The sequence below is a fragment of the Arthrobacter sp. NPDC093128 genome (assembly GCF_040683875.1).
In the GTDB taxonomy this organism is placed as follows: domain Bacteria; phylum Actinomycetota; class Actinomycetes; order Actinomycetales; family Micrococcaceae; genus Arthrobacter.
Window position 1 is genome coordinate 1 of the sequence record NZ_JBFBEY010000027.1, and the last position, 57,019, is coordinate 57,019.

Annotated in this window: 56 protein-coding genes (1 of these 56 cut by a window edge); 21 read left to right on the forward strand and 35 right to left on the reverse strand. The window is 60.9% G+C overall.

What is annotated here, in order from left to right; translation table 11 throughout:
• The 3 genes from AB0N24_RS23345 to AB0N24_RS23355 form a co-directional block, all read right to left on the reverse strand.
• On the reverse strand, window positions 1–591 hold a 591-nt coding region (locus AB0N24_RS23345), incomplete at its 3' end, for a sigma-70 family RNA polymerase sigma factor (RefSeq protein WP_364129715.1).
• Window positions 592–747: 156 nt separating this feature from the next.
• Window positions 748–1,155, reverse strand: coding sequence for a hypothetical protein (locus AB0N24_RS23350; protein WP_364129717.1), 408 nt, complete (start codon window positions 1,153–1,155; stop codon window positions 748–750).
• 141 nt (window positions 1,156–1,296) lie between these two features.
• Entirely contained in the window at window positions 1,297–1,797 is a 501-nt protein-coding gene (locus AB0N24_RS23355) for a hypothetical protein (RefSeq protein WP_364129719.1), read from the reverse strand.
• Window positions 1,798–2,036: 239 nt separating this feature from the next.
• On the opposite strand from AB0N24_RS23355, the gene AB0N24_RS23360 reads away from it, so the two are divergent.
• The 4 genes from AB0N24_RS23360 to AB0N24_RS23375 all read left to right on the forward strand — a co-directional run bounded on the left by AB0N24_RS23360 (window position 2,037) and on the right by AB0N24_RS23375 (window position 8,816).
• Window positions 2,037–2,276: a hypothetical protein gene (locus AB0N24_RS23360; RefSeq protein ID WP_364129722.1), complete on the forward strand. Its 240-nt coding sequence runs from the start codon at window positions 2,037–2,039 to the stop codon at window positions 2,274–2,276.
• A gap of 472 nt (window positions 2,277–2,748) precedes the next feature.
• The gene (locus AB0N24_RS23365) at window positions 2,749–3,333 is read left to right on the forward strand and encodes a recombinase family protein (protein ID WP_364129725.1); all 585 of its coding nucleotides are present in this window, start codon (window positions 2,749–2,751) and stop codon (window positions 3,331–3,333) included.
• 135 nt (window positions 3,334–3,468) lie between these two features.
• Window positions 3,469–3,777, forward strand: coding sequence for a hypothetical protein (locus AB0N24_RS23370; RefSeq protein WP_364129727.1), 309 nt, complete (start codon window positions 3,469–3,471; stop codon window positions 3,775–3,777).
• A 95-nt stretch (window positions 3,778–3,872) separates the two neighbouring features.
• Window positions 3,873–8,816: a DEAD/DEAH box helicase family protein gene (locus AB0N24_RS23375; RefSeq protein WP_364129729.1), complete on the forward strand. Its 4,944-nt coding sequence runs from the start codon at window positions 3,873–3,875 to the stop codon at window positions 8,814–8,816.
• A 258-nt stretch (window positions 8,817–9,074) separates the two neighbouring features.
• Here AB0N24_RS23375 and AB0N24_RS23380 read toward each other — a convergent pair whose 3' ends face one another.
• Complete coding sequence (locus tag AB0N24_RS23380; RefSeq protein ID WP_364129731.1) at window positions 9,075–9,380, reverse strand: hypothetical protein; 306 nt, start codon at window positions 9,378–9,380, stop codon at window positions 9,075–9,077.
• Window positions 9,381–9,629: 249 nt separating this feature from the next.
• Here AB0N24_RS23380 and mobC point away from each other — a divergent pair, with 249 nt between their 5' ends.
• Genes mobC through AB0N24_RS23395 form a run of 3 tightly spaced genes read left to right on the forward strand, consistent with a single transcriptional unit; the run spans window position 9,630 to window position 12,439 of the window.
• Window positions 9,630–9,998: a plasmid mobilization relaxosome protein MobC gene (mobC, locus tag AB0N24_RS23385; RefSeq protein ID WP_364129734.1), complete on the forward strand. Its 369-nt coding sequence runs from the start codon at window positions 9,630–9,632 to the stop codon at window positions 9,996–9,998.
• Complete coding sequence (locus AB0N24_RS23390; RefSeq protein ID WP_364129736.1) at window positions 9,995–11,668, forward strand: relaxase/mobilization nuclease domain-containing protein; 1,674 nt, start codon at window positions 9,995–9,997, stop codon at window positions 11,666–11,668. Before mobC ends, AB0N24_RS23390 begins: the two co-directional genes overlap by 4 nt.
• A 3-nt stretch (window positions 11,669–11,671) precedes the next feature.
• Window positions 11,672–12,439, forward strand: coding sequence for a hypothetical protein (locus tag AB0N24_RS23395; RefSeq protein ID WP_364129738.1), 768 nt, complete (start codon window positions 11,672–11,674; stop codon window positions 12,437–12,439).
• 50 nt (window positions 12,440–12,489) lie between these two features.
• Here the strand turns inward: AB0N24_RS23395 and AB0N24_RS23400 are convergent, their stop codons facing one another.
• The 13 genes from AB0N24_RS23400 to AB0N24_RS23460 form a co-directional block, all read right to left on the reverse strand.
• Window positions 12,490–13,077: a hypothetical protein gene (locus AB0N24_RS23400; protein WP_364129740.1), complete on the reverse strand. Its 588-nt coding sequence runs from the start codon at window positions 13,075–13,077 to the stop codon at window positions 12,490–12,492.
• Window positions 13,078–13,208: 131 nt separating this feature from the next.
• The gene (locus AB0N24_RS23405) at window positions 13,209–13,868 is read right to left on the reverse strand and encodes a DUF4913 domain-containing protein (RefSeq protein ID WP_364129742.1); all 660 of its coding nucleotides are present in this window, start codon (window positions 13,866–13,868) and stop codon (window positions 13,209–13,211) included.
• Window positions 13,865–15,643: a TraM recognition domain-containing protein gene (locus tag AB0N24_RS23410; protein WP_364129745.1), complete on the reverse strand. Its 1,779-nt coding sequence runs from the start codon at window positions 15,641–15,643 to the stop codon at window positions 13,865–13,867. The genes AB0N24_RS23405 and AB0N24_RS23410 overlap by 4 nt, the downstream gene beginning before the upstream one ends.
• 4 nt (window positions 15,644–15,647) lie before the next feature.
• Window positions 15,648–17,237, reverse strand: coding sequence for an ATP/GTP-binding protein (locus tag AB0N24_RS23415; protein ID WP_364129747.1), 1,590 nt, complete (start codon window positions 17,235–17,237; stop codon window positions 15,648–15,650).
• Entirely contained in the window at window positions 17,237–18,742 is a 1,506-nt protein-coding gene (locus AB0N24_RS23420; protein WP_364129750.1) for an SCO6880 family protein, read from the reverse strand. Before AB0N24_RS23420 ends, AB0N24_RS23415 begins: the two co-directional genes overlap by 1 nt.
• 5 nt (window positions 18,743–18,747) lie before the next feature.
• The gene (locus AB0N24_RS23425; RefSeq protein ID WP_364129753.1) at window positions 18,748–20,016 is read right to left on the reverse strand and encodes a hypothetical protein; all 1,269 of its coding nucleotides are present in this window, start codon (window positions 20,014–20,016) and stop codon (window positions 18,748–18,750) included.
• Window position 20,017: 1 nt separating this feature from the next.
• A complete protein-coding gene (locus tag AB0N24_RS23430) occupies window positions 20,018–20,740 on the reverse strand; it encodes a hypothetical protein (protein WP_364129756.1) in 723 nt (240 codons plus the stop codon).
• A gap of 1 nt (window position 20,741) precedes the next feature.
• Entirely contained in the window at window positions 20,742–21,029 is a 288-nt protein-coding gene (locus AB0N24_RS23435; RefSeq protein WP_364129758.1) for a hypothetical protein, read from the reverse strand.
• Window positions 21,026–21,655, reverse strand: a complete 630-nt coding sequence (locus AB0N24_RS23440; protein WP_364129760.1) for a DUF6668 family protein — start codon at window positions 21,653–21,655, stop codon at window positions 21,026–21,028. Before AB0N24_RS23440 ends, AB0N24_RS23435 begins: the two co-directional genes overlap by 4 nt.
• A complete protein-coding gene (locus tag AB0N24_RS23445) occupies window positions 21,642–22,394 on the reverse strand; it encodes a hypothetical protein (RefSeq protein WP_364129762.1) in 753 nt (250 codons plus the stop codon). Before AB0N24_RS23445 ends, AB0N24_RS23440 begins: the two co-directional genes overlap by 14 nt.
• Before the next feature lie 6 nt (window positions 22,395–22,400).
• Window positions 22,401–23,777: a hypothetical protein gene (locus tag AB0N24_RS23450; RefSeq protein ID WP_364129765.1), complete on the reverse strand. Its 1,377-nt coding sequence runs from the start codon at window positions 23,775–23,777 to the stop codon at window positions 22,401–22,403.
• Entirely contained in the window at window positions 23,774–24,046 is a 273-nt protein-coding gene (locus AB0N24_RS23455) for a hypothetical protein (protein ID WP_364129768.1), read from the reverse strand. Before AB0N24_RS23455 ends, AB0N24_RS23450 begins: the two co-directional genes overlap by 4 nt.
• A gap of 262 nt (window positions 24,047–24,308) precedes the next feature.
• Window positions 24,309–25,409 (reverse strand): CHAP domain-containing protein, encoded by a 1,101-nt coding sequence (locus tag AB0N24_RS23460; protein WP_364129770.1) that lies wholly within the window; start codon window positions 25,407–25,409, stop codon window positions 24,309–24,311.
• Between the two features lie 143 nt (window positions 25,410–25,552).
• Between AB0N24_RS23460 and AB0N24_RS23465 the strand changes: the two genes are divergently transcribed.
• The 7 genes from AB0N24_RS23465 (at window position 25,553) to AB0N24_RS23495 (ending at window position 31,165) form a co-directional block, all read left to right on the forward strand.
• On the forward strand, window positions 25,553–25,699 hold the full coding sequence (locus tag AB0N24_RS23465) for a hypothetical protein (RefSeq protein ID WP_364129773.1): 147 nt from the start codon (window positions 25,553–25,555) through the stop codon (window positions 25,697–25,699).
• Window positions 25,700–26,305: 606 nt separating this feature from the next.
• A complete protein-coding gene (locus AB0N24_RS23470) occupies window positions 26,306–26,554 on the forward strand; it encodes a helix-turn-helix domain-containing protein (RefSeq protein ID WP_364129865.1) in 249 nt (82 codons plus the stop codon).
• 75 nt (window positions 26,555–26,629) lie between these two features.
• Entirely contained in the window at window positions 26,630–26,878 is a 249-nt protein-coding gene (locus AB0N24_RS23475) for a hypothetical protein (protein ID WP_364129775.1), read from the forward strand.
• A gap of 945 nt (window positions 26,879–27,823) precedes the next feature.
• Complete coding sequence (locus AB0N24_RS23480; RefSeq protein ID WP_364129778.1) at window positions 27,824–28,876, forward strand: hypothetical protein; 1,053 nt, start codon at window positions 27,824–27,826, stop codon at window positions 28,874–28,876.
• Window positions 28,876–29,199, forward strand: coding sequence for a hypothetical protein (locus AB0N24_RS23485; protein ID WP_364129780.1), 324 nt, complete (start codon window positions 28,876–28,878; stop codon window positions 29,197–29,199). The genes AB0N24_RS23480 and AB0N24_RS23485 overlap by 1 nt, the downstream gene beginning before the upstream one ends.
• Window positions 29,200–29,885: 686 nt before the next feature.
• Window positions 29,886–30,800: a ParA family protein gene (locus AB0N24_RS23490; RefSeq protein WP_364129782.1), complete on the forward strand. Its 915-nt coding sequence runs from the start codon at window positions 29,886–29,888 to the stop codon at window positions 30,798–30,800.
• Window positions 30,797–31,165 carry a hypothetical protein gene (locus AB0N24_RS23495; protein ID WP_364129785.1) on the forward strand — a complete coding sequence of 123 codons (369 nt, stop codon included), beginning with the start codon at window positions 30,797–30,799 and terminating at the stop codon, window positions 31,163–31,165. The genes AB0N24_RS23490 and AB0N24_RS23495 overlap by 4 nt, the downstream gene beginning before the upstream one ends.
• Window positions 31,166–31,265: 100 nt before the next feature.
• Here AB0N24_RS23495 and AB0N24_RS23500 read toward each other — a convergent pair whose 3' ends face one another.
• Complete coding sequence (locus AB0N24_RS23500; RefSeq protein WP_364129787.1) at window positions 31,266–31,451, reverse strand: hypothetical protein; 186 nt, start codon at window positions 31,449–31,451, stop codon at window positions 31,266–31,268.
• A gap of 143 nt (window positions 31,452–31,594) precedes the next feature.
• Between AB0N24_RS23500 and AB0N24_RS23505 the strand changes: the two genes are divergently transcribed.
• Window positions 31,595–32,131, forward strand: coding sequence for a hypothetical protein (locus tag AB0N24_RS23505; RefSeq protein WP_364129790.1), 537 nt, complete (start codon window positions 31,595–31,597; stop codon window positions 32,129–32,131).
• Window positions 32,132–32,144: 13 nt separating this feature from the next.
• Here the strand turns inward: AB0N24_RS23505 and AB0N24_RS23510 are convergent, their stop codons facing one another.
• The 3 genes from AB0N24_RS23510 to AB0N24_RS23520 form a co-directional block, all read right to left on the reverse strand.
• On the reverse strand, window positions 32,145–32,741 hold the full coding sequence (locus AB0N24_RS23510; protein WP_364129792.1) for a recombinase family protein: 597 nt from the start codon (window positions 32,739–32,741) through the stop codon (window positions 32,145–32,147).
• 204 nt (window positions 32,742–32,945) lie between these two features.
• Window positions 32,946–33,743: a hypothetical protein gene (locus AB0N24_RS23515; protein ID WP_364129795.1), complete on the reverse strand. Its 798-nt coding sequence runs from the start codon at window positions 33,741–33,743 to the stop codon at window positions 32,946–32,948.
• Window positions 33,744–34,063: 320 nt separating this feature from the next.
• Entirely contained in the window at window positions 34,064–34,915 is an 852-nt protein-coding gene (locus tag AB0N24_RS23520) for a hypothetical protein (protein WP_364129798.1), read from the reverse strand.
• Window positions 34,916–35,650: 735 nt separating this feature from the next.
• On the opposite strand from AB0N24_RS23520, the gene AB0N24_RS23525 reads away from it, so the two are divergent.
• Window positions 35,651–36,319, forward strand: a complete 669-nt coding sequence (locus tag AB0N24_RS23525) for a hypothetical protein (protein ID WP_364129801.1) — start codon at window positions 35,651–35,653, stop codon at window positions 36,317–36,319.
• 413 nt (window positions 36,320–36,732) lie between these two features.
• On the opposite strand, the gene AB0N24_RS23530 is transcribed toward AB0N24_RS23525, so the two are convergent.
• Complete coding sequence (locus tag AB0N24_RS23530) at window positions 36,733–37,839, reverse strand: hypothetical protein (RefSeq protein ID WP_364129804.1); 1,107 nt, start codon at window positions 37,837–37,839, stop codon at window positions 36,733–36,735.
• 729 nt (window positions 37,840–38,568) lie between these two features.
• Between AB0N24_RS23530 and AB0N24_RS23535 the strand changes: the two genes are divergently transcribed.
• Window positions 38,569–41,553 carry a hypothetical protein gene (locus tag AB0N24_RS23535; RefSeq protein ID WP_364129807.1) on the forward strand — a complete coding sequence of 995 codons (2,985 nt, stop codon included), beginning with the start codon at window positions 38,569–38,571 and terminating at the stop codon, window positions 41,551–41,553.
• A 95-nt stretch (window positions 41,554–41,648) separates the two neighbouring features.
• Here AB0N24_RS23535 and AB0N24_RS23540 read toward each other — a convergent pair whose 3' ends face one another.
• Window positions 41,649–42,446 carry a hypothetical protein gene (locus AB0N24_RS23540; protein ID WP_364129809.1) on the reverse strand — a complete coding sequence of 266 codons (798 nt, stop codon included), beginning with the start codon at window positions 42,444–42,446 and terminating at the stop codon, window positions 41,649–41,651.
• Window positions 42,447–42,587: 141 nt separating this feature from the next.
• Window positions 42,588–43,667, reverse strand: a complete 1,080-nt coding sequence (locus AB0N24_RS23545; RefSeq protein WP_364129812.1) for a hypothetical protein — start codon at window positions 43,665–43,667, stop codon at window positions 42,588–42,590.
• Between the two features lie 344 nt (window positions 43,668–44,011).
• Between AB0N24_RS23545 and AB0N24_RS23550 the strand changes: the two genes are divergently transcribed.
• The 4 genes from AB0N24_RS23550 to AB0N24_RS23565 all read left to right on the forward strand — a co-directional run bounded on the left by AB0N24_RS23550 (window position 44,012) and on the right by AB0N24_RS23565 (window position 49,470).
• Entirely contained in the window at window positions 44,012–45,199 is a 1,188-nt protein-coding gene (locus tag AB0N24_RS23550; RefSeq protein ID WP_364129815.1) for a hypothetical protein, read from the forward strand.
• Window positions 45,199–46,656 carry a hypothetical protein gene (locus tag AB0N24_RS23555; protein WP_364129818.1) on the forward strand — a complete coding sequence of 486 codons (1,458 nt, stop codon included), beginning with the start codon at window positions 45,199–45,201 and terminating at the stop codon, window positions 46,654–46,656. Before AB0N24_RS23550 ends, AB0N24_RS23555 begins: the two co-directional genes overlap by 1 nt.
• 166 nt (window positions 46,657–46,822) lie before the next feature.
• Window positions 46,823–48,526 (forward strand): DEAD/DEAH box helicase, encoded by a 1,704-nt coding sequence (locus AB0N24_RS23560; RefSeq protein WP_364129821.1) that lies wholly within the window; start codon window positions 46,823–46,825, stop codon window positions 48,524–48,526.
• Window positions 48,523–49,470, forward strand: coding sequence for a DUF3883 domain-containing protein (locus AB0N24_RS23565; RefSeq protein ID WP_364129823.1), 948 nt, complete (start codon window positions 48,523–48,525; stop codon window positions 49,468–49,470). Before AB0N24_RS23560 ends, AB0N24_RS23565 begins: the two co-directional genes overlap by 4 nt.
• A 16-nt stretch (window positions 49,471–49,486) precedes the next feature.
• Here the strand turns inward: AB0N24_RS23565 and AB0N24_RS23570 are convergent, their stop codons facing one another.
• From AB0N24_RS23570 to umuD, 11 genes are all read right to left on the reverse strand, one after another.
• Window positions 49,487–50,590, reverse strand: a complete 1,104-nt coding sequence (locus tag AB0N24_RS23570) for a hypothetical protein (protein WP_364129826.1) — start codon at window positions 50,588–50,590, stop codon at window positions 49,487–49,489.
• 948 nt (window positions 50,591–51,538) lie between these two features.
• Window positions 51,539–51,913 (reverse strand): hypothetical protein, encoded by a 375-nt coding sequence (locus tag AB0N24_RS23575; RefSeq protein WP_364129828.1) that lies wholly within the window; start codon window positions 51,911–51,913, stop codon window positions 51,539–51,541.
• Between the two features lie 53 nt (window positions 51,914–51,966).
• Window positions 51,967–52,284 (reverse strand): hypothetical protein, encoded by a 318-nt coding sequence (locus tag AB0N24_RS23580; RefSeq protein WP_364129831.1) that lies wholly within the window; start codon window positions 52,282–52,284, stop codon window positions 51,967–51,969.
• A 105-nt stretch (window positions 52,285–52,389) separates the two neighbouring features.
• Window positions 52,390–52,917, reverse strand: a complete 528-nt coding sequence (locus AB0N24_RS23585) for a hypothetical protein (RefSeq protein ID WP_364129833.1) — start codon at window positions 52,915–52,917, stop codon at window positions 52,390–52,392.
• Window positions 52,918–52,990: 73 nt separating this feature from the next.
• Entirely contained in the window at window positions 52,991–54,034 is a 1,044-nt protein-coding gene (locus AB0N24_RS23590; protein ID WP_364129836.1) for an ATP-dependent DNA ligase, read from the reverse strand.
• A complete protein-coding gene (locus tag AB0N24_RS23595) occupies window positions 54,021–54,305 on the reverse strand; it encodes a hypothetical protein (RefSeq protein WP_364129839.1) in 285 nt (94 codons plus the stop codon). The genes AB0N24_RS23590 and AB0N24_RS23595 overlap by 14 nt, the downstream gene beginning before the upstream one ends.
• A 44-nt stretch (window positions 54,306–54,349) precedes the next feature.
• Entirely contained in the window at window positions 54,350–54,493 is a 144-nt protein-coding gene (locus AB0N24_RS23600; RefSeq protein ID WP_364129842.1) for a hypothetical protein, read from the reverse strand.
• Window positions 54,494–54,551: 58 nt separating this feature from the next.
• Window positions 54,552–54,956, reverse strand: a complete 405-nt coding sequence (locus tag AB0N24_RS23605) for a hypothetical protein (protein WP_364129845.1) — start codon at window positions 54,954–54,956, stop codon at window positions 54,552–54,554.
• A complete protein-coding gene (locus AB0N24_RS23610) occupies window positions 54,957–55,277 on the reverse strand; it encodes a hypothetical protein (RefSeq protein WP_364129848.1) in 321 nt (106 codons plus the stop codon).
• Window positions 55,278–55,316: 39 nt separating this feature from the next.
• Window positions 55,317–56,615 (reverse strand): Y-family DNA polymerase, encoded by a 1,299-nt coding sequence (locus AB0N24_RS23615; RefSeq protein WP_364129851.1) that lies wholly within the window; start codon window positions 56,613–56,615, stop codon window positions 55,317–55,319.
• On the reverse strand, window positions 56,608–57,019 hold the 3' portion of the coding sequence (gene umuD, locus AB0N24_RS23620) for a translesion error-prone DNA polymerase V autoproteolytic subunit (protein ID WP_364129854.1). 20 nt of this gene lie beyond the right edge of the window; 412 of the gene's 432 nt are visible here — the last part of the coding sequence; its start codon lies beyond the right edge, outside the window; the stop codon is at window positions 56,608–56,610. Before umuD ends, AB0N24_RS23615 begins: the two co-directional genes overlap by 8 nt.

Sequence of the window (57,019 nt, forward strand, 5' to 3'; positions counted from 1 at the left end):
GGTGAGTGGGTTGGCCGGCCGCAGTCCGGCTTGTGGATTTAGCAGCTGTGAGAGTTTGTGTTTGGCGCGCGAGAGCCGCGACTTTACCGTGCCAGACGGGATGCGTAGCAACTGGCTTACTTCAGTGGTACTCATCTCCTCAAGAACGCAGAGGGCGATGATCTCCTGGTCTTTTCGCCCGAGTGAACGGTAGGCCCGGTGCAGGAGCTGAGAGCGCCGGTCCTGGTCCACGGCGTCGGCCACGCAGTCGCCGTGATCCGGTGCCGTCTCAGCGCGGGGGAGTTTCCGGAGGAGTCGCTCATACCGGAGGTTGGACCTGATGCGGTTCCGGGCCACGTTGGTGGTGGTGACCATCAGCCACCCGATTATTGAATCGTTGACCAGCCTGACACTTGATCTGCAGCGCCAGGCTTCGAGGAATACCATCGCGGTGATGTCTTCTGCTTCATGGGGAGTTCTGACGAGGCGCAGGCTGTGACCGAAGACTCGGTCCCGGTGGAGAACGAAAAGTTCAGCGAAGGCAGGGCCATCGCCCTCCAGGACCCGCGACCACAGCTCATTGTCCGTATGTGCCTTTCCCTGGTTCCCCATACCCATAAGTGTCCGGCAACCCCGTGGCGGTTCCATCAGGAATGAGCACAACTCTTAACCGCCTCGGTGGCCGCCCGGGGCACTACAGGCCCAGTGGAGGTGCGACCCTCTAACGGGACGCTTCTGGTCGCTGAGTCGAAGCTTGGCTCGGAACTGCTACGCCTTCGGGGATGCTTCTGCGGCGGTAGCTGCCTGGCGCAGTAGAACGTCGAGCCGATCCTCAAAAGTTTCTTGGGTTCCGAAAAATGCGTGGTCGGTTAGTCGGATACCGAAGGTGTCGAATGCGTGCGCATCAATATGGACGCCGTGCTCCGCTGCTCGAACTCGGACTGTTAACGCCACCGGTATCTTCCGGCGGCTCCATGAAAATAGGTTGCCCCATAGGCGGTACTGCAAATTGGATCCCGTTCGTATTTCAAGGAAGGTACCGTCCTGCCGGATCCTTGCCTTGTCCGCCGCAAACGCTTTGGAGATTGCCGTCAACGCTTCGTCTAGAGAAAGCGGCGACGACCAGTGTTCGGTTTTCTCGAACATCGGCATTGTTCGGCTTCCGTCTATCCCCATTGGACTTCTCCTAACACCAGGATCGTGACGACAGCATAGTCTTTTGGGGGTGGAAAACAGTGAGCGACCTCGGTCTAACGGACGGAAGCCAGCAAGTGGACAAGTTGGATCGGCCATCGGCCAGGCCCAGCAGCGACGGATTTATCCGGTCGCCCATTTCCTGCGGCTGCGGTTGACGATCAGGTCGACGATGACTGCTCCTATAAGTGCAAGGATGAACGGCGATGTAGCACCATTGATGAGACTGAAAAGGGCGATCGGCTGCGGCTCCCCATCCATTGGCAGTGGTCGTGACGTGTAGGCGCCAGCGAACGCAGCCGCGACCAGGACCACGAGAGTAACTATCCGCGCCGCCTCAGTGCGGGCCACCAATCGGTACCCCAGAATCGCGGCCAAGGCGAGTAGGACGAGTACGGCCCGCACAAAGTACGGCACCCATTGCGCCACTACGGGGATCGGACTCGCGTTGAAATCCAAAAGGGGAGCGCCAATCTCCGACAGCTGCAACTGGATCGTCAAATACCCAGTCAGGAAGATAACGCATAGGGGCCCGACTAAGGCGGCCGCGATGGACAGGATCGGGCTCGTGCGCGAGGCCGGCAAGGCGTCGATCCGGCTTGGGCTAGTTACGTTTTCCATCACGCATCCCCCTATTGACTGCTACGACGACACTAAGCTTCTATCCAACTTTTCGGTAGAGGTATAGCCCTCCGCAGAGCGGATGGTCCCTCGACCCTCGCTGTGCCTAGGGCCGTTTCCGTCGGCGTCCGAGTCTGCAGGATCAGCCGAACCGTCACCGGGGCGGAGAAGCGATACTCCCGTTTCAATTAGGGCGGAATGAGAATATGCTCCGATCAACAGCAGAAGAGGTCTAGCGCACCATGAACGATGAGATGAAACGTGGTCCCGAAAAGAGACGGTGGTTTCCTTCCATAGCGGGCATCTTTGCCGGACTCATCCCCGGAGTAGCCGCACTGTTCAATGAATTCTCCTCGCCGTTCTGGATCGCCTTTAATATCACCCTGATTGTGGTGGCGCTTGGGTTCGCCGCTGCCAACCTCATTGGTTTGGCTGTCGTCCGGTACCACCGCCGCACGTCGGGGCGAAGCAGCCCTGAATAACCGGCAGGCAGGCCTTTGACCTTAAAGTGATATCCCGCCCAATTCCGAACGGGCTTCATAGCCAATAATCGCTGTTCGTACGAGCCTCCTTGCCCGCGTTTGTGAAGGCCCTCAGCATGCCGAGGTACCCTTCCGGGCGCCCGGGCTGACCCACTACCCCACGAAACACAGCGAAACATTTCTCGCATACCCGCCCGTACAAGCCGTCCCGTAAGACGGTCCTCCACCGGCCGCAGCAGCTTAACTTGCTGCAGTCATCCCGAGACGCGGGATTCCGGGCAGAGCCGATTCCCGTAAACCCCGCCCGCGAAACTGCGCGGTGAAGGTGCCCTATTCGCAACAGTCAAAAACGACCGTTTGTGAATACCTGTTCTACGCCTGTCGATTTTTCAGGGAAACCACGGCTAGAGTGGTGTCATAACTCATGTCCGTAATCAAAAGGTTTCAAAACATCGCTGGGAGGGTTTTTGGCATGTCAGTGGGCAATGTCATCGGGTACGCCCGCGTCAGTACGAGGGGACAGTCGTTGGAAAGCCAGATTGACGCTCTTGTGGCAGCCGGCGCCATCAAGGTTTTCCAGGAACATGCGTCCGGTGCGACGCAGGCCCGCCCGAAGTGGCAGGACTGTCTGAGCCATCTCCAACCGGGGAACGTTCTGGCGGTCACGGACCTGACCAGGCTCGGCAGAAGCACGGCCGACCTTGCTGCGATAGTGACGTCCCTGGCGGAGAGGGGAGTGGGGTTCCGGTCACTGGCGGAGCCCTGGCTGGATACGACGACTGCCCACGGAAAATTGATCTTTGACATGTTCGCCTCCCTTGCCGAATACGAACGAAGCAGACTCTCCGAACGCACCAGGGCAGGTCTGGAGGCCGCGAAGGCCAGGGGACGCATCGGCGGCCGGCCCACCGTAGTTACGGCATTGAAGAGAGAAGCCATCCACAGATATCGGAAGGAAGGAAGGACCATCGTGGATATCGCTTCACTACTGACGCTGAGCAAATCAACCGTCATCCGGGAACTTGCACGGGATCAGGCACAAACGATAGCCAAATAGCCGCAGGAGGCCGTGGCCGTTAGGGTGACGATCAAACCGACTCAAATTGGGGAGATCACGTGGCGGCACGGAAAAAGGCAATTAGTGGCCAACTGAGCTTTGAAGCTCTGTGGGCCGAACCGGAGGAGGAGCGCAATGAACAAGCACGGCAGACACGCCATGGAAACGATGAAATCGACCGATCAGGAGCAGTTCAGCCAGATCGAGGATCCGGAAGCACACTTCACGCAGCTGGGTCAGGAGATGGCGGACGAGATTGGCGAGCTGACAACACAGCTGACGCCACCCCGGGTCCACGGGCAGAACATGATGGACGTGATCGGGCTCCAGAAGGCAGCGACGAAGCGGGCCGAGGAAATGGTGTACCAGGAGCGGATCTACAGCCAGATCCCGGCGCAGAGCGAAGAGATGGAGACGACACCCCTGCCCTCGGACGAGGAGTAGGAACAGGCGGCAAATTCCAGCCAAGGTCACAGGATGATCTGGCCCCGTCCGGACAGAAGGGGCGCTTCCGGGCCAACCTAGCAGCGATTGAGCTGGTGAAGGACCTCGAGGTGGCCGGCCGGCCCGCGACCGCGGACGAACGGACCGTCCTTGCCAGATGGTCGAGCTGGGGAGCGCTCCCGCAGCTGTTCGACAAAGACGATTGGGCGGCAGAACGCGCCGAGCTCCAGGCCACGCTGAGCGAAGCGGAATACGCTGCCGCATCCAGGACTACCACCAATGCGTATTACACCGACGCTGCCCTGGTCCAAGAGATGTGGTCCGCTGTCCGTGAACTGGGCTTCACGGGCGGAAACGTCCTGGAACCAGGCTCCGGAGCCGGGACCTTTATTGGGTTCGCCCCGGAGTCTGCATCAATGGTGGGGATTGAGCTGGACCCGCTTACTGCGAAAATCTCACAGCACCTTTACCCCGACGCGCAGATTCGAAACGAATCGTTTGCCGACACCCGCGTCACGCGCAACTCCTTTGACCTAACAGTTGGAAACGTCCCGTTCAGCCCGAACAGCCTCTATGACAAGGTCTACAACCACGACCAGCGGCACTCGATGCACAACCACTTCATCCTGAAGTCGCTGGAGGCAACGAAGCCCGGGGGATACGTGGTCGTGCTGTCATCGAGCTTCACGATGGACGCCGCAAATCCGGGGTCACGGCGCGAAATGAACGACCTTGCCGATCTAGTCGGAGCTGTCAGACTGCCCAACGGCGCGCACCGCCGTGCCGCCGGCACCGAGGCGCTTACGGATGTACTGCTGTTCAGGAAGCGGGAACCTGGCCGGGAGCCCCTTAGCCGGGACTGGGAACAGGTCACCAACATCATTGCCGACGGGAAGAACGTCAAGATCAACACCTGGTTCGATCTGCACCCCGAGCATGTTCTCGGGCAGATCACTGTGGGTCACGGCATGTACGGCGACGAAACTGTCAGCGTCCGGGCATCGGAGCTCGCGGACGTTCCCAGCCAGCTGGGATCCAGCCTCGCGGCGATAGTCCAGGACGCCGAACGGCTTGGGCTCATGCATACGCCCCAGGAAACAGAGTCGGAAGTCCGCCCTGCAGCACTGCTGCCGCAGAGCCAGGCTGCATGGGACGGGACCATTTCGGCGTTGGCCGATGGGACCTTCACCATCGTGGACCAGGGACAGCAGGTGCCGTTCGACTTGCCCAAGGCCCACGCATCGGAAATGCGGGCACTGTTGGGGCTGCGGGATGCAGCGCGGGAACTGCTGGAGATGGAAGCAGCGAACACCGACGACACCCCGGAGATGGATCAGCTGCGCGCCAGCCTCTCCTCGCAGTACAAGGCGTACGTCGACCGTTATGGCCCGGTAAACCGTTACCAGCTGATGTCGCGGGAGGACAAGAAGACCGGGGACGTCACGACATGGCGCAAGCTCGCACCCGCAGTGCAGAAACTGCAGTCGAATGACCCTTTCGGCAGTTTGCCTGCGGCACTGGAGGACTTCAACGACGAAACCCAGGTGGCGCTTCCGGCTGCGCTCACCGAACGCCGGCAGGTGCTTGTCCGACGAGCGCCACGGGGTGCGGAGAACGCCGAGGACGCCCTGGCCATCGCCCTGGACACGGTAGGTCGGGCAGACCTGCCGTTTATGGCGGACCTGCTGGGCAAGACCGAAGCAGAAGCCCGTGCCGAACTCAGTGGACTCGTCTACGACGATCCGGCCACCGGCAAGCTGCTTCCTGCGGCCGAGTACCTTTCGGGGAACGTGCGGACACGGCTGGACCAAGCCCGTACTGCCCTCACGCTGGACGCAAAGTGGCAAGAGAACGTCGACGCTCTGGAGCACGTCCAGCCGGACAACATCCGGATGGAAGACATCGAGGCACGCCTGGGCGCGGTGTGGATCAGCCAGGAGGACCACGAACAGTTCGTCCAGTCCCTGCTGGGCGACGTCTATGCAACCGTCCGGACGGTTGAAGGCACCGGTAAATGGGACGTCAAAAGCAGCCGGGGCAGCATCAAGGCAACTTCGGAGTGGGGAACCGACCGAAGGCCGGCACCTGATCTGTTGCAGTCACTTCTGGAACAATCACAGATCCAGGTCACGGATGTGGACATGGACGGCAAGAGCTGGCCGAACCACGAAGAAACCGAGGCAGCGCAGGAAAAAGCCGAAGCGATTCAGGAGCGGTTCGGTGAATGGGTGTGGGAGGATCCCGAGCGCGCTGCGCGGCTCGCGGAGGAATACAACCGGCGGTTCAACTCCATCCGGCTGCGCGACTACACGGCCGAGGGAGAACGACTGTCTTTGCCTGGGCTGGCGATGGACTTCCGTCCGCACCAGCACCAGCGGACCGCCGTCGCACGCATCATCAACGAGCCGGCTGTCGGACTGTTCCACGAAGTCGGGGCCGGAAAGACCGCAACGATGGTCATTGCGTCGATGGAGCTGAAGCGACTGGGACTGGTCAACAAGCCACTCGTCGTGGTGCCCGGGCACATGCTGGAGCAGTTCACCAGGGAGTGGCTGGAACTCTATCCCCAGGCGAAGCTTCTCTCTGCGGGAAGCGAAGACATTGCAGTGAAGGGAGGCAACCTGGTTCAGCGCCGCAGGTTCGTCTCCCGCGCGGCCGCGGGGGACTGGGACGGCATCATCATGACCCAACAGGCCTTCAAAAGCATCGGTGTACGCAAGGAAACCATCGAGAGTTACCAGATGGGCATCGTTGGGGACGTACGACAGACGATCACACTCGCCCAGGAGAGTGACCAGTCCAAGTCCATGGTGAAGAAACTGGAGACCAAGCTTCAGGCCGAAGAAGAGCGGATGAAGAAGCTCATGGACACGGCCCCGGACGACGGACTGACGTTCGAAGACACCGGAGTGGACTACCTGATGGTCGATGAGGCACACGAGTTCAAGAACCTCCGCACCGTGACAAACGTCCAAGGGGCAGCCATCCAGGGAAGCGTCCGCGCCACGGACATGCACCTGAAGCTGGAATACCTGCGTTCGCACGGAGACCGTGTGGCCACCATGGCGACCGGGACGCCCATTGCGAACTCAGTGACCGAGGCGCACGTCATGCAGCGCTACCTGCGCCCGGATCTGTTGCGGGACGCAGGAGTGGAAAACTTCGACGTCTGGGCAGCGACGTTCGGGGAGACTGTTACGGCCATCGAGATGGATGCCGGCGGCCGGCTGAAAAACAAGACGCGGTTTGCGAAGTTCAAGAACGTCCCCGAACTGCTGCGCAGCTTCAACGTGTTCGCGGACGTCAAGCTCTCGGAAGACCTCAACCTCAAGACTCCGGACTACGCACCCAGACCCAGTGACGGGGAGCGGCAGCCCGAACTTGTTCTGGTCCCGCAGCCGCGGGAGCTTGCAGCGTATATGAAGGAGCTGGCCCACCGCCTGGACACCATCAGCCCCCGCGCCCAGAAGGGAGCGGACAACGTCCTGACCGTGTACAACGACGGACGCAAAGCAGCCCTGGATGTGCGGATGGTCGGGATCGAGCCGACGTCCGAAACCAAGTTGGACTACGTGGCACGGAACACCCTGCGTGTCTGGGAAGAGAACAAGGACAACACCTACGACACGACAATCGGCTCCGGGATCCCCTCACTGAAGGAAGGAGCGCTGCAGCTGATCTTCTGCGACCTATCGACGCCCACGGGGGACGGCTCCTGGAACGCCTACGACGAGATGAAGGAACTACTCGTCGCCGGCGGCATGCCGGCGGATTCGATCCGCTACATTCACGAGGCTGACACGGTCAAGAAAAAGGGAGACCTCTTTCGGCAATGCCGCAATGGTGATGTCGCAGTCCTGATTGGGTCGACGGGCAAGATGGGCACTGGGACGAACGTCCAGCTACGGGCGAAAGCGATCCACCATGTGACCTGCCCCTGGCGCCCGGCCGACCTTACACAGCGGGATGGCAGGATCATCCGCCAGGGCAATGCCAACGCCGAGGTCTACAACTTCCAGTACGCAACGTCGGGAAGTTACGACAGCGCGGCATGGGACGGCATTCAGCGCAAGGCAACCATGATCCAACAGGTACTACGGGGGAGGCTGGACGTCAGGGAAATCGAAGACGTCGGTGACCTTGCTCTGAACGCTGCGCAGATCAAAGCAGCCACGTCCGGGAATCCATTGGTGATGGAGAAGATCGAGGCGGACACTGCGCTGACCAAACTGGAACGACGGCGGCGCGCGTTCGAACGGAACAAGTCCTCACTTACCTGGCAAAAGGCCGGCGCCCTTAAAACCATCGAGCTGGCGCAACGGAAGCTGCCCGCTGTGCGCGCAGCAGCTGAGACTGTCGTTCCCACCGCCGGCGATGCTTTCCACGCAACCATCCAGGGCGTCGGCTACGAGAAACGGACGGACGCTGCGGCAGCCCTCCGGCAATGGGCAGTTGATCAGCAGAACAGCTACATCCCCATCGGACGCCAGGAGCGCGACTATGGAATCATCGCTGCACTCGGCGGGCACCAACTCCGGCTACGCAACGCCGGACGTGAGGCCCGGCTGGGTACACACGACGATCTCGTATTCACCGTGGACGGCGTTCCCGACACGGAGCACTCGGTCCGCCGCGGAGAGCTGATCGAGGGAAGCCAAGGAGTGCTGACGCGGCTGGAAAACCAAGTCTCACGAATCCCGCAGATTGCGGAGAACCTTCGGGAAGCGATCACCAAAGCCGAGCGGGTCCTCGCAGACATCGACCACGAGATCGACAAGCCCTTCCGGCAGATGGCGCAGCTGCTGGAGGCGAAGGCACGGAGCGCCGATCTGCAGGCACGACTGCAAGCGTCCATTGAGCCACCCGGTCCCGCCGCGGAAGTGCGGGAGGAAATCGAAGTCGACCCGGAGATCGAGTACATTCGCCGTCATCACCAAACGACGGCAGCCACTGGGGCCGCGGCGCCCACCCGAGCTACGACAACTCAAACACCCTGGACGGACAGAACCGCGCAGCAGGATGCAGGAGTCGAAAGGTAGGACAGTCCTACGCGAAGGTGTGCACAACCGGCGCTAGTTCAGGGGAGAATACCGGCAGAGGTGACGCGCCGGCTGTGTGCACCTGACCGTTGGTTCCTGCTGTCCACATGTGTGCGGGAAAAGCCCGAAGGAAATAGCTTTTGCCGTGCCCATGTGGGCAGGAGGCCGCTCAAGCAGCCGAATAGAAATGGGTGAGGACCGTCCGGATTCCGGACGGTCCTCACCCATAAAAACGCAGCGGTGGTTTCGCTCGAAACGTCAGCCGTTCTCGGCCTGCACGTCGCTGCTGTTCGATGCCTGGTTACGACGCGTTGAGGGACGCCGCTTCTGCGCGCCGACCACAGGTGCAGGCAGGCCTGCGTCCTTGAGCTCCTGCGGTGTCCAGTGCGACTGCGTCGCCTTCTTGTGCGTGTGAGCGTACCGAGTGCGCGCCTCGTTGAGAGCTTCCTCAGCGACCTGCAACTGCTCCCAGGAGGTCAGCACTTCCGTGACGGCGGCGAGCCGCTGTTCAGTGCGGCGCTGTTCGCTTTGACGGAGTTTTTCCAATGTCTGTTCTGTACTCATGAAGCCATCGTATAGGCGCACGTGGACATCGTTTCGAGCCACCGGGGTGTGTCCCGAATGCATCCGCTCCGGTGGAGCACTGCGTTGCCGAAGCGGAGCAAGCTAAATAATAACCCCGGGTTATTGGCTTGTCGCCTCGACTTTGTGTCGAGGCTCGGGCACACTGGTCAGTGTGGTCCCCGGGATTCGGGGTCGCTGCGCTGGGCCAGTTTGGGGGACATTGTGGAAGGTTTGAACGGGCGACGAGCCTTGAAGCGTTCACGCCGCCGCCTTCCATACATCAAGGGCGGGCGCCCCGTTACCTACGACGTCTCCGTCACCGTTGAAGAGAATGCCCGTCTCGACGTGCTGGCCACCGAGGGCAGGGTGACCATCCAGAGATTGCTCGTTGAGTCAGCCCTTGCCGGATCCCGTCCTACCGTGACGGTGGGCAAGGACCAGCTCGTTGCCCTGATGGAGATTCGCCGCGTATTGGCTGGCGTTGCGAACAACGCCAACCAGATTGCCAGGCACGCCAACACCACCTCGGAAGTGCCGGCGGAGTTTGCCGCAATGATCAGCGAGGTCCGCACGCTGGGGGCGACTATCGCCAGCGTTGTGGACAGGTACGCCAAGTGATTCCCAACATCACCAAGGGCTCCGACATGCGCGGCCTGATGGGTTACCTGGTCGGCCCGGGTAAGCGCAACGAACACACCCATCCGCATCTCGTGGCCGGAAGCGGTCCCACGATGGCGTGGTACGACGACGCCGAGTTGAACTACGACAGTGCGTCCGCGCTGGCAACAGAATTGGACCGAGCCCGGCGCGTCCTGGACGTGGCAGCCGATGACTGGAACGTGTGGCATTGCTCGCTCAGCTTTGAAGCAGCTGAGGGCATCCGAACCGACCAGGAGTGGGCAACCATTGCGCAGGAGTTCATGGATGACATGGGTTTCACCGAGGCCAGCGGAAAAGCTCCCTGCTCCTGGCTCGCAGTGCACCATGGCCAGAGCATCAACGGCAATGATCACATTCACATCGTGGCCTCCCGGGTACGGGAGGACGGAACCAAGTGGTTCCTTCGAGGTGACTACGCAGCAAGCCAAAAGGCGGCCCGTGCCATCGAGCAGCGATACGGCTGGCGTGAACTGAGCTCAACCCACACGTCTGTTGGGTACCACCCGGCAGAACAGATTTCCGTTGCCCGCCGAAGGGCAGCTGCCAAACATTCGGCTGCCGTCGCCAAGGGCACGGAGCAGGTCGAATGGAAGGCCCTGGGAGCGGCAGAGCGCAAGCGACTGGCGGCCGTTGAGCTGACCCAGGATCAGCCTCGCTTCGAGCTGGCACGAGTCGTGCGGGCATGCTCTGTTGCTGCAGCTGATGAGGCGGAGTTCGTGCGCCTGATGCGAGAGAACGCGCTCCTTGTCCGTCCTCGTTTCGCAGACGGAACACGCGACGTCGTGACCGGATTCTCCGTGGCCAGCAAACCCCTCCACGGTGAACGGCCGATTTGGTATGGCGGAGGTCACCTCGGGAAAGACCTGACATTGCCGGTGCTGAGGTCGGCCTGGACGGACAGCATCGGCGCGGCTGAAGAGGCGGCCGCCGAATGGACTGCCGCCTCACGCGGCCGGCGGCCTGCGGCACGGGACAAGGGACGGGACGGACAGGACAGCCTGACGCTGCAGCGCTACTCCGAGTCCCTGGAAAGGCTCACGAACGATATGCGGGCCGTGGCCCACAGCGATACAGCTGCGTGGGCGCAGGTAGCCCGTGACCATGCTGGAGTGACCGCTGCGTGGTCCCGCCGGCTTCCTCAACCGCTGGCCTCGGACATGGCCGCCACCTCGGACGCCCTGGCACGTACAGCTCAGGTGAGGAACAACCCCGTCCAGGCACGACGCTCTGTGGGCGTCTCCGCACGAGGCATGGCCACAGCATTACTCGCTGCTTCACCCAGTGACGCAACGGCCACCGTGGCAGTCTTGCGCCAGCTCAAAAACCTCGGTGACGCAATGCGCGATATGCACTCGGCCGCCGGGGACCTTCGCCTCGCTACAGCAACCCGCAGTGCGATCTCGGACCGGCTGGTGAAGGTCTATCGGGTCTACAACGAACAAGCCAAGACGGAAGCACAGCAGCAGCAGGCAGCCAGCCTCCCGCCGGAGGCAAGGGCCGCCCTGGAACACGTGGCGAAGTCCGCTGCCCCATCCGGCCCGCTACCTCCGGTACTGCCGGCGAAGATCGAGGCGCCGACCCATCAGCCCCAGCACGTCAAGCGCACTACTGAAATCGAAAGGAACTAACCAATGGATATTGCAGATGGCGTAGACGACGCTTTTGACCAGTCACTGAGGTCCGCGATCACCGTAGCGAGCCGTGTAGGTGAACAACTGGCGCGACAGCGGGAACAGCGTCTGCGGGACCGTGCCGCCGCAGAGCAGCAGCAGACCCGTGAACTCGAAGCACGGTACGAGGCCGAACGGACTGCAGCACGAGCACGGTTGCGCCTGACCGAGCAGCCCCAGTGGTGGGACAAGGCAACACCTGAGGCAATCGCGGAAAACTATGCCGTCGCTGTTGCCTGGAAGGACGACGACGACGTAGCCAGGACTGCGGTCGAGAGGATCCGGCAGGAGGCTACGGCCCGCTATGGCATCGACGTTGACGCGGTGGCCCCAACCGGTACCAGCGCCGAGCAGGAGGCCAAGGAAGAAAGGCTGCGCCAGGAACTCGATACCCAAAAAGCACGGGCACTAAGGGAGCAGGGATTGGGCGAGCTGGCCGCAGCTGAGCGCGAGACCGCCGCGCAACGTGAGCAGTCGGAGCGGTCAGGCGGCCGCCAGCTCGAAGACAGCGACAAGGGCTGGGACTCAGCCGGCTCCCGTGCCGCCCGCGCAGCGAACCTGGAGAACGTGGCGGACGGCGAAGCTGTGGCTGCCCAGCTCCACGCTGACCGCGGTCAGGGCCGGTCACCGGCTGAAGCTGTGGCACACGGACCGTCATCGGCGCCGAAGGCACGCAAGGCTCCGGCCGCAACTACCTCCCGTCAAAGGGAAGTTGGACGATCGCGTTAGTACAGAGTCAAAAGGACCCCCTGCCGATGGCAGGGGGTCCTTTGTTTGTTTCAGCCCGTCGCGTCTTCGGGCTCATTCCGCTTCGGCCCGGAGCTCCGGGCGAGGAGCCAAATCGGCAGCCCCGCAACGTACAGTGCCGAGCCCAATAGATTCACCAGCGTCGAGCCAAGCCACCATTGGATACCCACCCGAGTTGCAGGGATGATCCCGGAGACGATCAGGGCGCCCACAGCCGCTATCAGCCCTGTGACCAGATAACCCGGTACAGCCCCCGGATCCACTTCCCAAACAACGGAAAGTGCAAGGAGCGCCGTTGGGGCTCCCCGCCAAGGACCGGGAATGGACGACCTACCGGAGCCGTCACCGACATTGCTGGCCAGGCCCGCAAAGAGGACGATGGAGGCGACCGGCTGTATGACGTCTTTTCGAGTGGTCAGCCACTGAGACACAGCGCCTGTGACGTTATCGGCCTGACCCATGCCCAGGTAGGTGCCGACATGGCCGATGGCATCGAGAGGGCTGGAAGCCGGCACCCAGCTGAAGAGGACGCAGGCGCAGCCGATGGCCAATAGTGAAGCCATAATCCTGTAGGGCGCATCCCAGCTGAAGCGGGCTGCTGACATCATCGTTTCGAACATTGGTATCCCTGTCTTCTGTGTAATTGACGCAAACAATTAGGAGGGCCGTGGCAGGTGCCTCGGCCCTCCTAAACATGCGTAGGTTTAGCGCTGATGCCGATTACAAGTCAGCGTCGTGCCAAGACAAGTTCCTAGTGCGGGGTAAAGAGCCCCGCTGGGGCTGGAGAAACCGGAAGCGGTGCTATCTCTGGCCGGTGCCCTTCTTTGCAGTTGGCGAACGGCCCCTCGGCATCCATGAGGACAGCCATGTGGTGGGAGCAGTGATCCCGGTACCAGACGCTTAGTCCTGTGGCAGGGTCCAGCCTCAAGTGCTCCCATGCTCGCCACAGAGCATCGAGGCGGGACACGGCCTCCCCGTGCTTCCACCAGTCATTGCACCATCGGTGCGTGCTGTTCAACGCTGCTGTGGACCTGCGGAAGCCAGGGGATAACCAGTCAGTGACCCAGGCTTCCACAGTCGGATACATCGGCTTCGGCGGTTCCTCGGGAACATCCTCTTCCACCGACACTGGCTCCGGGTGCAGCTCGGCGTGTACTGCTGCCTCTGCCTGTTCTTTGAGACCGGCAAGTGTGTCCTCATCCAGCGCGGCTTCAAGGGCAGTAACCACAGCGTTGTTGACCGCGGCCGCCACGGCACGTTTGACGGCCGCTCCCACGTAGTCCGTCAGATCAACGGAGGCGAGGGCATCCCGGATGGCATCGCCCTGCAGGGCGGGCCCTTTCGAGGCGGCCGTCTTTAGCTCACCGGTAGCGAGGTCAACCTCTCCGTTTTCGTCCCAGGAATCCGTCATGCCGCCACCAGGTCCGGGTTCCTCTGCTGCTCTGCCAGTTGCCGTTCGGCCTCCTGAATCGTCGAGGCTGCAGTCGGATCAAACTGCGCAATCGAGGACTTGATCTCTTCCGCATGGTCGCCGGCCATCCACGGTACTGTGCGCAGCATCGCCGCCCTGTTTCCAGAGGTAAACAGAATGGCCCGTCCCTTGGGAAGGGCAGTCAGTTCGCCAACGTCCAGGATCCTCGACTCACTGGTCTGCCGGGAGACCGTGGACTGTCCCTTGGAGGTCGAGCGGGACCGCGACTCGTAGTGATACGTGCCGATCAGCTGCGAGAGCATTTCCAGGAACTCCGTCTCCCGGACTCCGCCGCCGTAGATCATGGCGTTCGATGCGGACATCAGCTTCTTCATACCCGACTGCCCCCACACATCAACGCCCTGGGAATAGCTCTGCAGGACGGTGTGGATGACAATCCCCCTCGATCCGTAGTGGCTGTAGAGGTCAGGCAGTTGGGACCAGCGGCAGACGTTCGCTGCCTCGTCCAGCATGGCTAGCATCGGCGTTTTCAGCCGGCCTCCCTGCTTTACAGCAAGCTGCTCGGCGGCCTCGGTGACAGCGACCGTGAGCGCCGTTACGAGCGGGCCCGCGGTGCCGGTGCCTTCCTTGGACAGTGAATAGAGCGTGTGGGTTCCGCTGGCAACGAATACTGCAGGGTCGAAATGGGGACGCGGGTCGCTCTGTGACTGCGGGTTTACCCACATGGCCACCTGGCGGTTGGTCAGGCATGACGCCATCTGCTGGGCCGTGCCGTAGACGCCGCCTCGCTGCTTCTCCGGGGACGTGAGCACGCCTTTGACCTGGTTGGCTGTCTGCGTGTAGACAGTGTCCTTCAGCAGGTCATAGGGCTCTGACTCCGTGGGATCCGTGAGCCACCGGTAGACGTCATTCATCGTCTTACCTCCCGTGGCGGCCGCCAAGAAGAACCCAGCCAGCAGGTCCTTACCGGACCCGTCGAAGAACGCATCAGTCTTCGCGCCGGCCTCCCGGCTCCCCGCGGCAAAGTGGCCAGCCAGGTTCGCTGCCCTGACCTCATCCGTGACGTAGGTCAGGGGGTTCCACCACCAGTCCGGCGCCTGCTCGCAAATGCCTTGGGGATCGAAGATCCACACCTGGCCAACCTCGTCCCGGACGCCTCTGGTGGCGTCCACGACGTCGCGCTTGTTGGAGGTTGTGATGACGCTGCCCCGGGCTTCCACAATCTGCGGGACGACCCACGACGTGGTTTTGCCGGTACGAGGACCTGCAATGGTCAGCATCATGTCTTCAAAGCTGGCATAAACGTGTTTCCCGCCGGCGACCAGGACGCCGAGGTAGGTGCCGATTCCCTCCGTGACGCCCAGCCTCTCCGCGGTAGCAGCTGCGCCGTCTTTCAGGACGGACTTCATATGCCTGGCAGTAGCCATGTGGCTGGCAGCAACATCCACCCAGGTGTGAGCAGTTCCGAGCTTGCCCGCCACCTTCACCGCTAGCAGGAGCAATGCCCCAACGATAACCACCAGCCCGATAGCGGCGGTGCTGGAAACCCCTGTCCAGGACGCGCTTCCCTTTATCAGCCCGTTCACAAGCTGGAACGGGCTGACCTCGAACTTCCAGCCGATGCCGCGATCGATGGCCATGCCAGCGTTGCCGCTCAGCACGAAGACTACGACAACTGCCACCAGCGCAGCGAGGCCGAGGGCCATAGCCCTTTCGCCGGGGGCTTTGTGCTTGTTCCGTGTAGGTGCTCCCATGGTGCTACCCCTCCTGCATTTTCCAGCGGCTGTTCGTGTCGGTGAACTTGCCATCCTGTTCGATTGGTGTGAGCCGGACGTCGACTGTGACACCGGGAGTGGCGCCCACCTTGATGAGGAATTTCCCTTCCCCGGGGTGCCTGCGTCTGGGCCGGACCGGCGTTGACGAGAGCCCGGTGCCGGAGGTGGCCTCCCAATGGTCATCGTCTTCGATTTCGTCCGTTGTCCTGGAACTCAGCTTCTGGGCATCACCCCAGCCGACAATGGCCCGCTCCTCATCCTTGGAGAGCCGGACAACCTTGTTGATGGCTTCCAGCTCGTCCTCCCGCTGTCCGCCGGAAATGATGATTCCGCAGCGGCCGATGAAACCCATAGCGCGCTTGCGGTCTGCAGGATCAGCGATGGCCTCGAAGTCTTTGAGCGTGTGGAAAACGAAGTATTGACCAATGCCGTCGTTGCGGTTCAGCCGTGTGATCGTGTCGGCCTTCTCGACGAGGCCTCGGCCGATGGACATGGGCTTCCAGAACTCATCCATGGGCAGCACGTAGTTGATCGGTTCGATGATGCCGGCATCTGCCAGGGCATGAGCGACGTTCACGTCGGCGTAGCCAGCGCTCCATGTCGCGAGCATCGCGGCCGCCTGCATCTCGGGGTTGTGGTCCCCGATGGCTGCGAGGTTCCAGGACGCGTGTTGCCGCAAGGATGCACGGCGCGTGGTGTGCTTGGAGAACATCGTTCCTAGAACACCGCCGGAGATCATGCCGCGAAGGGACCTGCATAGCGGTTCGGTGGCGTCGCGGTAGCGGTCGTCCTCGCCACGGTCCATGGCTACCTGCCGCAGGGGCTCAGGAGCCGATTCGATGACTTCCAGCAGGTCCTGGATCAGCGGAATACCGTCGAACGTCTCACGAAGAATGCGGATACCAAGGTCGAGGATATTGTCCTCGACCTCCTCCAATAGCCGCTTTCTCGTGATCGTGATGAGCGCCGCCATGAGGGCGCGTTGGCGAGAATGCAGATCATCGAGCATCGCGGTCGGATCCACGCCGGCTGCCCGCAGCTCCTTGGCGGCGTCGTATGCCTCGCCGGGATCCAGGGGGTTGATGTTCCCCCGCCCCGGGCCGAGAGGAATGACCACGCCGCCCATGGCTTCGATCACCTGGTCATACTCACCCTTGATGTCGCCCAGCACGCGGCTGAAGAAGCCAAAGGCGTCGTGCCCCAGCAGCAGATGCTTTACCAGCGTGGACTTGCCCATTCCCGGAAGCGAGAAGATCGCGGTCGACGGGTTCTGGATGTACTTGGCGGTAAAGGCGGAAATCATGTCCAGGGCAACGGTGTTGCCGGTGACGAGGTCCGGGCCGATCGGGACACCCATCAGGGGAGCTCCGGAACCTGCGGCGAACGGCCACATGCCGCACACCTGCCGGGTTGACCCGCGCCATTCCTTGGGTGCGCGGATGACGGCAGCTGTGCCGCCGCCTGGACGCACGTACCCCCGAGAGGTCAGCGCGGCACGCCGTTGCCCCTGGTTCCTGCGGTAGTTGCGGAGAAGATTTGGCGCCAGCGTTTCCAAGAGTGATTTGGCAGCCATTACAGGTGCTCCTTGAGCTGGTTCGGAACGCGGACATGGTCAGTGAGAATGAGCCCTACGGGCAATGTCGCGGCGAAGACCACGTCTTGGGACCCGTAAGCCGGGCGCAGCTCGATCTTGGATGCCCTGCCCCTGCCGGTGACGGCGAGTTTCGCCACGGGAAGCTGGTCAGGGTCGGTGACCGTTGCCGTGACGGCCAGACCGAAGTTGACCAGGCCAGCGCCAGTGGCTTCCTCACGGGCCGTCTGGCTGGCGGCGACTACGGCCTGGGCACTGGAACTGAGTTCCTGCTTCGTTGAACCGGCACGCGCACCGAGGTGCTTCACATCGCGTTCTGCGACGTCGCCTGCTTCGCTGACAGGAATCGGGCGGAAAAGCAGGGCAACGCGCTTGCGGGTCATTTCCGCCTGAGGCTTGAGCAGGTCAGCCAGGATGCGTGACCGGACTTCGCCGCGGGGGGCAATCCCCATTGTGTACGAGGCCGAGACGCCCGAGTCGTGGCGCATTGATTCCCAGCCGGCGTCGTGGGCAACCGGGCCGGCGTTATCCCAATCGAAGTTAACACGCTCGCCAGGGTCACTCATCACCCGCTCGATGTCTTCTGCAATGCCCGGATCATAGGAGGTCCGGATCATGCGTGAGAGCGAGGTGACCGAGACCGGAACAGCATCAGTTCCCCCGGCCAGTTCAATCCGGGAGCCGATATCCGGCAACCGTGATGCAACACTGACCGCCACATCCTCAACGCTTCGCGGAGGGCTGCCAAAACCAGCTGAACCGGTGAAGGTCAGCGTTACCCAGGTGCGCACCATGGAGGACCTGGATACGTCCGGATCAATAGCCTGCAGCATCATGGTGCGTCCGACCTCGGAAGCGTGCTTGGAGAGCTGCGGCTCGATGTGTTGTTTCAGCCGGCCGCCGAAGTCCGGCGCCACCTCCACGATGACGGATCCCCCGGCGATATCGGATTCATAGCCGCACTCCCGCATGAAGGCTCCCCACTCGGCCACCCAGCGCTCGATCTGTGCCTGGTCCGTGAGGGTCATCCCTTCAGCCTCTGTCAGGAAGGCAACGGAGTAGTGATCCGTATGCGGGACGTGGATGAGCGCGAAGGATCGGCCCAGACCGTCCCGGCACTTGTACGCCGTCGAAGCTGCCAGCAGCCCCGGCAATCGATACGTTCCGCTGGGGATCACACCGACAGGGCCCGACCGGTACTGCGTGCGCTGGTTCTTCTTCGCGTGGTTGAACATGAATCTCTCTGCCCGTTTCTCAAATGCCGATACGCCGAACTTGTCTTTCTTGAGCGATTGCCACATCAGCGGCGCAACGACCAGGAAGTAGATGACCCCGCCCCACAGGTTGGACATCATCACCAGCCCGAAGATGGCCAGGGCGATGATGATCAGGACCGACTCACCCCGGCCCAGACGCCCAATACCTGGTGTGCGAGGCTCGACGAAGTTCCCGTATGTGTGGTCAGCAGCTGCCGAAGTGTTTGCCATATCTACTACCCATTTCCTGTTGGACCAGTTGTGTCAGCGGCCACGCCGTCGGCAGCCTGTTTGGCTCCCGTGGCGACCTTCACGGCCGCGGTGGCAGCGATACCGACAGGACCTGCAGCTGCTGCTGCACCCGAGGACCCGGCCGCGGCGGCGCCGGATGGAGCGGCCGCTTTGGCAGCAGCCCCGCCTTGAGCGGCACCTGAGGGTGCGCCGGAGCCGGCGGCCCCTCCCTTTGGAGCCCCAGTCCCGTTGGTTTTGCGTGCCGCAGCTCCGTCATTGCCGGAACCGCTGGGCGCCGATTCACCCTTGTTTCCAGTCAGACCACCGGGGCCTTTGGAACTGGCGAATCCTCCGCCGCCCCCGGAGCGTGGCTTCATGGATCCCGTGACGGCCGAGCCGGCCGCACTGCCCAATGCCGAACCGATCATCGCTCCACCGCTGCTTCCAGCGACGGCGGCGACCATCGGCATAACGAACTTGAACAAAGCCGGTCCGGCCACGAGGGCCAGGAGCATAAGGGCAAGCCCGCCCATGGTCTTGACGAGAGCATCCTCACCCCATGAGCCCACGAGCTGGAATGCGGCGGCATAGATGATTGCCGCCGCGGGCTTGTAGAGGATGGTCGCGACTCCAATAGCCACAAACCTCTGGAACCACTGCTTTCCAGTCGCCGTGTTGGTGAAAGACGCCGAAAGCGTCAAGGTTCCGGCCAGCACGACAAGCAGGCCGCCCCGGCCGATCATGATGGCAACCTGGAATAGAGACACCAGGATGGCCAGAACGCCGAGAAGGATCGCCAATATCAGCATCGAGGAATCCATGCTGAGCAGAAGATTGAGCTTCTTTTCGAACCCGCCTTCTCCGGCCGCCAGGTTTATGAGCCAGACCGAAAACTGGTCTGCGGCGGAGATGAACAGCTGCAGCACCATCAGGCCTGCGCCGGAGACGAGCGCCAGGGTGAAGATGGATTTCGCCACCTCGGAAAGGCCGTCACCGCGATGAGAGATCATTGCCTTGCCAGCGCCAAGGATCAGCGCGACAAAAGCCACGATTGCCGTGTAATACAGCAGGTTGTTCTGCAGGAACAGCACCGCCGGATCCACTACACCCGTCTCTGTGTTAATGAGCGATGGAGTCGGAGTCTGAACCCAGAAGGTTCCCAGCGAGGCAATTGATTTCGCAACACCTTCGATCACCGCGTCCCGGAGCTGCCCCAAAGCATCACCTGCTGCAGCTTTCACACAGCCGGCAGCATCAAAAACGGGATTGCACATTTTAGATTCCTGCCCAGGCGATGTAGCCGGTGAGGTCACTGATTTGGCCGCCCTCACTGGCAAGGGCGGCTCCTGCGTCAATGGACCAATCCGTTCCGGTCCAGATCAGGGTGACAGGTGTGCGTACGAGTGCTCCCTGCATGGAGACGGCCATCTGGACCGTTGCTTTGTCCTTGCCAGCCATGAGGATCCGGTATCCCTTGATCTGCGGTACTTCAGTCGGCAATGCAGCGGCCGTGGCACGGACGCGCTCCAGGGCCGAAGTCTTCTCCGGGGAGTCGACGGCGTACTCATTCATGAGAGTTTCCGGACCGTCCTGCCAAGTGACCGAGAGCATGTGGGTTGCAGCGAACAAGGCACCCGTGGGGTTGTGCGCGAAGCACTTGGCGACGCCCCCCTTCGTAACGGCAGGGCCGAAGGTGGACGGCGCCGAGGGAACCACCATTTTCCTATCCAGCGTCCACGTCGCTTCGGGAGCGGCGGCCGGAACGGCCTGGTCCCCGTCCGGGAGCGAGCACCCGCCGGGTGCTGGAGCGGCGGAAGTCGTCCCTGTCGTGGCGAGCGGAGTTTGGGCGGCATCAGGCTGCTTACTGGACCCCAACCCCTGAACGAGGATCACGATCAGAAGCACAAGCACGAGGCCAATGACAGCCGCCGAGGCAATAAAACCCTTCGTCCCCCAGGGCGACCGGGCATCCTCCAACGATGACTCAGGCGTAGGCATATCAGGCCCCGAGCAGCAGAGTGATCAGACCGCCAGCAATACCGACGAGAACCGAACCACCGAACCACTTGAGCAGGCTGCTCATCGTGTCACTGCGCCCGTCGCTGCCGACCATGAGCTTGCCGGCGATGATCAGCAGACCCACGAAAGCAACAATTGCCACAGCCCACGACACGTAGCCGACAATCGTGAGGACGTTGGCGGCTCCCGGAGGGGCAGTGGGCTTGGGCGGGTCGAACATGGGAACGGCGGCCAGGACTGTCTGAACAGTTTCGAGGTGGTGCATCATGAGAAATCTCCTTGGTGGTGGTGAGGCTTATTGGTGTTTTTGGTCAGGATTTGGACGTCGGAAACGAGCTTCCTCAGGTCTTTCGGGAGAGACGGGCCAAAGCTTCCCTCGAGGCGGACATCGATGCTGTAGCCAACGACCCAGAGCCGGGGGAACAGTCCCCCGACGACGGTCGCCAGGTCTCGCAACTGTTTGGCCTGCTTGGGCTGGTCAGCCATCACGATCAACCCGAGGAGGTCAATGCCGGGAAGCTCACCAGCCGCCCACTGCTTCCCGGCAGCACGGGCCGCTTCAAGGCCCAGGTAATCCCCCCGTGCGACGACTACAGCAGGGACATCGAAGTCAGTGCCTGCAATGGGCCAGCAATGATCGGCGGCGGAAAACAGGGAAGGCTCGACGCGCTCTAGTAAAGATTCGCCCGCTCCACCGTGTGCGCCGACGACAGCGATCTTGCCTTCGGGGCATCTGAAGTCATGTAGCAGTCCGCCGTCGGCGGTAACGTTTCGCAGAGGCCGGCGAAGCCCGGTCGTCACAGGCGTGTCTTCCTCGATTACGGGAGCGACTTCGCCTTCCGCGAGGGCGTCCAGCCACGGAGAAGCGGACAGGGGGGAGCTAGGACTGGGCACGGCGTCGCCCTCCTCCGCTCAGACGAGCCTGCAGCCGCGTGCCGCCAACCGTAAGCACGCCGGCGGCCATGAGCCCGCCGCCAAGCAGGAGCAGTCCACTGTTGTCGGTAGCGCCCGTGTAAGCGAGTTCCTTCGGCGCAGCCGCTACCTGCTGGCCGCCAGCGCGTGCAACTGGTGCTGTTGCGGCGGCAGGTGCAGAAACGTCTGCTGGGACCACTGCCGAGGAGGAATACCCGGTCCCGTAGCCACCAGGGCCAGCGGCCGGTGAACCGGAGCCAGCGCCGGCCGGATCAGGATTTGCCGGAAGATCAACAGGAGGGCTTACGGGCGGATCGACCGGCGGGTCCGCGGGCGGGTCCACGGGCGGATCGACGGGCGGGTCCACGGGCGGATCGACGGGCGGATCGACCGGCGGGTCCACGGGAGGATCGACGGGCGGATCGACCGGCGGGTCCACGGGCGGATCGACGGGCGGATCGACCGGCGGGTCCACGGGAGGATCGACGGGCGGATCGACCGGCGGGTCCACGGGAGGATCCACGGGCGGCAGATCAGGCAGGTCGAGCTGCGGAGCCAGCGCTGCCGCTGCCACTGCCTCGACAATGCCAGCTGAAGCGTCGGCCTTGATCTCAGGAGTTTCCGCGTCGTCAGCCCACGCGGCCCCAACACCCATACCTGTGAGTATCGGCAACGCCAGGACAGCCGCGGCTGTCCTGCGGTGGATTGCATTTTTCAACATGGTTTCCTATTTCTTGTCGGGATCTAGCTGGATCTTGGGAAAAGCGACGAGACGGCCTTCTTGGTCGGCGGCCAACAGAAGGTCCCCGGAGACGGCGTACGTGCGCTGCCCGTTGGCCTTTTCCTGGATGGGACCACTTGCGACTGAGCCATCAGCGCATTGCAGCCAGGTACCTATGGTTCCTTCAGGCATGCAGCCAGCTGGCAGAGACGCGGAGCCCCCCGCCGGCACGTCCAGGACTCCCTTGTCACTGATGAGGTAAGCGCCGCTCGGAGTGGCATGGCCACCGACTGGCAGAGGCGCAGAGACGACCACCGCCCCCGCAAAATCGTGGATGACCACAATGCGGGAAGCTCCGTCAGTCCACTCCGTCGCCACTCGGTTATCCATCGCACCTATCCAGGTGTCCAAGCGCATTCCGGAAGCGGGCGATGCCAGTTCGAACGAGGCAGGATTCTTCCCGTCAGCGCCCGAGACAGCGACCCGGGCACCGGTCCGGGCCCAGACCATGCGGCCATCGGCTGTCAGGTCCACCGGCGAAGCGCCTGGAAACGGGCTGACATAGGAGATGTCCGTTCCGGCACCAGCCGCGGCAATGCTGATGCCTGAACCAGTCACCGTAAACGCCGGCCCCAGCCGGCCTGCGACGCGGCCCCCGGTAGGAACGGGAAACTGAGCCGCAGCCGCGCCGGGAATCCAGCGATAGGCTCCGGAGTCCGAAACGGTAACGAAACCTCCCTCCCTGTCAGCCAGAAGCCGAAGAGAACCAGAACCTACAGACCATGACGCGACCTTCTCCCCATTGCGGAGATCCAGCACTCGAATTTCACCGCCCGTTCGGACCGCTCCCCAGCGTCCCGCCGGATCTGTCTGCAGCAACTCCCCCGCCGGCTCCGAAACCCAGGCGGAAACCCCGGAAGTCGCTACCGGGGATTCAACCGGGGCAGTCTGGATTGCAGAAACGACAACCACACCCGCTCCGGTGACCGCAAGACCTACCGTGCCAGCCAGGACAGCAACCCACCGCTTGGACAGCGGCCGACGGGTTATCTTGCCTGTTTTGGTCTGGGGGGTCTTTGCCGTGACAGTACTGCGGGCCGATGATGACTCATCCTGTTCCTGGACATCACCGTCAGGGCCGACGATGAGCACACCCACGCCCTCGGCGCTGATTGTCTCTACCCGGACTGGACGGCGCAGCTCCTTGGCGACCTCCTGCGCCATTTCCAGCAACTGCCGCATCGTCTGTACGGGTGTTTCACCCACGACCGGAGTGGCAAGACCAGAGCGGGTAAAGACTCCCGTGCCATCAGAATGGACGGTCAGGGATATTTTGGGGAAAGGAGCAACGTGTGTCTCCCGCGGCACTGCCTTGGTCTTCACTTGCCAGCCCCTTTGCCCAGTTCGGGAACGATTGATTCGACCTTCCACGAAGGTTCGGCATCGTTGCGGAGAAGCTTCACGGTCAACTTTCCGGCGTCAGTGCCCACAACGGCGGTGCAACCGAACACGTTGGCTTCATCAACCAGTAACTCCCCCGTGCTCTCCGCCTTGATGGAGGCAATATATTTCGTATCCACACTCTGAAAGTCAGCCGCGAACTGCTGCGTTACGTACGGGGACAATTCGCGCAGCCACTGCGCTTTCTCCACTCCGGGCCGTGAGTACAACGAAACTGCCGTGACCGCCGTCGACAGCGCCTCACGCCGGACATCCTGATCCCACCGGAGGCTCGTAGACAGCCTTGGCTCATCACCTGGAGCCTGTGGACCCTGCACCGGGCTCAGAGTTGCGAGAGACGGGCCGGCGGTCGTTGACGAACCGGGTGCAGAAACCTGTGAGACAGGCGCGCACGACGCCAAGGCCAGGGCGGCCAACGGGACGTAAAGAAGCTGCTTTTTCATCGGGAGTCTCCTAAGAGGCAGGGGCTGCGGTGTCGATACCGGGCATGTACAGGAATGAGGACGGTGTGGTGTTCTGCACCACGCGTGTGTAGTACTGGTGGTCATTGGGGACGGGTTCGCCGTTATATCCCTCTTCGACATACGTGCCATCGGCGTTGACTGACTGCACCACGGCGACATGCCCATAGGTCGGGTCCGCTCCCCCGCGTCCGGCCCCGTAGTAGACGACTGCTCCTGGCCGAGGACTCTGGCCTGTAGGCCATCCCTTGACCTGCCATGCCTGCAACCACTCGACCGCGTTTCCAAGGTTGTGCCCATCCGGGCGGAATGTGCTGTTCAGCGCCTTGAACGGCGCCTCAGCGCTTCCCAGCTGCTGGTTCACCCGCCACAATGCAAAGTCCACGCATTCGCGGTTATACATTCCAAGCGGAGAAGTGCTTGCCGGGCCTGCACCGGCTTCCAGCCACGACGGGGCCGTCTTCCACGGAAGGTCGTCACCTGCGCCGGCACTCACGGCGCAGTCCGGCTTGGCTGAACTATCTAGTCCGTCTTTGCCGTACTTGGATGCTGCCAGCTTCGTAATCTTCACGACGTAGTTCTGCGTCTCGGCATACGGAGGAATCCCGCCGAACTGCTTCACAGCTCCAGGACCGGCGTTATACGCGGCCAGGGCAAGCTCAATCGCGCTTTTGCCGCTGCTCTTGCTGATCCCCTCCATGTCCAGGCGGAGAGAGCCCATGAACCTGCCTTGGGCAGCAATGCCGGCCGCTGGGTCAAACGGGTCCGCTCCCGCACCGTACGTGTCCCATGTTCCTGGCATGAATTGGGCAATCCCTCGGGCACCCACCGGGCTTGTGGCCTTTGGGTTCCAGCCGGATTCCGCTTCGAGCTGAGCAGCGAGGATGCTCCCGGGGATGCCGGAGGCTTTGGAAGCTGACGCAACGTTCACGCCCCATCCCCCTGGCACGGGGGAAGCATCAAACTCTTGGCTGATGTTGCAGCCAACGCCAGCGAACGCCGCATCCTTGCCGCCGCCCATGAGTACAAGCACCAGCACCAGCCCAGCGACAACGATCAGAGGCAGGGCCGCTGCAGCGGCAAGGCCCTTCATGCTGCCCGCTTTCTGGGCCAAGCATCGGCCAACCACAAGGAACCGGCAGACTCGACAGTCAAAACGACGTCCGGGCGACGGATCCGGAAAATGATGCCGGGACGTTTTTCGCCAAAAACCTCTGCGGCCGAGTGGACCGTCAAATGTCCGGCGTCCACCAGCTCCTGAAGCGTTTCGTCTATCTCGCTCAGGCAACGGGCTCGGCGCCCTACCTCGGCGGAATAACTAAACCCGGCGCAACGGGCGTCAACCATCTCGCCCTCAGCAACCAACCCCAAGAGGACAGTTAGGACCCGACGGTGGAGCATAGGGACGTCAAGGTCGTTAATCCACTCGACGAACGCCTGGCGCTCCATAGAGCAACGCGCTTTCGACTCAGCCGTTGTCGGCCACTTCACGCCAAACGGCATCAAACTACCGAACTGCATTACTCCCCCATTTGCTCCGGACACGGTTTCAAGCCTTACCAGCTCCCGGCGACAAAACGTCAAAAACTCCATTCGATGGATGGACGCCCCGGCAAATTGTTCCCCATCTCCGGCTGAAACGCTTGTCAAGTGGCGGCTTTGAGACGTACATCTCCACAGACGCGCGCTTCTCGGCAGATGGGTAAGCAGGCCCCGCACAAAGACGCTTCGCATAAGGGCGATGATTCTCATCTTTCGTCCCTCCCCTGGCTGGCCATTCCCGACAACACCGCCGCAAGTTTGTGCGACAGTTAGACACTAGCCTGAAAAGAACATTAAATGTAGTCTTCAAAAGAACATTACATGTAGCACCCCACCTCTGATGTGGTTCACCAACGGAAGTGAGAATATGAGTGAATGCCCCGATACTTACGCCCTCCGAGCGCCCTGCCACAGGACGTAGAGATGGCTATCGAGTCATTCGGGACGATGTTCTCCCGTGCCATCCTGCGCCATTTATCCATGAACGGGCCCACAGGTGCAGCTGACCTGGCCCGAGCGCTCGGTACGGACCCCAACACTGCCAGGCGGACGCTTCAGCATTTGGAGGAGGCCGAACTGGTTGAGGCTGATGTCCCGGCTGGACAGCGGCGAGGACGGGCCGTTACCTTCTCCGTGAACCCAGACCGACTGGAGATCCTTCTCAATTCTCTGAAGGACTACCTACTAGGGCGTTAAACGTTCTTTAACAGCGACACGCCCAAAAGCATCCCACTTAAGTGAACCGGGTTCCGGTTATGTTTGGGGCAACCCTTGGAAGTCAAGGGACAGAATTTGACCCGGAAACAGGGGGAAGCCATGCCGATGCCACATAAAGGCGATCGCCGTTACATCCCTACCAGGCTTCCAGTTGCGGACGCCGACAAGCTGAAGGCCCTGGCAGACGCGACCGGAGACAACCGCGGCGATCTCATCGCACGCGCTGTCCATGACTTCTTGCAAACCATCGACCTTGACAGGATTACTGGTCAGGAGACGCTGCCGATGGCAGAAGCCAGCTAAAACAAGAAGGCCCGCACTAGGCGGGCCTTCAAAAAGTATGTAGTTCAGATCCTAAATCTTGGCGGATCCCGATCTGAACCTTATGTAACACCCACCCAGTGGGTGGATTTTGTTGTTCCCTCACGAGGAAGGATTGATCCCATCGTACCGGTTTCTTTAACCGCGTCAACGCACGCCTGTCCGAGTGTCGCCCGGCAAGTTACGCCGGAAGAGGCCTGGGTTCTGGCTCCCTTGATCGCCGGACAGCCGACATATCGGCTGGGACGCCGGATCGGCGACCGCTTCCAGTACCCGCGACCAAAGACCGCCCCGAGTATCACAACCAGCCTGCCGCAGCGTCCTGCTGCCGTGACTGTCCACGGCGTCGATGGCTCAGTGGCCACGATCTGCCTGGACCTGGACACGTCCAAGGCACTGAAAGGTGTCGTGGACGCGGACGCCGTTCGCTTGGGCCGACTCCTGGACGAGTGCGGCTTGCGCTGGGTGGCGGACTTCTCACCAAGCGGCGGCCGGCACATATACGTCCCTTTGGCCGTGCGTCTGGATGGCCGAGCCGCTCGCGAGCTTGTCGAAGCATTGACACAGGTGGCCCCAAGTCTTGACCCCAGCCCTCACCAGAACATAACGGACGGGTGCATCCGTGTCCCCGGCTCGCCCCATAAGTCGGGCGGCTACCAGGTACTCGTCACTCCCCTATCCGCCGCGTACGACATAATGCGTCGTCGCAACCCGGAAGCCGCCGTCGATCGCCTCCGCAAAGCCCTTGCCCCTGAGCTGCGGCGTGTCCGCGAGCTGAAGGAGCAGGCATTGAAGTTGGCCGCCCGCCCATCCAAGGCATCTGACTCCTTCGCAGGTACGAAGGCAGGCAGCGAATCCCCCCTACGAAGGGTGGCCCGAACAGGCTTGTACGACACTGCCCGATACAAGAGCCCGTCAGAAGCCCGTATGGCTGTCCTCAACCACTTCTCCGCCTGCCGCTGGACCCTAGACCAGGTCCGCGCCGGTATCACCGGCCAGTTCGCCGGCCTTGCCGCCCTCTACGGCAGGGAGGCAAAGCAGGACCGACTCCTGGAGAAGGAGTGGACTAACGCTCTCGCGTGGACCCAAAAAACCACTCGCCGATCAACGCGGAGAAGGAATGCGTTTATTAACGACACAAGCCACCCAGAACCCACAGGGGGGGCAGCTGGCTCAGCCAGCAAAGCCGGTATCCGCCAGCTTGTGAACGATGCTGAAAATATCTTCTACGCTGTTCTGGACGACCGGTTGAAGAGATTGGGGCGCGAAGGGCACCACCTCCGTTTCACCCTTCGGCAGATACTTGGTTTCGCTCGGGCCAACGACACTGAACTGGTGGAGGTTGGATGCCGCTCTCTTGCCCTCGGGTTGGGGAAGCACCACGGCACCGTTGCCAGGCAGCTGCCTAGGTTGGTGGCGCTCTCCGACGGTCTCCTGACCAAGGTCGCAGACGCACGCCACAAACGCGCAGACGTATACCTGCTCCAGTTGCCTGAAAAATACGAACAGCTGGCGCGTGAGTTGGCTTGGAAGAAAGGCAAGATCCATGGAATCCGTTACGTTTTCCGTGCACTAGGAGACCACTCAGCCCTCGTTTACGAATGTATCGAACGCAGCCGGCACTCCCCTACGAACGCTGACATCATCCGTGCTACCGGAATTAGCCGCTCCGCAGTGGAAAAAGCCGTGAACGAGATGGCGGCCCTATGCATGATTCACCGCGAAGAGGGCCGCTGGCGCATTACGGCCACAACCAACCTCACGCAGCTGGCCGCTCGTCTCGGCGTCATCGACGACGTGCAGGCCCAAATCAGCCTCCACAGGCACCAACGCGCAGTATGGCACGCGTACCTAGACCGCTTCACCGTCCAGGCAATCAGCGAAGAAGACCTCTATGACCAGGACAAGGACGAATACTGGATGCCGCCCCCTGACGGAGACCCGGCAAGTGACTATGCCGTGGCGTTTCAGGCTGCGTAATGGAAACTACAAAGGACGGGACGGATGTTTTGAAAATGACAAAGCTTGCAGATGATGAAGAATTTCGTTTCGGCGATCTGACGGACCAAGAAATTTTGGTCAAGCAGCAGGAACAGATTCAGTCAGAGAAGGATATTGTTGCCGCGTGGCTGGCGAACGGTGAGTTCTTCATCATGTCTGCCGGAAGAGTCCACGTCCCAACGTGCCGGAGGGCCTCATGGGAGATGGACCGCGATGTTGCCTGGAATCCTTACGCAGCGGATTTGAGCGATATCCGTGAATACAGCGGCACTGGGAACCAGCCGGGGATGCCTGGCTCATGAAGCGATCCGAAGTGGAGGATTTGGAGAGCTACAAGGCGGGTCAAACGTGCTCCCCGGCACTCAACCATGTCGTCAAGCGACGTTGACAAGTCCACCCTTACAGGCGGTTATCGCCCCCAGTAGCCCACTTCGCTAGCGGGGCGTGGCCCTCCGGTAACGAAGTATCCGCTGCTGAGACGCAAGCTGGCCACTCCCCTCGTGCTCGGTGACCAACTCGACATTGGCACCGGCTAGCGCCTCCGTTAGTTCCTCACTCTTCCGCGTTGCGTCCGCATCAGCCTCATCCTGCTCGGCGGCTTCGCTTTGCCACCGAGCGGATCTGTTGCCTCTGCCACTTCGGGGTCCGCCCGCGGTGCGCAGCTCCTCAACCAGCGCCGTCAGCTGCTGGCCCGAGAGGCTGTGTCCGGGACATGGCGCGGGTTCTCCCCAGGACTGAACCCGGCCCCAGAACCCTTTGTTCGCTGGTTTCACTTGTGAACACAGTAATTCCGGAAACACATTATTTACGGGTTTCACAGGTTTCACCGGGTTGGCTTGGTTCACTGGGTTGGCTTGGTTCACTGGGTTGGCTTGGTTCACTGGGTTGGCTTGGTTCACAAGTGAAAAAAGAGAAGACACGGAACCCGGCTTCACAAGCAAAGCCGGTGTTGCTGGCTACGCTGGAATCACTTTGGAAGGGGAATTTGATGAAACACGATCTGGACCGCGGTGCCCTAAGCCGCGTCATCGCGGTAATCAATGGCAAGGGCGGGGTCTTCAAGACCAGCCTGGTGGCCAACGTAGGCGGCCTCCTAGCCGAGGGCGGATCACGGGTGCTGCTCGTAGATCTTGACCCCCAGGGAAACCTCGCCGAGGACCTCGGTTACGCCGACCAAGGCGACGGCGGTAGGAGCCTGGCGGCTTCGCTGTGCTTCGGGGGAGAGCCTGACCTGCTGCTGAGCGTCCGGCCGAACTTGGACGTCATTGCCGGAGGCCCCCATCTCGACGATGCTGCCGCTTTCCTCGGAGCCAAGGCCCAGAAGGACCGTGACGCTGCACAGCTAGCCCTCGCCAAACTGCTTGCCGAAGTTGCGGGGGAGTATGACCTGGTCCTGCTTGACTGCCCGCCGGGGAACGAACCGCTGCAGGCGGCAGCCGTGGCCGCAGCCCGGTACGCAATGGTGCCGTTGAAGACAGATATGTCTAGTCGCAAGGGTGTCGCCGCGGTCGCCGCACGCATGGACAGCGTCGTCGGACTCAACCCGTCCTTGGATCTATTGGGCGTCGTCCTAGTCGGGACCGGTACGAATTCCAAGCAGGTCCACAAGGTCACCCGCGACCACCTCACAGCTGATTTTGGTACAGACGAAGTGCTGTTCCCGATGACCATTCGCCACGCAGAGGCAACCGCCCAGGCGTGCCGCGAGCGTGGGTTGTTGGCCCACGAACTCGAGCGGGAACTTAGCAAAGGACCGAAATGGTGGGAGGTTCTGCGCGGGGAAGCGAAGGCTGGGAACACAGGGCCAAAGTCGGCTTCCAGTGTGGCCGAGGACCTCCACGCAGTCGCCATGGAAGTGACACGACGGATCGCTGTCGCAGAATCTCAGGAGGTCAACGCGTGAGCGCAGAACCAGCACCCGGCCGGCCCGCCCTCGGCCTGCCCCCGAAACGCACCGCCGAACCCACCGCAGAGGCCCCGTTGGCACGGATGCTCCCCGGACACCGGCCGGAGACGCCGAAGAAGGCAGACCCCAAGGACACCGAAACAGCGAACATGACGGTGAGTATCCCAGCCGCGCTCCGTAACCGGGCCCGGGCCGCATACAAAGCGACCAGCTACGCCGAAGGGGATAACACCTGGAGCCACTTCGTGGCGAAAGCCATCGAAGCAGAGACCGCCCGCCGCGAAGCCGAGCACAACAAGGGCGCGATGTACCCATCCTGGGGCGAGAAACTTCCTGGGGGCCGGCGGCTAAAGGACAGCTAGCGTCATCTACGAGAACCCGTAGTTCCAACCTCTCTGAACTAATGCGGCGGGTTATCGGCGCCTGCCAGTCGGCCAAGGCGGCAGGCGCCGAACCAGGGCCCTAGAGCTGGGACATCACCACAGCGGCGCCGCTCACGATGAAGGCAGCGACCGTCGTTACGATCAGGCAGGCAACCCTCCCGCCGAGAGTGGCCGGCGTCAGGCCGAACCGCTCGATGTACGGAACGCACCAATAGAACCCGGCGTAGCCTGCACCGATCAGCAAAACTCCGAACAGGGAAGTCAAAGTAATCCTCCAAATGGGTAAAGCGGGGCACCCCTTGCGGGGGAGAGGTTCCGGGGAATCCGGAGCGTCTACTCGATCTGTGTGCGGCGCCGGCGAAATGTGTCACTGGAGCTCAGTTTGCACGGCCCGTCTAGGATCAGGGCATGAAAGTCGAGGCGCTGAATAGCGACCAGCACAGGGCAGAACTAGAAGGATTCTTTGCGGCAAACATCAGTGAAGATGCAGGCCGAGTGCCGGTGCTGCCGCGCGCCAACGATCCACACAGAGGACATCGGGTGCACCTCCTGGCCGTCCGGGAGGACGGGCACATAGTGGCCGGGCTTTTTGCGGCGCCCCCCATCCTTGAAGTAGCCGAAATGAGCATGACCATGAAGGCCCCTCCCAGGGAAGCCGGGGCAGCAGCGCTCACAGATTTCGTGATGCTGTACGCAATCGCCACCGAGAATAAGCGAAGGCGAAAGGGCCTGGGGGCGTTGCTGCTGTCTGACCTGCACGAACGGGTAGGGGCAACGACGGCGCACACAATCTACGGCGTGTGCGCGGCGGATTCCGTTGAGTTCTACCGTGCCCAGGGCTACGCCGTGCAGGAAAGAAACGAGCCGCTGCACATGGCGTGGGGAACGGCGCCGATGCGTTTTGGCATCGAGGGCGATGCCCAGTGGTTTATCCGTAGGGTCTAGTTCCCGCTGCGTTTTAACTGTGTGCAATGTCCGGGCCGCTAGAGCGCGACGGCAGGTGTCGGTACAACGTCGTGCGTTTCAGGCCGGTCTTGGCGGTTATCTCCCGGATGGAGGAACCGTTGGCCCGGAGCAGGGCGGCGTGTTCGAGTTTGGCAGGATCGACCACGGACGGCCGGCCTGTGCGCCGGCCTTTGGCCGTGGCCACCGCCCGCGCATGTGAAGCACGCTCGGCCGCGTATGTGCGTTCCATCTGCCCGAACAGAGCCAGCATGACGAATGCCAGCTGGGCCATAGGCGAGTCAGGTTCGGCGGTGTCGATGGCGAGGGGGTCAGCCAGGGTCCGGACACCCACACCGCGCTCTTTGAGGTCGTGGACCATATTCAGGGTGTCCCGGACTGTGCGGCCAAGCCGGTCAAGGGTGTGCACGATCAGGACGTCACCGTCCCGCGCGTGGGTCAGTGCTTCTTGGAGTCCGGGGCGGGCGGTGGTGGCTCCGGATTTCTTGTCCACGAAGATGTGTTCGTTCTTGATGCCGGCGGCCGCCAGGGCGTTCAGCTGACGGGCCAGATCTTGTTTCGCAGTCGATACTCTCGCATAGCCAATGTCCATGTCTGGAACCGTACCGAATGTTGTGGCTGTGACGGGTGATTGTGGCGGGAGTTTTGGGATAACTTACGGGACAGTCAGGTTACGCGAATTTCCGCGGATCCCGAGCAGTGGGGGTGTGTCCCATCGAGACTGTCCCACAACCAAGGAAGTGGGACAGTCCGGCCGCTGGCAGATCGGTACGAGAAATGTTTCGTTGACTTCCGTTTAGACACCGATTTGCGATTGCCACCAAGTGATGAAGGTACCGAGGATGGTTGCCGTTCCGACAACAACGGCTCCGATGCGTTTTCCAAGGGTCCAGAAGGGACGTTCCTTCTCTTCTACACTGCTTCCCGTCCTCGTCGAGCTGGTGCCGCCAGGGGCCGCATGCGCAACCTGCACGCTGTTGCCGCGGCCCCGGATGACGATATTGAATGCGTTCGCAGCTTCAGCTGAGGTCGGGATTTCTCGGTGAGGCGGCGTTGCAGCGCGAAGTTCGCCCAGTAGTTCCGCGAGTCTCGTCTTGACTTGGTCAACGATGCCTTCCAGAGCGGTGGCGCTGACCGTCCAGTAGAGGCTGGCAACTTGTCTGGTCTTGCCGGATTCGAGGAACATCAATTTGGCGAGAATGGTTTCCCCAGGGAGCGCGAAGCGCATTGACTGGTCAGCCCCGCAGGCGCTGATCATGGATTGGATCTCACCGATTCCTTGGCGGAAGCTGACCTGGTTGGTAATGTCTTGGCGAACGTGCTCAGGAAATGACTCTGGGCCTATCGTCTGCCGTGATATCTGGGTGAACCCGAGAAGGGAGTCCATCTGTATGAGGGCCTGTACTTTTCGATACTCAGGCAGGATGGCGCCGTCTGTGTATCCGCGGAGCTCCTGCGATGCCCAGTCTCGGAGTTCACTGGACTCTGCACGACCGCCGAGAACGATCAGTTTCCTGAGGATGTCAGCCACCGGTCGGCCGTCCATGAGGTCGTTCTCCAACTGGGAGAGTAGCGTCGTTTGTGCGTGAGACATGATTTGAACTGTAGTCGTAGGGGCGGACGATGCGGTTTCTGTGCAGAGTGAGTGCGGACGAGTTCCGACATTACGTACATACTGCTCCGGACGCTCACACATCCAGTCCGACATCGGGTACTCCTGCCTGGTCTCAAGGATGCGATGCGCGGAGCGTCAGGCGCGGGGAAGGTCTACAACCACGCCAGGAAGCTGACCTGGCTCTGGTACTTAAACCGGGCGATCCTGCCGGACCGGCTTCATGACTTCCGGCTTACCGCCAAACACCTGGAAGTACTGCGGAGCCACCTCCAAGAGGAAACGGCTCGATGGAACTGACCTCAGCGCGGCCAGCGCCGGCGGCTGGGAACCTCAATGACCGGGATTTCATGCGGCTCCAGCGGGCGTTCTGGAATGGGCCGGATGTTGTAAGGGGTGATGCGGTCCTTCTCGTGCTCGTTCTCAATGGCTTCGGCAGTGCTCTCGTTGACCCGGCGCATGCAGTCGACGGACCAGGCCAGGAGGACATCTAGACGATTGACCTCCGCCTCGGCAGCCAAGAGCCGCTCGTGGGCGGTTACGGAGCGATACCCGCACCACTGGCGGAGAAGCTCATGAATGGGTTTCTGCCGGCGGAGGTAGTACTGGTATTCCTCCTGGGGGGAGGTGTCTACGGGTTTTCGGGTTTCCCAGTCCTCAACTGTGCCGCCTCGTTTGGATTTTTCCCGAGCCACTGTCTCCTCGGCCATGACTAGATCGAGAACCGGAGCGGGATTCTTCCGACAGGCCATCTCCACGACAGACATGGATGCGAGTGGCGAAAGGCATGGCTTCCCGTCGTGAACGATCCAGGCAAGCCCGGCCTGGAAAGCGGAAAGGGGCTGCCCCATAAGTGTTTCAAGCGCCGATTGATCGTGGACCACCAAGGCATCGTCGACTGGAGTGATAAATAGCTCGGCAACCCCCGAAGGTATGACCAGCTCAAGGGCTGCCCACATGGCTGAGGACTCGTTTTTGTCGATCGACTCTGCTCTCAGACGCCTCCAACCATCCATGGTGGTGTCGTACTGAGCTACCTCTTCCCACGGCACCTTGAGCCGGCCACGAGGCACATTCTCTTCCTTGCCGGAAGCATTCCCATCCAGATGACGAATCTCAACCCGGAACCTACGAGCCTGTTGGTGCAAGGCCAAGACTTGCACCCTTTCGGAGGGTGAGTCGTCACGCAGTCGGTATGCCCATTCCTGGCCTGGCGCGGGGCTAGGTAAAACTTCTGAATCCGGGTCCATAGTGGCTCATTATCCATCCCGCATCTTCTTCTAGTCTGGACCCAGGTGCCGACGGCTGGGACTGGCAAGATCCGCCGCCTCGGCGTTCCACATCCAAGGAAATGGGACGCCGGAGGCAAGCTGAGCCGACAGTTGTAGGCTCTCAACATGAGGGAGACCGGCGACGGGCGCAAACGGTTGGAGCCCCGGATGACTCGCGGCTCCTTCCGGTTCATGTTGTGCCTATGGGCAGGCCAAACCGTCATTAGCGTCATGCTCGCTCTGAACGCCCTGGGGTGGCGGAGCCCTTCGGATCCTCTACTCTTCTTCCTGGCTTTGGGACTTTTCATTGTCACCGGGATCTCTCTCGGCCATCTGTTCCGTGTTCGCAGAAATGACGCGACGTTCTGGGACGAGGAAGAGGCTCGCAGGGCAGATTGGGACCGCAGGGGAAGACAACTGTAGCCCGGCACCGGGAACTGTCCCATTGAAAAGGAAAGAGACGATACCAGCACGCTGGTCTGGCGAGCCGAGCGTCACGGGAACCGAGAATAAGCTGCCGTGGATGTCAGGTGTGTCAGTGGTCGCTGGCATCCTTAGTCGGAAGCAGCATGCATCAAATTTCCCAGTGACAAGATCTGCGGGAGGGGTCGATCGACAATGAATGAACCTGATGGGCAACAGCCGCTGAAGTCTTTTGAACTGACGAAAGAACAAATGGCGACATTCCGGATTTCAACAACCGGGCTACCGCGAAAGACTCCGCGAAAAAAATACCCCCACAAACCTTGGGCCGATCCTCCTGAGCTCTTGATACCAAACAACCAGATGACCGACGAACTATGGGCCGCATGGGATTGGCCGGCGGACCACGGCAAGTTGCCTTCAATACCTCGAAAGATCGCGCTTACGCTGTGGAGACGCGACGGAAATATCTGTCAGCTCTGCGGACTGACCGTGGATATCCACCTGCGGAATAGCCATCCGGCCATGGCCAGCGCCGATCATGTCACACCGCTTCGACGCTACGCCCCCCACTACGACGTCTCCCAACTCAATGTGTGGGGCAATGTCGTGCTGGCGCATCTTCACTGCAACATGGCCCATGTAGATTTTCCGGCCGAATACATTGCCGTCGAAGACTACCGCCGCATGCTGAAGACCGCCTTCAATCAATTCGAACTATTTGGACGTGCGAACCTTCCTGAGACCTCCATGATGGAGCTGACATCTCCCTATCAGACACAAGCTTGGAGAAATGAGCAGATCACCGGACGTCCAACGGGGACTTTCGGACAAGAATGGAGCCTTCACGGACAAGACGGGTAATTGCAGCGATCCTCATTCGCGGGCAGCCTGTGCCCTCACCTGAACAACAGCCACAGATCGACGGCTGCCCTGGCGGCCCGATCAGCAGTGCAGTAGCGGAGATCCAGACGCCGGCGATCTGTCAGCCTGCTCGCGAGTGGCCGCGGTTGATCATTCATAGTTCTCCTGCCTTCCGCTCCGTGTCATTTCGCCTTGGGGGGCTGTGACGTCTTCCTAGGTCCGTCCCTGGGTTGCCGCATATCGCCGGCGCGCATTCCATGGGCGGGCTGCATGGGCACTCCGCTATCGGGACACCTGTGAATGACCCTCTGGCCCGTGGCCAACTCCACCATGGCGCGCCCTATGTTTACCCGGGCATGGCACAGGGCGTGGCTAGCCTGGCCTTTCGGCTTTAGGCGTTGGATGTCTTTGAACTAATTTCCGCGCCAGGTATTCACTAACGTGGGAAGAGGCGCGACGGTGAGCATTTGGTCTAGGGTCGCAAGGGTAAAAACCCGGCCCTCAGTGTCACGAACAACGGGACCAAGAGTGTCATTAACACGTGTCCACCCCATTCCGCTGAGGACGGCAAATAAGGGGATTCCGCCAAGTCGGATCGACTCTCCTCGAAGTCGCTCAAAACGAAGTGCCTTGTCTCGGGCGGTTCCGCCGTCGTTCACAAGTTTGCATTCGAGGATTCCCCGTAGGCTGCCCGAGTCATCGAAGATCACGAAGTCCGGCGCGGGTTGTACTTGAAGTTCAAATCTTCGAGCTATCTCGGCTTGGTCGTGTGCCCCAGTGCGTATGTACGGGACGCCAGCGCTCTGAAAGAGTTGCTCCACGGCGTCCTCGATGAGATTGCCGCGCTTAGTTGATGTCGCATCCAGAACCTGTCGATAAGCACCCCCGTAGTGCCGCTGGTGAAGGAAATCTGCGTACGGCACACCGGTTGTCGCCAGGTTGCTTGCAGAAGTCCATCCGTTTTCCGTATCGATCTTGGCTTGTTTGGAGCGCAGTCCTCCTCCTGGATCACCAAACAAGGATCCGTCCATGATTTGAGTCAACGTTTGAGCAATCGTCGTTGCCTGAGCAGGTGTGGCGGTCGCTCCATTGCGTTCCATGGAGTCGATCTTGCCTGCAGATACACCTGCCCTTGCAGTTGCTTCGGCCACGAGTACTGTCGCCTGCGCGAACTCCGCTTTTGCCAGGCCGAGAATAGTCCGGAAGACCAGGAGGGTTCGAGGATTATCGGTTATTGTCGTCGAAAGCGTTGTTTCATCAACGACTGTAAAGTCGTTCGTTGCTGTGGCTGCCGCAACATACGCTGCACGGAAATACGGCGCTTCATAAAAAGGTGCTTCATGGATATACGCAAAATCTGGGGCTAGATGCGGAACGTATGCCTCGCGGGCGACTTCAGCAAATATACGTGAATGCTCCGCTGTTCCATGACGCTGCGATACGAGCCTGATCTGGGCAACCCGTTGATCCCAGGTGGGAGCTTGAACGATTGCTCCCACGGTTTCGTTGACAGAGGCCACTAGCCCACGTCCATCAGCGAGCCAGATGTGTCGTTTGCCTCATCGTTGAACAGTCGCGACCAATCGAGGTAACGGTCAGGGTGAATGCGTGAGTACGCGCGGGCGTCGGAGTAAGGGGGAGAGGTGAAGAAAAGGTCGACACCCTTCGCCGGTAGAGCGGGCAACCACTCGGACGAGTCACCCCAAGTAACCCCTGTATCCAGCACTTGCTGGAGAGCTGCTGAAGGGTCTGACGGAATAGGCGGGCGGGCGGAAGGAGCGAGACGAAGAGGCACAGGATGAACTTTACTCACCCATCGAGAGCGTTGGTCACGCCGTCCAAAGACTGGGGAAGCAGCGATCAAGCGTCGGCGGGGCCAAATCTCCAACTTGTTCGTGCGGCCCCGTTTGACGATCACGTCCGGGTGGACGTGTGTTCCTGACCCAAGGAAATGGGACATCCAACTTTGGGAGGCTTACGGATAGAGTCCATTAATGAGCCTCACATTCCTTCTTAGTGATCCGCAGTCGCCAGTGCGTGCTTACTTGGATGGCATTTCTCCGCACCTCGAGGCTATGAGGGGGCGTAGTGACGCGGCCCGTGCCTCGGCGGAGGCCCTGGGCCTATCAGAGCTTACGAGACGTACGACTGTACGGTCGTCGTTCCCGGGAGCGGATCTTCGACTAACCGGCACAGCTTTAGACTTTCGGGCACGAATTGAGCTCGGGGGTTTTGACGCTCGTCATTCCGTGGCCGCCGCCGGCATTGCCCAACTGGGTGACTATGCTCCCTTTGTCGAGAACGGCGCCCACCGCGTAAAGATCCTTACCGAAGCGTTTGGCCTTGCCGAGATGCTATTGCGCGAACCGTTCAACGATTCAGAGCTCGATCGAGCAGCCATTCTGCTTGCCTACTGCGAACAGGTCGCTCGTAAAGGCGCGGAGGCGATGAATGGTTCACTGGGAGTTTTCTGTGATGCTGCGGTCGACGGAAGATCATTCGCAGACCGGCTTGATCCGCGGGTGCTGGCAGATATCAGATCGTTGATGGTATCCAATGCTGCTCAGCTTGAAACCTGGCAGGAGCAGATCGCTGGCGGGGACCGCTACGAACCTAACCCTGGGTTCGCTGGTTCGAGGCTCGTCGGCGGCGCAGACGCTGACTGGGTGATCGGTGAAACCCTTATCGACTGCAAGGTGTACGGCGCGTTGACGGTACCCAAGCTAAGAGACTTCATACGTCAGTTGCTCGGGTATGTCATGCTCGATTCCAATGACAGCCTAGGCATTCGCCGTGTCGGTATCTGGCTCCCGCGCCAGAGGCTGATGCCAAGCTGGAGTCTCACGCATCTTCTTAGCGGTGACCCGGAGGAATTGCTTCCGTCGCTCAGGCAAGGGTTCACAAAGGCGACTGGAAGGACGCAGCTTGCGCCTCATTCGCCGATTCCGATGAGGCGCATGCATCAGCAGCTCGCGGACAATCGTCACACTCCCTACGAGAAGTTGGCGATGCTGGCGATGAGTGAGGATGTTGACATCCGTCGGCGCGTTGGACGGAATGCGGTGGCGCCCGAGGCGACCGTAAGGATGCTCGCGGGAGATGGTCAGTGGCGGGTCCGTGAGGGTGTCGCGATGAATGATTCAGCGCCAGAAGACGTGCTGGAGGCACTCGCGTGCGACCGAAGCGTTGCAGTGCGGCGAGCCGTGGCGGCAAACCTAGGCGCTTCGCGACCACTGGCGAAGGCATTGGCAGCGGAAACCAACCATGTCATTAGCCGGGACCTCCGAGCGATCGACGACGGCGGAAATGCATTGTTGGGCGGGGCGCCTATAGAAGCTGAGGGATTCGCGGCGGAATACGGAGGCGACGTTCAGATCAGCCAGATCCGCGACGATTCGTCACTTGACTCGACGTGGTTTTCTGAATTCCTGCAGATGACGTCGGGCCAAGCTCCTCTGCCCATTCCGTATGCGAGTTATCGCTGGGGCTTACAGTCAGGCCGGCCGCTTGTAGTTGAGGAGTGGATGCAGAGAGGTCTGCCGGATCAGGTCCTAGCTGACCTGATCCGGGGAGATCGCCCAAGTTGGGTTCGAAGGGCGGTGGCCAGGAATCTGGAGATTTCTGATCCAGCCTTGCGTGAAAACTTGCTAGGCGACGCTGACCCGGAGATTCGCTGGCTCACGCTCGAGCGCACTCTCCACCACCCTGGCGAGGACCTCAGCTCCCTGCTGGTCGACCTTGCGGCATCTCGGGAAGCGAGATTAAGGTTCCGTACCGCCGGCATGGCCGCCCGACGGGAATGGCGGTGCACCGCTGCTGAATATGAGCATCAGACGCTCTGCCTCCTTGCCGCTCACCCATCGACTCCTTACAGCACACTTCTGACGCTGATGGCGAACTCTTCGGCTGAGGTGCTCGCAAGCCTGGTCGAGAACCCGTCTCTACGAGATGACGACCGAGTCTTGCTCGTCCAGTCACTGCAGACCAGCAAGTCCGTCGCAACTCGCGAGCTGCTTGCTTCGATAGAGTCCGTGCCGGAGACAGTTTTGATCGAATTGGCAGCAGATCGAGACGTCAGAGTGCGTGCTGCGGTTGCAAAGCACCACGCAACACCACTTGCCGCTCTTTCTCGCCTGGCTGCCGACCATAAGCGCGCGGTGCAATTGTCTGTACTTGAAAACTTGGTTACTCCCGCTGATCTGGCTAGGTCCACTGCGGAAGCCTTGCTTCTGGTTGACGTCGACGAGGACCTACATCAGGTGCTCGACCTGGCTGAGAGACGTGCAGACATTGATTTGCCGGCACGGGTGATCGAGGACGCCCTCGATCGACTATCGAAGAGTCGCGTGCGGGATCCCGATATGCGTTGCGTCGTTGCGAGCGACGGACGAAGCAGTGTGAAGACTCTGTCGCGCCTTGCTCGGAGCGCTGAAAATAGTGTTCGTCAAGCGATCGCGACAAACCCCCACACGCCCGTCGTCGTGTTGGAGCATCTCGCCGGAGATCTTGAACCAGGCGTGCGGGCGATGGTAGCTCGCAATCCGCTTTCACCGGCGACAGTTCTCGAGATACTTTCTCAAGATGACAATTCGGAAGTCCGAGCTCAGACGGCCGGAAACCCGAATCTTCCACAAAGCACGCTTGAAAGCCTGCTTATCGACGATGAGGTAAGCGTCCGAACCGCAGCTCTGAAGAGCCCCACAATGCCGGTAAATTTGGCGCGGGAGACGGAAGCTGAATTGGTGCTTTCTGGGCAACGCACGCGTCCTGATCGTGCGGCCCTTGAGAAGATGGTCGCAGACAAGCGCGCTGAGGTGCGAATGGAAGTTGCTTTCAACCCGACGGCTGATGCTGATCTGCTCCGGCTACTTGGTGGAGAACGAGCAAGCACGCGGGTGCGTCGTGCCGTCGCTGCAAACCCGAACACTCCTGCCGCCGTGTTGCGCTCACTCGCCGAGGACAAGAACGACCAGGTTCGCCAGGCAGTCGCCTTCAATGGGGCAACGCCGGGGACTCTTCTTGCAGAGCTCGCCGGTCGCAGTATCGACCTCGCTATCCTCGTCGCTATGAATCCCGACGTCCCGGGTGCAGTCCTTGACGCTCTTGCGCAAGATAGCGATCCACTTATTCGATTTGTCGCCGACGGCAGTCGACAGGCTCGCGTCATTCCCAGCAGCGGGAACACGCAGAGAGCGCTAGACAGAAGCGGCGGCGCAGACGCGCGAAAGATCTGAGAGCCGCTGCCCACAGACGGGTCGATCGGCCCCAGCTTCACCACCGCAAGCGTCTCGTAACCCGACGGCCTCGAAACCCATGCCATGCAATCGGATCAGGTAGGGGGCTGGTCCCGGTGCTGGGAGGGTCTCTCAATACTGGCCGACGCGGCCTCGACGCGGCCCGCTGCGAACACCGGAGTGTAAGTGGTTAGTAGTTCTATCGCTTGACCCAAATCGTTGCTCCGTTCGAGCATTACATGGATGTTGGACGCGACATTGCGGACGGCAAGCTGCTCCGCCTGCTTTCGCCGTTCCAAGAATGTTTCCTCGGGCTCGTCGTCCTCTCTTATGACGGCGTTAGTGAGCGCTCTTACCCTCGCTGCGAGGATTCTCGTGAGATGCCCAATGTCCTCGAGTTGTTTTTTCGCTTCCTCCGGGGTGAGGTTCAGGCTGTGAGCCTGTGCGTTCTCATCAGTGCGTTCAGAGAGGGCGATTGCACTCGACGGGGCGACATCGGTAATTCGTACCTGCCCGGGAGCCACAACCTGAATCGGATGCGTCGACCGCTTCTTGGTGACGCGGTTCCACGTACTCTTTGCAGTGGTCTTCACCCAGGGAAGAGCCACAATTCTCAGCCAGTCTTCAATGTACGGCCACGCCTCTTCAAGCGCCTCGTCAAGCTTCTGGAGGAGGAGCTCGGCAAGGAACTCGCGCCATTCGTTGGCACGCTGGTTGTCTGCGGGCGTGGAGTCGGCGTATCTATGCGCCTCATCGGGGGTCTGTTGCTCTGCGGGGGGATCTACGCGTTCCCAGCTCACACGTTTGGGGCCCCCATACGTCACTGTCCACCACTCGCCATTGTCCTTCTGGAGAAGGAACTGTCTGGATGCCCTGCCCGATGTGTCTGCCATTCCCGCCTTCCATGGCTGCCTCCGAAGCGGACGGCGATACCTTGCTCATCATAAAGCGCAGCGTGGGTTTGGACCCGTCTGCACTACCCCCGTAACTGGGTTATCAGTGCAGACGAACTTTGGAAAGTAGTACCGCTGGTGCTACGTCAGAGTAACCAGACTCAAGGCTTGCTTCTCAGGAAAGTATTTGAGTCCAACGGCAACTTTGATCGGATGTGCACCTTCACGGGGCAGTTCAAGGACAAGAGTGAACTGCACCGTCTTGTCCTGGTTGTGTTGGAGCCGGTAGATGTAGTCATTTTCAAGCTGGCTACGAAGAACTGAGGCCAGCTCTTCACGGGAGTGACCGTCTAGGCCGGCGATCTTTAGTATTTGCCCCTTCGCTGTGGTGAGGTATCCAAATTTTGCTTCAGGTATGAGAATTTCGAACCCCTCGAGGGGGAGGGGAATGTCCGAGATTGCGTTGAGAGAGACGAGTACGTCCTCCCGGTAGTGAGGAAGAACTTCGGTCTGAATCTTGTAGCTGAGGAGCGGCCCAAACAGTATGTTGTTGACGCTTACGATTTCGAATCCGTGTTCTTCGAATGGGAGGCCTGTTTCGTTCGAATTGCTGACCATAGGTTCATCGCCGCCGTGATCCACGATGATCCGGCGCTTGTTCTTGATGAAGGATGTCCCCAGCAAGGATCCAGCTAGGTCCCGAAAGCCCGACCCGTACGTCGTGGGGACGTAGCCCAGGTAGGAGGGATACGCGCAGAGTTCTCGGTGAAGGGCTTCACGCTGGGCTTCGGCCAGATTATTCAGATATACGCAGTAGATGTACTGCTGGCCCCAGGCAAGAGAAGGGCTACTAACGAACCCGCTGTAGAGAGCCAGTTCGCGCGTTGCTGCAGGCGCCAGGAGGATATCCCCGACCATCACGCTGAGGGTAGTTTCCTTACCCAGCAGGGGGAGGAACATTCGTGTAATGGCTTCGCCGTAGCCGGGGTCATCTACGAGGTCCACGTTGAACAGGAGGGCCATCTCTTGTCGCTTGGTTGATGGAACCAGTGCAGGGCCCAGTTCCCCGTAAATGACGCCAGCTGAGGCAAGTTCTTCCTCCAGGAGAGCATGATGAGCGCGGATAAAGGGGCCGAACTGGTCTGTCCGCATCTGATAGGCAAATCGTGCGGCAAGGAGTCCGAAGTCCGCTCTTGCATTCACTGTCAGTATGGAAGTCATGGCGTGAGCCTATTGGAGACAGGACCGCCGCTGCTCAATTCGATCGGCTCAGGGCTGCGCAACAAGCTCCTCCGACACTTTTGATCTCCCGATGGATTTGCGAACAAGATCCAAGTGGAGCTGAGCGCAGGACTGCGGAGCAGGAGTAGCCGAAAAGTTGTGTTGGCTTCGCGCTTGAGCGCAACAACCCGCAAAGTGCGTCTTGCCAGGCGACGTCGCGCTAGTATCGGCTAGAACGCACAAGATGGCCTACGGCCGACAAAGGGGATGGGGGTTTGCCGAGGTTCGATGAACCCCTGCGGATACGAGACCTACGTCGTCGTGCCAGCGGCAAATAAAAGCACATGTCAGTTCTGCAGCCACAGACTCCACTCTCCCAAGAACAGCAAGCTTTGTTGGTAGGGGCGACACCGCTCTCCAATCTCCAAGACGCCCTAAAATGGATTGCCGAACAGCGTCCTCTGACCGGGGGAATCACGCACCGCTTGCTGACCGCACTGGTGCACGCCGCAGATGCCGCCGTTCCGGGTGCCGAGGCAGCTCTTCGTGCCGTGGCCAGACAGGTCCTGCACAGTACTTTAGATACCAGCGCCGACCTGGTTTCGACTGAATCAATCGTGGCGCCCCATCGCTATCAGGAAGCGTTAGCGGAGGTGGCGAGGAGGACTCCCACCAGATCCTTGTCGGACATAACCCCTCAGACTGTGGAGGCGGCACAAGCAAGCAACGCGCTAGTGGTGGACGCCCTAGCCCTCGTCGCGGGACTTAGCTGGCGGGATCTCAGGGATCGAGCCAGTTCCAGGGGAACCAGCCTCCCCGGCGATTCAACCGGCTCCTGGCAACCCAGCCAGATTCGGTGCGCCTTTGCCATCATCGATGAGATTGTCAGGGGGCAAGTAGAGCCGCAGCTCGCGGGAGCAGTTGGTGCCCGTCCTCTGGAACTCCTGCTGGAAGGGGGCAACAGTTGGTCGTCTGTGGACGTGCTCTACCGCAACGGCGTTAGCTACGGGACACTCCTTGCACAGCGCGACGTGGGAAGCGCTTGGAGTGCTCACCGCAATAGAACAAATACAGAGATAAGCCGGCTGATAGTAATTAGCGTCCTCACTGCGCTTAGTGAAGCCGGGGTCTCCTACTGGTCTGTGGAAGGCCCTGGAGCAGTTCCGCGAGCATTTCTTGCTGCTCAAGCCGTGAGGGCCGGAAAAAAAGCACCCGGGCAACTCTCGGTCGTCACCAAAGGTCCTGACGGCAGACCCGTCTGTGCGGTGTTGATTGCCGTCGCACGCGACGGCGGAACGGCTCGCAAGACCGCAGCGACGTTTCTTAGCCTCCCTGAATCTTTCGCCCTCCCCGCGGCCCTAGTTTTGGTGGGAACCGGCTGGGCGGACCGAGGCGAGAGCGACAAACTGGTTCGTGCTTTTGGTGGGCGCATCTACACGGAACACACGCTCCAGGAGCTAGCTGTGTTAGCGGCAGAAATGTCAGTCACCAGTGACACTATTGAGCCCACTTATTCTCTTGAGGAGCAGTAATGACGACCACCATAACAATCGAAGCACGCAAGCAGGCGATTCAGGCCGCTGTTCAGGCAGCAGATGCGGCATCCAGGGCCGGAAACGGTACTTCTGAATCTATTAGGTGGAAGACGGGGCAGCTGATTTTGCCGGTTGCCAGCGTCGACGTTGATGTGGTTCTTCTCAGCCGCGACAGCCACCGGATTAAGGCTCAGTTGCAGTCACTCCCGCAGGCGGAGCAGGACCTGGTCGAGTCGGATCCGTATGGGGTGCAGGCGCAGGAGATCATCGCTCGGCTCCTGCGGGAAACGGCCGGTTATGAGCGGATTAAGAGTGCAATCGCTAATGACGGGCAGCTCGACGCAGGTGTCCTGACCACCGGCGGTGTGTTGGTCAATGCCAACACACGCGTTGTGGCTCTGCGCGAACTGCGCCAGAAGTACGTCAAGGTTGTTGTTCTTCCCGAAGACGCAGGACCCAAGGAGATAACGGAGCTCGAACTCCGCCTCCAGATGGAGCAGGAGGTTAAGCAGCCCTATAGCTTCACCAGCCAGCTGTTGTTCATCGAGGACCTCGTGAACAGTGGCAACTACACCACCGCAGAAATCGGTCGTGCGCTTCAGCCTGGGCTCACCAACAGTCGTACAGACCTCAAAAAAGCGGTGGACCTTGTTGAAGGAGAGCTCCGCCTGCTTAGTCTGATTCGGGAGGTCCTGGCCATGAGTGGGGGCGCACTTAATCTTCTTTACTTCGATGGCAAGCAGCAGGCGCTGTTCGAAATTGATCAGGATTACCAGAAGATCAAGAACACCAAGCCCGAGCAGGCCGCCCGTGTCAGGGATGCGCAGCTGGCCGGGATGATTGCAGAGATTGGGTACCGAGAGCTACGGGATGTCGATGCCGTCCTTCTGGACGAGTATGTAGGGCCGGCTCTGGAAGAGGACGTGATATTAGCTCCCCATCTTGATGCCCTTTTGGAGGTCACTGCTTCAGAGGGTGACAGTGCCCTCGAAGGACTGGACCTTCTTGGCGATGAGGCCGACGATGAGCCCCTGAACGGCGAATTCAGCTTGTCCGGTATTTACACGTTGCTTGCTCGGACCAAGCCGGAGGAACACATAACTCTCCCGACCGAGGACGGCACCGTGGCGAATTTGTCTCGCGAGGTCGTCGTCACAGGTCTGCGTGGGGCCTTGACCACAGCAATTGAGAACAAGAAGCGGGACACCCGTCAGCTTGATCGTCTTACTGCACCCATGCTGCACCTCAAGGAGGCAGCGAAAGCTTTGGACAGCGCTACCGTGGCCTACGCTGAGGTGAGCAGCAGGGCCGGTTTCAGGCAAACTGACTTCTTGAAGGCAGTGGCGGAGTACCAGCGAGCAGCCACGAACTTCTCCATGTCGACAGGTCTCGGTGACGGTGTCGAAGGCGATGACTTAGCTGGCGACGCAGACCTCGAGAACACACGTGCCTGAACCCACCCTTGGACTCGATTTGGTTGGTTCGCCTCCAACCGTACGGGCGAGCCGAATAGGAGAAGTAGCCCAAGGATTTTGGCTTCAGCTAATGGGGGAGTGGGGCTCTGACGGTCAACGGCCGGGACAGCAGATAACTCTGCCCCTGGAGCGTCTGCTCTCACGCATGGCTTGGCTCCGTGCGGCGTGCACACGCTATAACGTAAAAATCAGTTGGCAGGACGAGCTGAGGGCACTTATTGAGCAAACTCATGCCCAACGCAGGCTGCTGCAGGGTTCACTCGCCAATCCCGAGCCTTTGGGAGCTGAGGAAGTTCAGGAGCGGCTAACTGGTGGCCGCTTTACCCGAGAACTGCGCCCATTCCAGGTCCGGGACCTGGGTCAACTACTCTCAATCGCCAACGGGGCAAACTTTTCTGTCCCCGGTGCCGGCAAGACCACGGTCGCCTACGCTGTCTATGAGGCCGAACGGGCTGCCGGGAGGGTGCAGCAAATGCTGGTGGTAGCGCCATTGTCGGCTTTCGACGCCTGGCAGTCCGAAGTGTCCGCGTGCTTTGAAGAATCTGAGCAGCCGATGGTGGCCCCCTTCGTCGAATCTGTTCCGCCCGGTGCGGAAGTGGTCATCGTGAACTATCACCGGCTGGGCAGCCGCTATGAAGCGTTGTCTCGCTGGGTGAATGAAAGGCCCACTCTGGTCCTTTTGGACGAAGCTCACCGGATGAAACGCGGCTGGGATGGAGCATTTGGCAGTGCATGCCTGAATATTGCTTTCCACGCCGCACGCCGTGACATCCTCACGGGGACTCCGGCACCTCAAAGCCCACAGGACTTGGTGGCTCTGATGGATTACCTGTGGCCTGGACAAGCCCGCAAAATATTGCCGCAGGATGCACTGTCTACCCCTCCTCCTCCCGACTCCGGGGCACAAATTGCTTCTGCCATCTCCCCGTTGTTTGTCCGTACACGTAAGAGCGAACTGGGTCTGCAAAAGCCGATAATGAGCGTGGTCGAAGTGGAGCTGGACCCACTCCAGGGACAGATATATGAGGCGCTGCGGGACCGGTACGCCGGCAGCCTACGGGTCAATATGGCGGAACGCGCGACATTCGCAAAAATGGGCGAAATTGTCATCTATCTGCTTGAAGCGGCCACCAATCCCCAGCTTTTGGCTGCGGGATCTGGAGCGGAAGACGACCCAAGCTTCCGCCATCCCCCCTTGGACGTTCCACCCGACAGTGCGCTGTGGAGCCTCCTCCAGCAGTACAACCAATACGAGACTCCAGCGAAGTTCAAACAACTCGCCCAGATGATCGCAGACAATGCAGCACAGGGGAGGAAGACGCTCGTATGGAGTAACTTCGTACGCAACCTGAAGGCACTAGAACGGATGCTCGCCGTGCATCAGCCAGCGCTCATTTACGGCGGCATCCCGTCGGAATTCGCGGATCCGACGGCGGAGCGTACACGCGAAAGCGAGCTCGCCCGCTTTCGTACAGACCCTAATTGCACTGTGCTTCTTGCGAATCCTGCTGCCATGAGCGAAGGCGTGAGCCTCCATCAGATCTGCCACGATGCCATCTACTTGGAACGTTCATTTAATGCCGGACAGTACTTACAGAGCATTGACCGGATTCACAGGTTGGGGCTCAGTCCCGACCAGGAAACCCGGATTACATTCCTGCTCACCCGGGGAACTGTGGATGAAGTCATCGATGATCGGATTAGGGGGAAAGCAGAGCGTCTAGGCGAGATGCTCGACGACCCCGACCTAAGCACCATGGCACTGCCATCCGATGAGGATTACGGGCCGGCCATCGACACAGTTGAGGATATGGCTGCCCTCTTCGCACATCTCCGAGGGGAGGGATGATTACAAGCAATCCGGGCTCGGACCAGATGGCCACCCGCTCCACGCCCACGGCCTTTCAACTCCAAGCCGCCCTGCTCGCTGGACGGGTACTGGACGCCGCCGGAAATTCAGCCGAGTCACTCCTGATCAGCTATGACCGGTTGGCAACAGGCGGACTCTATCGATCCCAGGATTTACAGGCCGGTCACCGGTTGTTGGAACGGGCAGGCCTGGTTAAAACCACGCCTGCGAATCACCTACCTACCCCCGAACTCAAAGAAATCTGCCAACTCCCCGACGATGTCGCCGCTGAGCTGCTATTGCAAGAGCTCCTGCTGAGAGAGCCCCCATTGTGGCTTTACGCAGCTGTAGTCGATGAAGAGGTGCGTTGGGAAAATGTCCCAGAGGCCGATCAAAACGCCCTGGCTCAGCTCCTTGCCGATGCTGCCCGGAGGGAAGCCATCCTCCTTACCCTGGGACGGACCTTAGACGCAGAACTTCTCGCTGAAAGAGGGTCGCTTGGTGAAGAGTTTGTCGTGCAGTTATGTCGAGAGTACCTTCAGCAGCGGGATCGCCCCGACCTTGCGGGAACAGTCCGCCGAGTCAGCCTCCGAAGTGACCAACTTGGCTACGACGTCACGAGTCCGGACACCACAGGTCAACGCCACCGCATGGAAATCAAAACAACGGGTAAGGCATCTACTGGACGTGTGGAGTTCTTTCTTTCCAGGAACGAAGCCACTGTTGCCGGGCGTGATCCCGCTTGGTCCCTGGTGGCGGTTAGCCGGGACAGGGACGACAATCTGGATCTAATAGGGTGGTGCCCAGCAGTTCATCTGGTACCACACCTTCCCAGAGATATTTCGACTCAAGGACGCTGGACAAACGTGCGGCTGAGCATCGCGATCACAGATTTTACCCCCGGGTTGCCACTTGATAATCGATCTGAGACCGGGGATCGGTAGCGCTACCCAAGCGTGCTTATTCGATTGTTGCTGTTGTGGAGCCCTTTTTCCCCCGTGGCTGAGGGCGGAGGAACTCGGTATCGCTGGCCTCGGTCATGAAGTCGTCCTGCCAAGTACCGCTGAGCCCGCCGATCCGCAAAGCGTAGGAAGCGACGACAGCGAGGAATTCCTGCTCCGCTCCTGGCTCGTGGGTCGCCTGATGTTTAGCCAAGGGTAATGAAGACAGGGGTACAAGGTCGAGCAACAGATCCAACGTGCAGGCGCGCACTCCGCGCTTTGCATGGTCGGTTTCATTTTCGCTATGAACGATCGTGCATCCGGCTGCGCGAAGTCCGGCACTTTGTAGGGCCTCAAAGAGCTGCACCCAGGCGCGGGGATCACGGTTGGCATAGCTGAAAATGAGATGCCCGTCATCACGAAGAAGACGGGTTGACTCGCGGAAAATGGAAGCCAAGAGGGCCTCATAGCTTCCATCCGCCACAAGTTGCCCAGTGGCGCGGTTGACCACTGCATCTGCCGTCAGGTCAGGCTGAGAAAGGCCAGCCCATGCCTGCAAAGGCAGGGAGAGCTCCCCGTAGTGCACATCGTCATGGTACGGAGGATCCGTCAGGACAAGATCGACAGAACCACTGGGTAAAAGCTGACGCTGAGAACTTCCAACGACAACAAGAGCATCTGGCCGCTCTAATGGATTTCCGTCTACATCCTCGCCAATTAGCGGTTGGACGGAGGCGGACGCGGCGGCTAGCGGTCCCTGAACATGAAGACGGCGGCTGGTTTTTTGCTGAAGCCACTCTGCCGCTTTAACGAGCTGGATCAATCGACGCAGCGTTGTTCCTCTGCCGCTAACGGTCGTTCCCCATACATTCGGTTCTGCAGCCAAGGTAGTGAAATTGAATCTATGCCCGGCCATGGATTCGTAGCTCTTTAGGTAATAGCGATCCCACCGTGAGAGATGGCCAGCCATCTCTGTGGAACCAAGAACGGCAAGTCTCAGGGCCGCGACTACAGCTGGGTCTTTGGAGCACTCCTCAGTGAGCTGTAGCAGTTTCTCGACCATGGCGCGCTGGCGCCGAGGGTAGAGATCTTCCCATTGAGTGAAGCCATGACGGAGCAGCACGGACGTTTCTTGGCCCGCCGGGATAGTTCCGAGGTTACGAGTAGGGTGCGCGTACTCTGCCCGCGCAGCATCGAGTTCTCCAGCGGTGGGGAGGCCTAGCTCGCGGCGGCCATTGCCGGCGCGCTCGACCAGGACTACTTCCCAGTCGAATCCTCCTGAAGCGCGCGCCTCTAAGCGGTCTTGATGGCCGCATGGGCAGGTGACAACGCGCCGGGGTGTGTAGGCGGCAGAGGGGTCTGTGGCTGCTGAACATGTCGGGCAGTTCTGGAGGCCAGTACGCACTCCTTTAAAGAGATGACCGTTCGGGCAGGCGAGGAAGGCTTCGGGTTTATTTCGTTCCACACGGCTAAGGAGGCTCACCAGGGCGTGTGGAAAAAGCCGTTGCGAGACGCCGCAGGAACTGCATGTGCCCACGGCGACACGGAACGTGTGCGATATTTGCCCCAATGAGCCATCTGACAGAAGAGTGCCGTAGGCAGCCTGCACAGGGGTAACAACACGTTGGGTCAATGCGGCAATGCCAGCGCGGAGGTCATCTGGGTCGGGGAGGCCTAGCATGGCAGCCAAGCCAGTGGCAGCCCACGGGTTCAGGTCCTGGGCATAAACCTTGTGCCCACGCATAACAGCAGCCAAGGGGATCACTCCGCCACCGGCAAATGGATCGCTCACGACCATGCGCCCGGAATGATCGCGACTGACCGCATCGATGATGGATCCGTTTACGGATTCCGTTCTACGTGCCCACCAGCGGTAGGTGCTGACGGGCGGGAGATGAACTTCCCGGTTCCGCACTTCACGGCGTACCCGCGCGCTGATCTCGTTAGCATCCAGATGACGCAGGGGACTAAGTATCGGGCCCGCAACTGATTCTGCTGGTATTGAACGGCTGGAAAGGGAGACCTGCCCCTCTAAAGCCCCTTCTTTCACGGTCTCTGCACGTGCTTCCACCTAGTGCCGTGCCTTTTCTCGATGTGATCGAACGCTACTGGGTGCCCCGACATAGCGGCATCCGTCATGCGTGCATCGTTCCCAATGTCCTTTTTCAACTGCCTCGGCGGTAACGGAATGGATGTCACCAAAACCGTGTCCATGCAGCATTTGTGCCACCGAGCCGCCGTACTTGGCCGCGAGGAGTGCAGCTTCGGCAACCTTGTCGTGGCCCCGCGCGAAGAAAGCACCAATACCAACTTGTTCCCCGCAACCACACCAGCAGATGCCGGTGGGAATTAAGCGCGCGTTCTCTGAGACAGTCACCTGATCAAGATAGCCCTTCTTGGTGGTGCTCCAAGAATCGACTCTCGCTAGTGGTGAAAAATATTGCATTGCCTCCGCTGACGCGAAGTAGTCCTGCACGCAAAGGTGAGGGCCAGCCGGGCTTACAGCTTGTCGATCCAAGTATCTTCTTCACGGTTATCCCATGCCGAGCCCTTGCGGTTCGGTTTGGAGGTCTGCATGCCCTTGATGACCTTCAAAATGCGGTGAGCCTCCACAGCCTGAAGGTCACGGAGACTCGCTACCGAACGAAAAGTGACAGACTCAACAATTTCCTTGCGTTGATCCTGGCTCGTGACACCCGCGAGCTCAAACGATTTCCTGATCTCTGCAACTTGTTCGGATCGAACCGGCAGGGGAGCTTGGACCGTTGAAGTGCTAGGCGCTTCCACATCAAAGAGTGAGGGGATCTCATCATTCATAATTTACCCACTCTATCGACTCAACGTCGGCCGCCGCTGCCCAACCTGACGCCCGGGAACTCGGCCACAGAGATGGCTTCCCGGATGACCCGTTGGTGCCGGGGTTCACTGTTTGTCTGCCCACCGTTCGTGCGCGGACTGCCTGCTGATGCCTACTGCGCGCCCTATATCCGTCCAGGATGCCCCGGCGGCCTTGGCTGCGGCGACGGTTTTGTCCAGCCGGTGCCCGGCCTGGTTGTATTCCCGCGCGGCCGCTTCCACACCGATGATGGCTTCGGAGGGGGCGATGTGTGCTTTCCACTCGTCGTGGATGGCGTCTTCGACCTCGCCGGAAGCGTTGGCGAATTCTTCGGGTGAAACGTAGTCCCGCCGGCGGCTGAAGTCGGCCGCCGCCAGCGAGGGGACCCGCTCCCACAGTTCGCCTCGCCAGCCGCATTCGCAGGCTCCGCGCCAGCCGATGATCTCGCTGTCCGGGATGACTTCGTAGTCGGTCATCGTCGTGTCCGGTGGGTAGTGTCCGGTAAGGCCTTTGAAGAGCATGCCTCCGGCGGTTGATGAACCGGACAGTCGTCCGTCCGGTGCCACACAGGCTGCATAGCCCTCGTGTTCGTTGTCGTTTGATATCCAGCCCATAACCTGCACCCTTCTGTCAGGTAATCCTGACAGTAAGTGTGTCAGGGACCCCTGACAAAAACTAGGGCACCTTTTAGTGAACGGCCGGCCCGAGCATATCCGGCAGGCTGATATCCGCGGGAGAGAGCTCGGGCCTTGCCCGGACGAGGCGCAGTGGGTGGCGGAAGGACCGGCCTGACCAGGCTGTATCGGCGGAAACTTCCACGACCACGGGTTCGACCAGTGTCAACGTAACTGGTTCCTTGTCCCTGTTGAACCGGTCCAGTGTCGTACCTTTCACCGTTTTGGGCCATGGATGGGCGCTGCGGGGCGGCTGCAGCCATCGGGCCAACTCGCGGCCGGCCGCTGTCTTAAGCGGTGTGGATCTGCCAACGATCCGCAGCTCACCTTCCAGGATCAGCCCGGCCACGATCTCTGAAGGTTGGGTGATCGGCCCGATGACCGCCCCGCACACGACCTCCACGGTCTCTCGGTGCTTCAGTTTCATCCAGTTCCTGACCCCTCCGGCGTACGGTTGGTCGCTGCGTTTGATGATCAGCCCCTCGATCCCCGTGCGGGGCAGCTCTTCAAACCACCTGGCGGCCAAGTCGGGATCTGTCGTAGTGGGGGAGAGGGACAGCGGCGGCTCCCATCCGCTGGCGAGTTCTTCCAGGAGCGCGCGTCTTTGGTTTAGCGGCAGTTCCCGGGCGTCATGTCCGGCCACGGCCAGTAGGTCGAATGCGGTGTAGTTGGCCGGTGTCTCGCGGACCAGCCCGGGAAGGGTCTTCGGGCCGGCACTCAGGCGTTGTTGTAGGGCCGAGAAGTCCAGCCGGCCTTGGGTCCAGATCACGGCTTCGCCGTCGATCACGCATCCGGGCGGCACCGCGCCTTCGGTGGCCGCTACGAGCTCCGGGAAGTACCGGGTGAGGTCCTTGCCTTGCCGGGACCACAGTGTGGCCCCGTTGTCGTCCCGAATGCAGATGCAGCGATAACCGTCCCATTTGGGCTCGTAGCTCAGGTTTCCGGTCTGTGTTGCGGTGGTCCGGGGCAGTGTGGTGACAACCCGGGCGAGGGCGACTTTCACCGGCGGGGCAAACCCTGCCGGCAGTCCGGCGCCGGATGGCTTAGCCGTCGTCATCGAGGCCTTCGAGTGCCTCGACCTCCGCCGCGTCCAGCAGCTCCGCCGTGCTGTTTCCGGTGACCCGGGCCAACTCATCGAGAGCGAGGAACTGGGCGCGGGCCAAGGCGACGATGAGCTCTGCCATATATGAGGGCCCGTTGCGCTGCACAAGGTCAAGTAGGACCGCATGCATGCGGCCGGACAGTTCGTTGGGTCCTTCGGATTCCTCAGCCGCGATGCGTGTGAGCGTCAGAGCGGCCAGCCGCGGGTTGTCGTAGATCAGTCCCATGGCCTAACGCTACGCGTCCGCCGGGCAGAGGAAAGGGAAGCGTGCTAGTTGGTCCGGATCGCGATCAGTTTGTGGCCCTCAGGCACTTTCGCGTCCAGTGCCTGCCGAGCCTGCTCGTACGTGGCGCCTTCGGCGTCCATGCGCCCGTGCGCGCCGGAGGGATCTTCGATGGTGCCCGTAATCTTCACCGGATCATCATATTGGTCCGCAACCCGTCGGTGATGGACTCTCCGGGAACAGGTCCGGTTAAGGGTTTCGGGCCAACCGTGCACCGAAGGCGTCCAGGGCATGCAGCAAAGGGGCTGGGCTGTTCCTGAGGACGTCCACGGGGCGGGTTCTACCGAGTTCCGTGGACGGCGTGATCATCCAGACGGTGAAGTAGTTGTGCGGGATTTTCAGTTCCATGGCGCGCTGGAACAACGCGGTGACGGTCGGGTGGAGGCGCCCGCCGGGGAGGAACTGGAACCCCGGGCAGTAGGTGCCTTCGTCAATGAAGATCCGGACGAGTTGCTGCATCACCGGTTCCGGATCCTCGACGAGCTCGGAGAGCCGGCGGCGGACCTGCTCCAGGGCAGGCAGAGTGAACTCCGTCCTGATCGCCTCCCACGTCTGGTCACTGACCGATCCGGGACTCACCGGCGGCGACGGCATTCAGGAACCGTCATTGATTGACTCCAGGAGCCACTGTGTGGCGAGCGGTTCCCGGCGCAGCGTGAAGGTCCGCACCGCCGAGCTGGAACTGTGCCGGACCTGGACCTGCCAGTACTCCACGCTGACCAGGTCCCCGCTTCCGACGGCGGCGTTGCGTCTGGTGTCCCACCAGGAATCCCGGGTGAACCAGTGCTGGGAATCCGTGTCGGGGTCCACGAGCCAGATTCTTCCGTCGTGACGGATGGCGAGAGGGTTCCCTGCCGGGCCGAGCCTGACCTGGACGATGTGGGTTCTTGCCGGGGCTTCGGAGCTGATGGTCATGAGGAGTGCATTCTTTCGTGGTTCTTGCAGTGTGCTGATTTAGGCGGCTTTGACGAGGGGGAGTTCGTCCCAATGGGTGGTGTAGCGGGGGGAGAGCATGTCCCGTTTCATGGTCCAGTCCGGCCCGCCCCTGATCCCGCCGTAGCCAAGACCAATGGAGCCGCGGCCGTACCGGCGGGTCACGTCTTCGAGGAGTGTTCCGACGCGGCGTTCCTCGTGCGGGTTCTCGAACAGGGCAAGCGGCGCCTGGTTCCCGGTCGGGCGCAGGTCAGTGACCATGATCCCGGCCCTGGCGTATCGGATTCCCTCATTGATCAGGGGCAGGAGCGCGTGGGCTGCCTTGGTCAGGATCACCGGATCCGCTGTCGGCATCGGCAGCGGAACACACACCGAGGGGAAGGAAGTCTCTTTCGGGTTGAAGTGTGAGGTGCCGGCGAACGCGGTGAGGACCTTGGCCTGCAGATCATGTTTGGCCAGCCGCGCCGAGGCCTGCTGCCCGTACACGGACATGACCTGTCGGATCCCGGCCGCAGTGGTGATCGGGGTGGCAAAGGAACGGGAGAAGATCAGCTGATCCCGCCCGATCCTTTCTTCCTCCATCGGAATGCAGGGGGTGCCCTGCAGTTCCAGGACGGTGCGCATCATGACCACGGAGAACCGGTCCCGGATCAGCACTGGATCGGCCCGGGACAGGTCAAGGATCGAAAAGATGCCCATCACGTTCAGCCGCCTGGTCAGTCGGGTCGCCACGCCCCAGATCTCCACCACGGACAGGCGCCCCATCAGAGCCTCCCGTTCTGGCAAGGGGACGGAATCCCAGTGGCAGACTCCGCCGAACGCCCGGTTGTTCTTCGCCCATTTGTTGGCCAGCTTCGCCAGGGTTTTCGTGGCGGCGATCCCGACGCAGACGGGCACGCCGACGTTCCGCCGCACGGCGGCCTTCATGGACCGGCCCAGGGCCAGGAGCTCGGCAGGGGTGCCTTTGACGCCGAGGAAGGCCTCGTCGATGCTGTAGACCTCCAACCAGGCCGAGTACCGGCCCAGGAGCTCCATCACCCGGGCGCTGATGTCGCCGTAGAGCTCGTAGTTGCTCGACAGGGCCACCAGTCCCCATTCCTTGGCCCGCGGGGCGAGTTTGAACCAGGGCTCGCCCATGGGGATGCCCAGGGCTTTGGCTTCGGGGGAGCGGGTGACGGCGCAGCCGTCGTTGTTGGACAGGACAATCACGGGCCTGCCTTCCAGGGACGGGTCGAACGCCCGCTCGGCCGAGGCGTAGAAGCAATTGACGTCCACGTGCGCGATCTGCGGCATGTGCCGCATCAGGGCTGGCTTAGACATGGTGCAAACACCGGGTTGCGGTACCCCAGATAACGAGGTCGCTCAGGGCCGGGACGCGGATGTCCGGGTAAGCGGGATTCTCCGCCTGCAGAACGACCCCGGTGGCCGTGATCCGCAGCCGCTTGATCGTCAGTTCCCCGTCCAGGACGGCAACGACGACGGACCCGTCCACCGGTTCCAGGGCCCGGTTCACGATCAGCTCATCGCCGTCGCTGATCCCGGCGCCTTCCATCGACTCCCCGGACACCCGCACCACGTAGGTGCTGGTGATGTCCTTGATCAGATGCTCGTTCAGGTCGATCCGGCCATCAAAGTAGTCCTGCGCCGGCGACGGGAACCCCGCCGCAACCGGTACCGGAGAGACCAGCACCGACAACAACGACACACCCGCCTCTATCACGCGG

Bases quoted from the DNA above. Each gene is read 5' to 3' on its own strand.
- AB0N24_RS23350 (WP_364129717.1), bottom strand. From the start codon at position 1,155: ATGGGGATAGACGGAAGCCGAACAATGCCGATGTTCGAGAAAACCGAA.
- AB0N24_RS23360 (WP_364129722.1), top strand. From the start codon at position 2,037: ATGAACGATGAGATGAAACGTGGTCCCGAAAAGAGACGGTGGTTTCCT.
- AB0N24_RS23365 (WP_364129725.1), top strand. From the start codon at position 2,749: ATGTCAGTGGGCAATGTCATCGGGTACGCCCGCGTCAGTACGAGGGGA.
- AB0N24_RS23370 (WP_364129727.1), top strand. From the start codon at position 3,469: ATGAACAAGCACGGCAGACACGCCATGGAAACGATGAAATCGACCGAT.
- AB0N24_RS23380 (WP_364129731.1), bottom strand. From the start codon at position 9,380: ATGAGTACAGAACAGACATTGGAAAAACTCCGTCAAAGCGAACAGCGC.
- AB0N24_RS23395 (WP_364129738.1), top strand. From the start codon at position 11,672: ATGGATATTGCAGATGGCGTAGACGACGCTTTTGACCAGTCACTGAGG.
- AB0N24_RS23400 (WP_364129740.1), bottom strand. From the start codon at position 13,077: ATGTTCGAAACGATGATGTCAGCAGCCCGCTTCAGCTGGGATGCGCCC.
- AB0N24_RS23405 (WP_364129742.1), bottom strand. From the start codon at position 13,868: ATGACGGATTCCTGGGACGAAAACGGAGAGGTTGACCTCGCTACCGGT.
- AB0N24_RS23410 (WP_364129745.1), bottom strand. From the start codon at position 15,643: ATGGGAGCACCTACACGGAACAAGCACAAAGCCCCCGGCGAAAGGGCT.
- AB0N24_RS23415 (WP_364129747.1), bottom strand. From the start codon at position 17,237: ATGGCTGCCAAATCACTCTTGGAAACGCTGGCGCCAAATCTTCTCCGC.
- AB0N24_RS23420 (WP_364129750.1), bottom strand. From the start codon at position 18,742: ATGGCAAACACTTCGGCAGCTGCTGACCACACATACGGGAACTTCGTC.
- AB0N24_RS23425 (WP_364129753.1), bottom strand. From the start codon at position 20,016: ATGTGCAATCCCGTTTTTGATGCTGCCGGCTGTGTGAAAGCTGCAGCA.
- AB0N24_RS23430 (WP_364129756.1), bottom strand. From the start codon at position 20,740: ATGCCTACGCCTGAGTCATCGTTGGAGGATGCCCGGTCGCCCTGGGGG.
- AB0N24_RS23435 (WP_364129758.1), bottom strand. From the start codon at position 21,029: ATGATGCACCACCTCGAAACTGTTCAGACAGTCCTGGCCGCCGTTCCC.
- AB0N24_RS23445 (WP_364129762.1), bottom strand. From the start codon at position 22,394: ATGTTGAAAAATGCAATCCACCGCAGGACAGCCGCGGCTGTCCTGGCG.
- AB0N24_RS23460 (WP_364129770.1), bottom strand. From the start codon at position 25,409: ATGAAGGGCCTTGCCGCTGCAGCGGCCCTGCCTCTGATCGTTGTCGCT.
- AB0N24_RS23465 (WP_364129773.1), top strand. From the start codon at position 25,553: ATGTCCGGCGTCCACCAGCTCCTGAAGCGTTTCGTCTATCTCGCTCAG.
- AB0N24_RS23470 (WP_364129865.1), top strand. From the start codon at position 26,306: ATGTTCTCCCGTGCCATCCTGCGCCATTTATCCATGAACGGGCCCACA.
- AB0N24_RS23480 (WP_364129778.1), top strand. From the start codon at position 27,824: ATGGCTGTCCTCAACCACTTCTCCGCCTGCCGCTGGACCCTAGACCAG.
- AB0N24_RS23485 (WP_364129780.1), top strand. From the start codon at position 28,876: ATGGAAACTACAAAGGACGGGACGGATGTTTTGAAAATGACAAAGCTT.
- AB0N24_RS23490 (WP_364129782.1), top strand. From the start codon at position 29,886: ATGAAACACGATCTGGACCGCGGTGCCCTAAGCCGCGTCATCGCGGTA.
- AB0N24_RS23505 (WP_364129790.1), top strand. From the start codon at position 31,595: ATGAAAGTCGAGGCGCTGAATAGCGACCAGCACAGGGCAGAACTAGAA.
- AB0N24_RS23510 (WP_364129792.1), bottom strand. From the start codon at position 32,741: ATGGACATTGGCTATGCGAGAGTATCGACTGCGAAACAAGATCTGGCC.
- AB0N24_RS23515 (WP_364129795.1), bottom strand. From the start codon at position 33,743: ATGTCTCACGCACAAACGACGCTACTCTCCCAGTTGGAGAACGACCTC.
- AB0N24_RS23525 (WP_364129801.1), top strand. From the start codon at position 35,651: ATGAATGAACCTGATGGGCAACAGCCGCTGAAGTCTTTTGAACTGACG.
- AB0N24_RS23540 (WP_364129809.1), bottom strand. From the start codon at position 42,446: ATGGCAGACACATCGGGCAGGGCATCCAGACAGTTCCTTCTCCAGAAG.
- AB0N24_RS23545 (WP_364129812.1), bottom strand. From the start codon at position 43,667: ATGACTTCCATACTGACAGTGAATGCAAGAGCGGACTTCGGACTCCTT.
- AB0N24_RS23550 (WP_364129815.1), top strand. From the start codon at position 44,012: ATGTCAGTTCTGCAGCCACAGACTCCACTCTCCCAAGAACAGCAAGCT.
- AB0N24_RS23555 (WP_364129818.1), top strand. From the start codon at position 45,199: ATGACGACCACCATAACAATCGAAGCACGCAAGCAGGCGATTCAGGCC.
- AB0N24_RS23560 (WP_364129821.1), top strand. From the start codon at position 46,823: ATGGCTTGGCTCCGTGCGGCGTGCACACGCTATAACGTAAAAATCAGT.
- AB0N24_RS23565 (WP_364129823.1), top strand. From the start codon at position 48,523: ATGATTACAAGCAATCCGGGCTCGGACCAGATGGCCACCCGCTCCACG.
- AB0N24_RS23575 (WP_364129828.1), bottom strand. From the start codon at position 51,913: ATGCAATATTTTTCACCACTAGCGAGAGTCGATTCTTGGAGCACCACC.
- AB0N24_RS23580 (WP_364129831.1), bottom strand. From the start codon at position 52,284: ATGAATGATGAGATCCCCTCACTCTTTGATGTGGAAGCGCCTAGCACT.
- AB0N24_RS23585 (WP_364129833.1), bottom strand. From the start codon at position 52,917: ATGGGCTGGATATCAAACGACAACGAACACGAGGGCTATGCAGCCTGT.
- AB0N24_RS23590 (WP_364129836.1), bottom strand. From the start codon at position 54,034: ATGACGACGGCTAAGCCATCCGGCGCCGGACTGCCGGCAGGGTTTGCC.
- AB0N24_RS23595 (WP_364129839.1), bottom strand. From the start codon at position 54,305: ATGGGACTGATCTACGACAACCCGCGGCTGGCCGCTCTGACGCTCACA.
- AB0N24_RS23605 (WP_364129845.1), bottom strand. From the start codon at position 54,956: ATGCCGTCGCCGCCGGTGAGTCCCGGATCGGTCAGTGACCAGACGTGG.
- AB0N24_RS23610 (WP_364129848.1), bottom strand. From the start codon at position 55,277: ATGACCATCAGCTCCGAAGCCCCGGCAAGAACCCACATCGTCCAGGTC.
- AB0N24_RS23615 (WP_364129851.1), bottom strand. From the start codon at position 56,615: ATGTCTAAGCCAGCCCTGATGCGGCACATGCCGCAGATCGCGCACGTG.